This is a genomic window from Blautia sp. DFI.6.71, assembly GCF_020593585.1.
Taxonomy (GTDB): Bacteria; Bacillota; Clostridia; order Lachnospirales; family Lachnospiraceae; genus Blautia_A; species Blautia_A wexlerae.
Genome location: NZ_JAJDMJ010000002.1, coordinates 57,672 through 115,342, shown reverse-complemented (window position 1 = coordinate 115,342; position 57,671 = coordinate 57,672). Strand labels below are relative to the sequence as shown.

Genomic DNA, 57,671 nt, shown 5'->3' with positions numbered 1-57,671 from the left:
TGCATGTGCATATAATCCGGAACCGATCGCAGAATTTTTTGATATGTTTTATATTGGCGAGGGTGAGACTGTGTATGATGCTCTGTTTGATGCATATAAGGCAAACAAGGCAGCAGGCGGCTCCAGAGCAGACTTCCTGTTTGCAGCTTCCCAGATTCCCGGAATTTATGTTCCCTCTTTATACAATGTAACCTACAAAGAAGACGGCACCATTGCTTCCTTTACACCTGCAAAAGAGGGCGTACCTGAGAAAGTCTGTAAACAGCTGATCACCGATGTCACTAAAGACTACCGCGCGATCAAAGCTCCTGTAGTTCCATTTATTAAAGCTACTCAGGATCGTGTTACTCTGGAAATCCAGCGTGGCTGTATCCGCGGATGCCGTTTCTGTCAGGCAGGTATGATCTACCGTCCTACCAGAGAGCGCAATGTGGAGGATTTAAAGGCAAGTGCCAGAGAAATGCTTCAGAATACAGGACATGAGGAGATTTCCTTAAGTTCTCTAAGCTCCAGTGATTATTCTGAGCTGAAGGAACTGGTAAACTTCCTGATCGAAGAATTTCATGGCAATGCTGTCAATATCTCTCTGCCATCCCTGCGTATTGATGCTTTTGCCCTGGATGTTATGAGCAAGGTACAGGATGTAAAGAAGAGCAGCCTTACTTTCGCACCGGAAGCAGGCTCCCAGCGTCTGCGTAATGTTATCAACAAAGGTCTGACTGAAGAGAATATTCTTCATGGTGCAGGTGAAGCATTCAAAGGTGGATGGAATCAGGTAAAGCTTTACTTCATGCTCGGACTTCCAACTGAAACAGAAGATGATATGAAAGGTATTGCTCATCTTGCTCAGAAAATTGCAGAAACTTATTATGAAGAAGTGCCGAAAGAAAAACGTAATGGCAAGGTTCAGGTCAATGTAAGTACCTCTTTCTTTGTACCGAAACCATTTACCCCATTCCAGTGGGCAGGTATGTACAGAGAGGAAGATTTCGTGGAGAAAGCAAAGGTCGTAAAAAGCGAGATCCGCGCACAGTTAAACCAGAGAAGTATCCGCTACAGCTGGCATGAGCCGGATGTAACGATTCTTGAAGGTTTCCTTGCAAGAGGTGACCGCCGTTGTTCAAAAGTTATCCTCAGAGCATATGAAAAAGGTGCGATCTACGATGCATGGTCAGAGAGTTTTGACTATAATATATGGAAAGAATCTTTTGCGGAAACCAACACAGATATTGATTTCTATACTCTCAGAGAACGTTCCACAGATGAGATCCTTCCATGGGATTTCATTGATGCAGGAGTGACCAAGAAGTTCCTGATCCACGAATGGGAGCAGGCAAAGAACGAAACCGTAACACCCAACTGCCGTCAGAAATGTTCAGGCTGTGGTGCTATGCGTTATGGCGGAGGTGTATGTTATGAAGGTAAGAATTAAATTCAGCAAAGAAGGTCCGGTTAAATTTGTGGGACATCTGGATACCATGCGTTATTTCCAGAAAGCCATCCGCAGGGCAAATCTTCCTGTTGCTTTTTCAGGTGGTTTCAGTCCTCACATGATCATGTCTTTTGCAGCACCACTTGGTGTTGGTACTGAGAGTCTGGGTGAATACTTTGATCTGGAGCTGGCAGAGACAGTTCCTACCTCAGAGATCACAAGACGTCTGGATGCAGTGATGGTAGAAGGGGTACATGTACTGAGTACTCGTCAGGTTGAGGACGGAAAAGCGGGTAAGGCAATGTCACTGGTGGCAGCAGCCGATTATTATGTGGAATTTCGTCCTGGAAAAGAGCCTGAGATTTCCTGGAAAGATAAGATCAGTGATTTTCTGGCTCAGCCGGAGATCAAAGTAATGAAAAAGACCAAACGAAGCGAAAAGGAAATAGATATTCGCCCGTTTATTTATAAAATGGAACTTCAGGGAGACAAGATCTTTATGATGCTTGCTTCCGCAAGTGCCAATTACACAAAACCGGAACTGGTAACAGATACATTCTTCTCATGGCTTGGCATAGAACTTCCGGAATTTGCTTATTCCATCAAACGTCTGGAAGTATACGCAGATAAAGGAACAGAGGAAGAACATAAATTTGTAACTCTGGAAGCACTGGGTGAAGAAGTTGAGTAAACTGATTATTACCCAAATGAATATCCGGCAGATTCCCTGCTATGTATGTGCGTATGAAGAAGACGGTAAAGTAATGGAACTGCGCTTCGAACCTGTTGGGGAGAAATCTTCTCTTGGAAATATTTATGTTGGACAGATAGAGAATATAGCTGCCAATATCGGTGCTGCATTCGTACAGATTTCTGCCGGAGAAAAATGCTACCTGCAGCTTTCCGATGCTCCAAATGCGATTTATGCTTCTGTAAAAAAAGGTGACCGCCCATTAAAGGCAGGAGATGAAATCCTTGTGCAGATCAGCCGGGAAGCAATGAAGGGAAAACTACCGGCTGTAACCACGAATCTGAATTTTACAGGCAAATATCTGGTTCTTACAACCGGCGATAAGAAATTTGGTCTGTCTTCCAAACTTTCCAATGATGACAGAAGCCGTATCAGTAAGTGGATGGAAGCAGAAGTTAACCGTCCGGATAAAGAGTTTGGTATCATCGTTCGTACAAATGCAGCAGATGCATCAAAAGAAGAAATACTGAAAGAACTGGAATACCTGAAGGGCCTGTATCATAAGGCTGCTGTAGACGGAAGATCCCGTACCTGTTTCAGCTGCGTATATAGAACAGAGCCTTTTTATATCTCTGCAGTCCGCGACGCCAACAGCCGGAACCTGGAAGGGATCATAACAGATATCCCTGAGATATCCCGACAGATTTCTGACTATCTTAACAGTAACAGCCCGGAGGAAAAAGAGAAGCTGCGGTTTTATGATGATAAACTTCTCCCTCTTTACAAACTTTATCGCCTGGAAACTGTCTTAGAAGAAATCCAGCATGAGAAAGTCTGGCTGAACAGTGGTGGATTTCTGGTGATCCAGCAGACAGAAGCCTTCGTATCCATTGATGTAAACAGCGGAAAGTTTACAGGCAAAAAGAAAATGCAGGAAACTTACCGAAAAATCAATTTGGAGGCAGCAAAGGAAATTGCCAGACAGTTACGTCTCAGAAACCTGTCCGGAATTATTCTGATTGATTTTATTAATATGGAAAATCAGGATCATCAGGACGAACTGTTCCATGTCCTGCAGAAATATCTGCGCAAAGATCCGGTAAAGGCAAAAGCAGTGGACATCACTCCACTGCATATCCTGGAACTTACCAGAAAGAAAGTGCGAAAACCTGTGATTGAGGAAATCAGAGAATTGTAGTTTGCCATAAAATAATTATGTAAATCAAACAAGCATCTGCAATTCTCATCGATATTTTTCCGTAACTGAATAACTGCTCTGCAGTTTGTATTTTATCACAGATCCTGACGGATACCGGATTGAAATTGTACCTGTAAAATAAAAGAAAAAAATTCAAAGAAATTGAAAAAAACTTATTGACAAATCGAATTTTGTCCGCTATTATAAACGAGATGCCGCACAGAGAGGTACAAGCACCGAAAGGTCACCATATCTGGCGAGTAAAGATTATAGGAGGTGCCACAGATGTACGCAATTATTGCAACAGGTGGTAAACAGTACAAAGTTGCTGAAGGCGACGTAATCAGAGTTGAGAAACTCGGTGTTGAAGCTGGTGAAACTGTTACTTTTGATAATGTTATTGCAGTAAGCAATGACGGATTAAAAGCTGGTGAAGATGTGAAAGATGCCAGTGTTACCGCTACTGTAGTTGAGAACGGTAAAGCAAAAAAAGTTATCGTTTACAAATACAAGAGAAAAACTGGATATCACAAGAAAAACGGTCACAGACAGCAGTACACTAAAGTAAAAATCGAAAAGATTAACGGTTAATCTGGTGTCATTATGATTACAATTACAGTTAAGAAGAGAAATGGAAATTATCTGGAATTTGTTTCGAAAGGTCACGCCGGATATGCAGAGGAAGGACAGGATATTGTCTGTGCTGCTGTCTCTGTACTGGTGATTAATACTGTAAATTCTCTTGAGACATTTACAGATGATCAGTTTGAAGTGCAGGAAGATGACGGCTATGTATCTTTTCATTTTACGGCTCCGGTTACTGAGAGGGGAACCCTTCTCATGGATTCGCTGATTCTCGGATTAACAGAAATTGAACATAGTTATAACAATCGATATTTGACAGTAAAAGTCAAGGAGGTGTAACAACATGATGAAAATGAACCTTCAGTTATTCGCACATAAAAAAGGAGTTGGTTCTACAAAGAACGGTCGTGATTCCGAATCCAAGAGATTAGGTGCGAAGAGAGCAGACGGACAGTTTGTTAAAGCTGGAAATATTCTTTACAGACAGCGCGGAACTAAGATCCATGCTGGTGAGAACGTAGGCTGCGGTAAAGATTATACTTTATTCGCACTTAAAGATGGTGTCGTAAGATTTACCAGAAAAGGACGCGATAAGAAACAGGTTTCTATCGTTCCAGTAGAAGCAGAATAATCTGGTTAAGCGAAGGCTTCAAATCTAATATGGGTTTGGAGCCTTTCTTTTATAGTAGAATTGCTATAGATTAAAAGAGTTATATGATATAAAAGAAACCATAGCAATCCATGTAAATAATGCATATTGATCCGACTCATCAGAGTGCGAAATCCTGCTGAACGGTCTCAAATGCATTAATTTAAGAAGATTACTATTACGAAATAATCATTAGTAAAGGACAGAGGTGTGTCATATGTTTGCAGACAGAGCGAAAATCTATATCCGCTCCGGTAAAGGCGGCGACGGCCATGTAAGTTTCCGCAGAGAATTATATGTTCCGAATGGCGGTCCTGACGGCGGCGACGGCGGTCGTGGAGGAGACGTGATATTTGAGGTAGATGAAGGCCAGAACACCCTTGGCGACTACCGACACAAAAGAAAATATAAAGCAGAAGACGGACAGGAAGGCGGCAAAAAACGCTGCCATGGTGCTGATGGAAAAGATGTTGTATTAAAAGTTCCGGAAGGAACTGTTATCATGGATGCAGAATCCGGTAAAGTAATTGCTGATATGTCCGGTGAAAATAAACGCCAGATCGTATTAAGAGGCGGAAGAGGTGGCAAAGGAAACCAGCATTATGCGACTGCAACCATGCAGGTTCCGAAATATGCACAGCCAGGACAGCCTGCGCAGGAACTGGAAGTTCTTCTGGAGCTGAAAGTAATCGCAGATGTAGGTCTGGTTGGATTCCCGAATGTCGGAAAGTCCACATTCCTTTCACGTGTAACCAACGCACAGCCGAAAATTGCCAACTATCACTTCACAACCCTGAGCCCAAATCTTGGTGTTGTAGATACTGAAAACGGTGGTTTTGTGATCGCTGATATTCCCGGTCTGATCGAAGGTGCTTCCGAAGGTGTGGGACTTGGACATGAGTTCCTCCGCCACATTGAACGTACCAGAGTCATTATCCACATTGTAGATGCAGCATCTACAGAGGGACGTGACCCAATCGATGATATTTACAAGATTAATAAAGAACTGGAAGCTTATAATCCGGAAATTGCTGCAAGACCACAGGTAATCGCAGCAAACAAAATCGACTGTATCTATACAGAAGACGGCGAAGAGAGCCCGGTTGACAAACTTAAGGCAGAATTTGAGCCGAAAGGAATCCAGGTATATCCGATTTCCGCTGTCAGCGGTCAGGGTGTCAGAGAACTTTTATTCCATGTGAAAGAACTTCTTGACAGCTGCCCACAGGAACCTGTAGTATTTGAACAGGAATTCTTCCCTGAAGATATGTTGATCGGAGAAAACCTTCCATATACAGTAGAGCAGAGTCCTGAAGATCCGACAATTTTTGTTGTCGAGGGACCGAAGATTGAAAAGATGCTTGGCTACACAAATCTTGATTCCGAAAAAGGTTTCGCATTCTTCCAGAAATTCCTGAAAGAGGGAGGCATCCTGGAAGAACTTGAGAAGGCAGGCATTCAGGAAGGCGATACTGTGCGTATGTACGGATTTGATTTTGATTACTATAAATAGTATAAATAGATTCAATAATGAAACAGATGTGGTAAGACGGATGATTTTGTCCGTTTGCAGAGAATAACAGAGGAAAATAAAAATGACAAGTAAACAGAGAGCTTATTTAAAAGGTCTTGCAATGACCATGGATCCAATCCTTCAGCTTGGAAAGGGTGGTCTTACTCCTGAGAACACAGCCGCAGTAGATGAGGCGCTTGCAGCCAGAGAACTGATCAAGATCAGTGTTCTTCAGAACTGCCTGGAGGATCCGCGCCAGATGGCTGAGGTTCTGGCAGAACGTACACGTTCCCAGATCGTACAGGTTATCGGCAAGAAAATTGTTTTATACCGTGAAGGCAAAAACGAAAAGAAAAAAATTGAATTACCCAGAAAATAATACGGAGTTTTTTATGGCTGACATCAAACACAGAATTGGTATTATGGGCGGTACTTTTGATCCCATCCACATGGGGCATCTGATTCTGGGAGAGAAAGCATACGAACAGTTCCGACTGGAAAAGGTACTGTTCATGCCTTCCGGAAATCCGCCTCACAAGAGAAACCGTCAGGGACGTGCCACAGATGAAGAAAGAGTTGAAATGGTCCGCAGGGCGATTACCGGAAATCCTCACTTTGAACTGTCGCTGACTGAAATGCATGAAAATGGTTATACTTACACTTATCATACACTGGAAATGCTAAAAGAGAAGAATCCGGATACTGATTATTATTTTATAATCGGCGCAGACTCCCTGTATGACTTTGATACATGGCGTGAACCGGAAAGAATCTGTAGAAACTGCATTCTGGTAACTGCTGTAAGAAATCATTCCACAATTGCAGAGCTCGAAGCAGAAATGAACCGTCTTTCGCTTAAATATAATGGCACATTTCTGACACTGAATACCACAAACCTTGATGTATCCAGCGAAATGCTCAGAAACTGGATCAGCGAAGATAAAAGTGTGCGTTACTATATTCCTGATCCGGTGATTGAGTATATCAGAGAAAACCAGATTTACAGTCTGGCCGAAAAGAAAGGATGATCTTCCGATGGCAGAGTATGATTTTATAAAAATGCAGAAAAAATTAGCAAAATATCTGGATGAGGATCGTTATGAACATACGTTGGGAGTTATGTTTACATGTGCAGCACTTGCCATGGTTCATGACTGTGATCTGATCACAGCCCAGACTGCCGGACTGCTCCATGACTGTGCAAAATGTATTCCGAACAAAAAGAAGCTGAAGATGTGCAGCCAGCATCATATTTCGGTATCTGAATTCGAACAGGAGCATCCTTTTTTACTTCATGCCAAGCTTGGAGCTTACGTAGCTAAGGCTAAGTATGATGTTACAGATGAAAATATTCTTTCTGCCATCACCTGGCATACTACCGGAAAGCCGGAGATGACACTGTTGGAAAAAATCGTCTATATTGCCGATTATATTGAACCAAAACGTGATAAAGCTCCTAATCTTACAATTGTACGTAAACTGGCTTTTCAGGATCTTGACGAATGTATGTATAAGATTTTGGGTGATACGCTGGCTTATCTGGAGGAAAATCCGAAAGATATTGATAATGCTACGAAAGATGCTTTCTTGTACTACAGGGATTTACACATGAAAAGACAGTCCTGAGTATAAATTGTCTCGACTGGCAGAGTTTTACATATTATATGTAGCTATCCAATAGTCTGTTGATCATGAAGATATTGAACAGTTACAAAAGCAGATAGAAAGAGAGGTTGTTTCCATGAACAGAGAACTTGAAATGGCAAAACTTGCCTGCCGCGCACTTGATGAGAAAAAAGGAAAAGATATTAAGGTAATAGATATCCATGAAGTATCTGTAATTGCCGATTATTTTGTAATTGCAAGTGCTTCCAACCAGAATCAGGTTCAGGCTATGGTTGACAATGTAGATGAAACACTTGGCAGAGCCGGATTTGAAGCAAAACAGATTGAGGGAACCAGAAACTCTAGCTGGGTTCTTATGGATTACGGCGATATGATCGTCCACGTATTTGACGAAGAGAATCGTCTTTTCTATGACCTCGAAAGAATCTGGAGAGATGGTAAGGTTCTTGACGTTAATGAATTTCTTGAGAAATAAGTAGAAAAAAATTTACAGTTATTCGGTGTAGAACTGCGTAGCGAGGCGGATGATTTTATCCGCCTGACTTTGTGAAATTTGCAAAATAAAATACAGAGGAAATCAGATATCATCATTAAGAGATACCTGATTTCCTCTGTTGTTTTTTTGAATTGATATAGTATAATTTGCAGTGTATGGGGACTTGCTTGATTCGATTATGAGCAAGTTGCGAAGCGGATTGCGAATATCTGCCTGACTATTCACGTATCAGTTATATTACTCATACAAACGGAATACACCAAATACTTTGCCAAGAATCTGAAGACCTTCATGTACAAGGATTGGCTCCATTGTATCATTTTCCGGCTGGAGACGATAGTATCCTTTTTCTTTATGGAAAGTCTTAACTGTAGCACCGTCATCGATCAGCGCAACAACAATATCTCCATCCTCTGCTGTGGACTGCTGTTTTACCAGAACCTGATCTCCGTCAAAAATTCCGGCGTTTATCATACTTTCCCCTTTTACTTTCAACAGAAAGCTCTGTGAATTAGGCATAAACTCTGCAGGGATAGGGAAATAGCCTTCAATATTCTCAACTGCCAGAAGTGGCTGTCCGGCTGCCACAGTTCCTATGATGGGAACATTCACAACCTCTCTGCGGACCAGATTAAAATTGTCATCAATAATCTCAATCGCACGTGGTTTCGTTGCATCTCTGCGGATATATCCATTTTTCTCCAGTGCTTCCAGATGTGAATGAACGGAAGAAGTAGATTTCAGGTTGACTGCCTCGCAGATTTCACGAACTGCCGGCGGAAATCCCCGGTTCAAAATCTCATTCTTTATGTAATCAAGAATCTCCTGCTGCTTTGGCGTGATTCTTCCATATGGCATAATTATACCCTCCTTTTAAAGTTATTTTTTGTTCGTACACTCTTCATAACCATTCAGCAGTCTGCTATTCTATGAGATACTGAACAGTTTCTGATTTTTTTTATCATATCATAATTCCTGACAAAAAGCAAACTTATATTCTGAAAATGTGTTCTTACTTATGTGCTCCCGTTACTGTTTACTCCATTCTCAGTAACGGGATTATTGGTTACAGTCAACACACCACTATCCCGCGAGGTGTTTTGGCATGAATATGCCAAAATCCCGAGACATACAAGCCAAAATTCCATTGCCGCAGGCAATCTGGAATGAATTTTGGCTACGTTACTGTGAACGGAGTGAACAGTAACGATTATTGTGAATTCTTTATAAATAAACTTGTTTTTAAATGTGCAAAGTGTTACAATATTTTGGAAAATGGTGTAACTATTCAGCAGTCACTGTGAAATCGCTGAACAGTTATAGAATGATTATGAACTGCACAAAAAGGAGACATCCCATTGTCTGATAATAAATCAAAAAAAATGCCGGGAATCCTGGCAAGGCTTCGCATGGTCGTGGGGCTGAATATCGGAACGATCATGTTTGGCATCTTATTCATATATATGGCATTCAGTGCCATATTATATTTTACAACTACTCATATTGAGTCCTATCAGGTTACATCAGGACCTTTATCCCGCAACGAAACATATACCGGTCTTGCCATACGTGAAGAAAGTTTATGCAAGGCAGATTCATCAGGCTATATTACTTATTATGCAAGGGAGGGCAGTAAGATCAATGCTTCCGGAGCGGTGTACGGACTTAGTGATACAAAAACAGCTTCTGCTCCGGCATCTCTTACTCCGGAAGAACTTTCAAAGGTACGGACTGATATGATGAGTTTTTCCAAAGGATTCAGTTCAAGTAAATTTAACAGCACCTACAGCTTTAAATATGAACTGAAGGGAAATATCCTTCAATATGCAGAGTCCGGCAATACCTCATCTGCTCCTCTTACTTCAGATGAGGACGGTGAAGGGAATGACAGTGGTGACAATGATAAAACAGCAGATATTTATCCCGGAAATCAAACTATCTGCCAGTCCCAATCTGATGGTATCGTTTTATATTCCATGGATAATTATGAAGGAAAAACAGTAGATACTGTAAAGGCAGAAGATTTCGATCAGAATTCTTACCATGAAACAGATTTGAAAACTTCCGACAAGGTAAAAGCAGGAGATGATATTTATACCATTATCACAGATGAACGCTGGAGCCTTCTGATTCCTTTGAGCGACAGACAGGTTGAAAAACTGAAAGACCGTTCTACAATACGTGTCAAATTTTTAAAAGACGATATGACACAAAACGGAGATTTTTCCATTATTACCATAGACGGTGACAAATATGGACAGATTGATTTCAATAAAGGTCTGATTCGTTATGCATCTGACCGTTTTTTGGACATTGAACTTGTAACCAACACAGTTGTAGGTCTGAAAATCCCTCTTACCTCTATTGTAACCAAGGATTTTTATGTGATTCCATCCAGAATGGCCACTACACAGGATAATCAGACAGGTTTTACCCTTTATGAGGGGAAAAATAAAACAACATTTAAAAATGTGAGCATTTACGCAAGCATTGATGATTCATCTGTCTCCAAACTGGCAGTGGACGAAGCAGAACAACCTCAGATTTATTATGTTGACAAGAGTTCATTTAAGGAAGGGGATGCCCTGATCAATACGGATACCGGTGAAAAATATGTGATCGGAGAGACAGATACCCTGGAGGGAGTATACTGTATTAATAAAGGCTATGCGGTTTTTCGCCGTATTGAAATACTTGATGAGAACGAAGAATATGCTATTGTATCTAAAAACACCACCTACGGTCTTTCCAGATATGATCACATTGTTCGAAACGCTGATAAAGTAAAGGAAGAAGACATTTTATACTAATTAAGGAGGCTTAATATGTTAGCTGATAAACTAAACCTTGTGAAAAAGAATATTGAAGAGGCCTGTGATACTGCAGGGCGTTCTCCCCAAGAGGTAACTCTTATTGCGGTCAGTAAGACTAAACCGGTGGAAATGCTGAAAGAAGCATATGATGCGGGTGCAAGAGTGTTTGGGGAGAATAAGGTTCAGGAGATCGTAGATAAATACGATCAGATGCCATCAGATGTACAGTGGCACATGATCGGACATTTACAGAGAAATAAAGTGAAATATATTATTGATAAAGTATCTATGATACACTCTGTAGATTCTGTCCGCCTGGCAGAGGCCATCGAAAAAGAGGCAGCAAAAAAAGATATCTGCATGCCGGTTCTGATCGAAGTAAATGTAGCAGGAGAGGAAAGTAAGTTTGGCCTTTCAGTCGAAGAGGTATTACCATTTCTGGAAGAAATTTCTTCTTATGAGCATCTTCAGGTAAAAGGACTTATGACAATTGCACCATTTGTAGCAAATCCTGAAGAAAACAGAGAAGTTTTTCAAAAATTAAAGAAATTAAGTGTTGACATTGCGGCCAAAAACATTAATAATGTTAATATGAGCGTCCTGAGTATGGGAATGACAAATGATTATCAGGTCGCAGTTGAGGAAGGGGCCACTATGGTGCGCGTGGGAACGGGTATCTTTGGCGAAAGAGATTACTCAATAAAAGAAGATTAAAATAAGATTGGAGATTAAAATGGGCGTTTTAGATAAATTTTTAGATGCCATCAAATTAAACGATGATTACGATGATGATGGATTCTTAGATGATGATCTGTTAGATGAGGAAGAAGATGATGACTTTCTCGATGACGATTTCGATGAGAAACCAAAGAAGAAATTTTTTGATAAATTCTCTAAGAAAAAAGAATCCGACGATAATGATGACTTCGATGATGTAGAAGAGAAAGCAGTAAAGACAGTTCCTAAACAGGCATCTGCTCCAAAACAGACCGCTTCAGCTCCGTCTAAGGTTACGGTCAAACAGGAACGCGCCGAACGCCAGACACGTCCTGCAGCATCTTCCAAGATTACTCCAATGAGAAGCAGCCGCAAATCAAATCAGGGCCCAAATATGGAAGTCTGTGTAATCAAACCTTCTTCTATGGAAGATACGCGTGAGATTGCTGACACTTTAGTAGATAATTCTACTGTTATTTTGAATCTGGAGGGAATTGATGTGGAACTGGCACAGAGGATCATCGATTTCACGTCCGGTGCATGCTATTCTTTAGGCGGCAGCCTTCAGAAAGTATCCAGCTATATCTTTGTACTTGGACCGTACAATGTAGATATTACCGGTGACCTTCAGAATATTCTGGGAGGCTCTGCTCCGTCTGTAAGAGCAGGATATTGATCCAGGATGGAAAAAGACGAATTTTTTCTTAAGAGAATCCGGGAATTGGCAAATCTCTCCTGGCAGAGAGATATCGTTACATTTTCGGATTTTCTTAATTTAAATGAACAGAATATAGTCAGTAGCCTGAAACATCAGTTTCCCCAGATTGTTATGGAGACGTCCGGAGGCTATGAGAATGCGGAGCGTCAGATGGTTGCATTTCATCCTGATGCTCTTGCTTTTACATGGGAATATCCCATCGACTGTCTGAGGATTGAACCAAAGGCTCTTAAATTCTCTGAAGAGCTTTCTCATCGTGATTATCTCGGTGCACTTCTCAATCTTGGAGTAGACAGAAGTGTGATCGGTGATATTGTTGTTCAGAAAAAAGCTGCCTGGTTTTTCTGCCAGAACAAAATGACGGAATTCTTTCTTGAAAATCTGTGCCGGGTCCGTCATACCAATATTCTGATTACAAAAGTGGAGGATTCTGATGAATTTCCACGCCCTGTCCTTGAATCTGTCAGCGGTACCTGCGCTTCGGTACGTCTGGATTCATTGATCTCGCTTGCTTTTAAGACATCCAGAAGCAGTATGGTATCTTATATTGAAGGCGGGCAGGTTTTTGTCAACGGAAAACTGATCACCAGCAACGGATATGAGCCGAAAGATGGTGACATTATATCTGTACGTGGGAAAGGACGGTTCATTTTTGACGGTGTTTCTCACCAGACAAAAAAAGGACGCTGCAGTGTGCGTATTATGCGCTATGTATAAATTTTGTAATAAAAGGAGAACAGGAAAATGGCAGAACAGAAATTACTTGTAAAACGGGAAGGAGATTTCCATTATCCTATTTATTTTAAAAATGACTTTCAGGATCTTGCCGGTGCGATCAGAGAAGAAGGACTTGAAAACCGGAAAATCTGTATTGTGACAGACAGTCATGTTGCACCTCTTTATCATGAGGCAGTTAAATCAGCTCTTCAGGAAATTTCCTCTGAAATATTCTCTTTTGTATTTGAAGCTGGTGAAAAGAACAAAAACCTGAATACAGTACAGGAATTATATAAAACTTTGATTGAGAATGAAATGGACAGAAAAGGTCTGCTGGTTGCGCTGGGTGGCGGTGTTGTAGGTGATCTGACTGGTTTCGGAGCTTCCACTTACCTGAGAGGGATTGATTTTATCCAGGTTCCTACTACGCTTCTGGCACAGGTTGACAGCAGCGTAGGAGGTAAAACAGGTGTTGACTTCCTTCAGTACAAAAACATGGTAGGAGCTTTCCATCAGCCCCGACTTGTATATATGAATATGAGTACCCTGCAGTCTCTTCCGAATCGGGAATTCACCTGTGGAATGGGTGAAATTCTTAAGACAGGATTGATCTGCGATGAAGAGTTCTTCCGTTTTGTATGTAAGAATCAGCCTGAGATCAGTAAATTGGATCTGAGTATGCTTTCCAGAATGATCCGCAGATGCTGCGAGATCAAGGCAGGTGTGGTAGAGCGTGATCCGAAGGAGCAGGGAGAACGTGCACTTTTAAATCTTGGTCACACAGTCGGACATGCAGTCGAAAAAATGAAAAACTTTCAGCTGCTTCATGGACAGTGTGTTGGAGTCGGTCTGATCGCTGCCGCTTATCTTTCCATGCAGAGAGGATTATTAACAGAAGAAGAATACGAAGAGATTAGAAAAGGGTGCCATTCTTATAATCTTCCTCTTTCTGTTGATTCACTGAATGCGGGGGATGTCCTGTCAGCAACAAAAAAAGACAAAAAAATGGAAGCCGGTCATATTAAATTTATCCTTATGGACGGGATCGGTAAAAGTTTTATAGACAAAACTGTCACAGATGAGGAACTGCTCCAGGCAATCCGGGAGATTCTGATATGACAGCTGTTTCCTCCGTATCTTCATGTATGCACTGGATTAGAGGCTGTATTATTATCCTTTTGCTGACAATCCTGGATCAGGGAAGTAAATCTCTTGTTCTGGCGCAACTGAAAGATCAGCCTGATATCTCTCTCATTCCAGGAGTTCTTCAATTACGGTATCTCGAAAATCGTGGAATGGCCTTTGGATTGTTTGAAGGTAAAATTCCGGTGTTTGTGATTTTGTGCCTTTTGTTTTTTGGTGTATTTATCTATGTATATGCCAGAATCCCGAAAAACAGATATTATCTGCCGCTGTCAGTAACTGCACTGGTAATGGTTTCCGGTGCTCTTGGAAATTTTATTGACAGAGTATGCAGAGGCTATGTTGTGGATTTTATCTATTTTTCACTGATTGATTTTCCGGTATTTAATATAGCTGATATGTATGTGGTATGCAGTGGCATATTACTTGTTATGCTGGTGTGTTTCAGATACAAAAATGATGAAGATTATGACTTCTTAAGAATAAAAAAGGATTAGTATTATGGAAATTCTTAATTATCAGGTTTCTGACGGTCAGTCCGGTATCCGGATTGACCGCTATCTTTCAGAAATGAACGAAGAACTGTCACGTTCTTATATTCAAAAGCTGCTTAAAGAGCAGAAAATAACCGTCAATGGTTCTGCTGTAAAAGCCAACTACAAAGTTCAGGAAGGAGATGAAATCTCCGTAGCAGTTCCTGACATAAAAGAGCCGGATATACTTCCGGAAGATATCCCTCTGGATATTCTTTATGAAGATGATGATGTACTTATTGTAAATAAACCAAAGGGGATGGTGGTTCATCCCAGTGCCGGACATACTTCCGGAACATTGGTAAATGCTATTATGTTTCACTGTAAGGACAATCTGTCGGGGATCAATGGTGTTCTGCGTCCTGGTATTGTCCACAGAATCGATAAGGATACCACAGGTGCACTTCTTGTATGCAAGAATGATAATGCACACCGCAATCTGGCAGAACAGTTAAAAGAGCATTCTATCAGGCGTAGATACCGGGCAATCGTGGCAGGAGTACTGAAAGAAGACGAAGGGACGATCGAAGGTCCCATCGGGCGCCATCCGATTGACCGCAAAAAGATGGCTGTCAACTATAAAAACGGCAAGGATGCTGTCACACATTATAAAGTTCTGGAACGTTTCAAAAATGCCACTTATGTGGAATGCCGTCTGGAAACAGGCAGAACGCATCAGATTCGTGTGCATATGACAAGTATCGGTCATCCACTTCTGGGTGATGAAGTGTACGGTTCCGGTAAGAATCCTTATCATCTGCAGGGACAGACGCTTCATGCAATGATTCTTGGCTTTGTTCATCCATCAACGGGCGAATATATGGAGTTTACAGCTCCTTTACCTGAATATTTCGTTAAATTATTAGAAAAATTACGAAAGTAGTTTGCATTTTTTGGGAAATATTGTATAATATGTCTATCGAATATGTAACAGAAGGGAGTGCAGACTATGAATAGTACGAGTTCAATTATTACAATTGGTCGTGAGTACGGCAGTGGAGGAAGACAGATAGGTCAGGAAGTTGCCAAATATTTTGGTATTAAATGTTATGATAAAGAACTTCTCGAACATGCAGCAAATGAAAGCGGTATCTGCAAAGAACTTTTTGAGAATCATGATGAAAGACCAACTAACAGCTTTTTATATTCTCTGGTTATGGATACCTACTCATTTGGTTATTCTTCTTCAGGATTTACAGATATGCCTATGAACCACAAAGTATTTCTTGCACAGTTTGACGCAATCAAGAAACTGGCCTCCGAAGGTCCATGCGTTATGGTCGGAAGATGTGCAGATTATGCGTTGTCAGAGTATAAAGACTGTTTCAGTGTATTTGTACATGCAGATACAGACTGGAGGATTAACCGTCTTTCACAGAAACATAATAAAACTGCAAAAGAAGCAAAAGACATGATCAATAAGACAGACAAGAGCCGTTCCAGTTACTATAATTACTACACCAATAAGAAATGGGGTGCTGCTTCAAGCTACAATCTCTGCGTAGACAGCAGCAAACTTGGAATTGATGGTGCAGCAAAAGCAATCATTCAGGCAATTGAGATTTTTGATTCCATAAAAAATAAATAGGATTATCTTTTTACAGATACTTTACCACATCCTTGGTAAAGTATCTGTTTTTTGGATGAATTTATAACAGTCTTTTCAATTCATTCCAGATTGCCTGCGGCAATGGAATTTTGGCTTGTATGCCTCGGGATAGTGGTGTATGAACAGTAACAAGACTGCTATAATTTTTTTTAATATATATTAAATTTTCATGACATTTGTCAAAATATATGCTATAATCATACCATGTTAAAAAGGAGGACATTATGAAATTTCGTTGGGACAACCGATATTTACACTGGGGTGTAACCGCTTTTCTGGTAATTGCCGCCAGTATGCTGTTTTATTATGGCATATTTCACATGAAAACCCTGATCGTGGGAATCAAAACTTTTCTGGGAATTATGGCGCCTATTATCTATGGTGTAATCCTTGCTTATATTCTCAGTCCGCTGATCAATCTCTTTGAGCAGAAGCTGATCTATCCGCAGCTGGAAAAGCATAATATTAAGTTACAGAAAAAAGGAAAACGGGCTATTCGATGGGGATGTGTCCTTTTTTCCATGTTCCTGTTCTGGATTATCATTTACGCATTACTGATGATGGTGCTTCCTCAGTTGATCCGAAGTATCATGAGTATTATTTACAGTTTTCCGTACTATATAAAAGTTATTGAAAAGTGGCTCAATTCATTTGTTGAGCATGGATGGAAACTGAATCCTGAAATGCTCGATATGATCAACCAGTACTCTGCAAAAGCACAGGAATATCTTACTACCGATATTCTTCCGCAGATGCAGGATATGCTCAAAAATGTTTCAGCAGGTATTTTTGATATCCTGATCTTTATGAAGAATTTTCTGATCGGTGCCATTGTAGCTTTGTATGTACTTGCAGACAAAGAGAAATTTGTTGCCAAAAGCAAAATGATGGTATATGCTATATTGCCTCATAAATGGGCAAATATGCTTATACGCGTTATGCGTTTTACAGACAAGACTTTTGGTGGTTTCATATACGGAAAACTTCTGGATTCTGCTATTATTGGAATTTTGTGTTATTTTGGAATGTTGCTTTTGGATTTGCCGTATCCAATTCTTATCAGTGTAATTATCGGTGTGACAAATGTCATTCCGTTTTTTGGTCCTTACATCGGAGCCATTCCATGTATTTTGCTTATTTTAGTAGTAGATCCCATAAAAGGTCTGTATTTTGCAATTTTTATCCTGCTTCTTCAGCAGTTTGATGGAAATATCCTTGGTCCGAAAATTCTCGGAGACTCTACCGGACTTTCCAGTTTTATGGTTATTGTTGCCATCATGATCGGGGGCGGTCTCTTTGGGGTTCCGGGAATGATCGCAGGAGTTCCTGTATTTGCCGTACTTTATGCTCTGATCTGGAGACTGATCAATCATTCTCTTAATGACAAAAAAATGCCGGCAGAAGAGGAGACATATATAAATATTGACTGTCTGGATGAACAGACAGGTGAAGTACTTCCTCTTTGCAAGGAAGAAAAACACAAGGTTTCACCGGAAGAACTGGAAGCGAGAAAAAATAATTTCTTTATGAAAATATGGAATCCGCTTTCCGGACTGGTCATAACCATATGGAAATATCTCCTGCGGATTTTAAACATAATATGGGGATACATCAAAAAAGCAGGGATTTTCCTGAAGAACAGATATGTTGAATTAAAGAATAAACGAGAGAAAAATAAGTAAACCTTCACAGTTACAAAAAAACACACACACAGGAGTTACTATGAAGAAAAAAAAGTTATATTTGACAGCTTTTCTTTTGGTTCTGGCACTGGCTCTGCAAGGTGGAATCTTTTCCGGTTTCTCTGTACCGGTTCAGGCTGCAGCAACTTCCAAAAAGCAGACAGGATTTGTGAAAAAAAACGGAAGCTGGTACTATTACGATAAGAACGGAAAAAAAGCTACCGGCTGGTACAAAAGTGCTGCAGGAAATCAGTACTATTTCGGCAAGACCGGTGCAGCCAAAGCCGGAATTCTGACCATCAGTGGAAAGAAGTACTGTTTTAATGAAAAAGGTAAAATGCTTACTACCTGGCAGACAGTAAATGGAAAAACGTATTTCTTTGATGAAAAAAAAGGATATATGCATACCGGATGGGTAACTACAGCTGCAGGGAATAAATACTATTTCTGGAATGACGGGGTGATACGATCCGGTTTCCATAAAGTAAATAATGTATATTACTGCTTTAATGAAAAAGGAAAAATGTATAAAAACTGTTTTCGCAAAAGCGGGAATTCCACCTATTATCTTCAGGCCAATGGCACTATGGCAAAAGGTCGTCTGAAAGTAAAGGGAAGCTGGTATTCCTTTAACAGAAATACCGGTCAGCTGGTCAGAAGCGGATGGTATAAAGAAACAGACGGTTCTTATTATTATGCAGCTTCAAATGGTAAACTTGTCAAAGGCTTCTATAAACCGGATTCCTATTATCGGTATTTCAGGAAATCAGATTGTAAACTGGTTACGGGATGGCAGACGATCAACGGACACAAGTATTATTTTAAGAAAACTAATGGAATCCGTTACGATGATATTATCCTGAAATCGTCATCTGGGAAAAGATATTATTTTGAGTCTGACGGAAAACTTGCCAGCAGTAAGTGGATCACGAAAAAAAGTGCTCATTATTATGCGAAATCAGATGGGGTGCTGGCCTCTGGATGGCTGACAGTAGACGGAAAGAAATATTATATGAACCCTTCTACATGTGAACGTGAAAGTGGGTGGGTTACTGTAGATGGAGAGAAGTATTACCTGAGTTCCTCCACAGGTGCTCTGGTTACAAATCAGTGGATTGATGATAATCATTATGTTGGAGAAGATGGTTCTCTTATTCCTGACTATCAGAACGGAGTTTCTTTTCGGTGGCCTTTAAGCTCCGGTTATTCCTATATCAGCAGTTATTTTGGAAACAGGGAATCTCCGGGAGGAATCGGTTCTACCAATCATAAAGGAATTGACATTCCTGCTCCTACAGGAACACCGATTTATGCGGCAGCATCAGGAACCATTGTTGCCATGCTTTCACCGGCATCGTCAGGCGGTGCCGGATATTATACCAAGATCAATCATGATGGAAAGGGACTTATCACAGAATATATGCACCAGTCTAAATTTAACCCAAATCTGAGTGTAGGAGATAAGGTCAAAAAAGGTGATATCATCGGATATGTAGGAAGCACTGGGAACAGCACCGGTCCTCATCTTCATTTTGGGGTTATGGTTAATGGGGTAAATCAGAATCCTCTGAATTATGTGAAGAGACCGTCATAATTAACCGGTTTCAGCTAGAGCGTGTCTGAAAAATCATTCCCGCAATCTGCACGCCTTAGTACATCGTTTCGCAGACAAGCGAGTGGTATAGTTATTTTCATTTTATAAATATATAAAAAAGGATATATGGTATATGAAGGAAGAATCAGAAAAAACATACACTTATTACAGAAAAGCGCAATATCATGAAACAGACCAGATGGGCATTATCCATCACTCTAATTATGTAAAATGGATGGAAGAGGCCAGGATTGGATATATGAGCCGGATGGGTTTCAGCTATAAGAAAGTAGAAGAGTTGGGAGTGATCTCCCCTGTTGTGGAAATTTCAGTTGCATATAGAAAGCAGGTTTTCTTCGATGATGAAATCCGGATTCGCGTTGGCATTAAGCAGTATAATGGAATTTCTCTGGAATTTAATTATGAATTTTTTAATGCGAGCAGAAATGAAATCTGCACAACCGCTTATTCCAGACATTGTTTTCTAAAAGATGGGAAACTGATCGCTCTCAAAAAAGAGCTTCCGGAATTGAATCGCATTATTACAGATTGTCTGTAAAACTAATGACTTTGGAAAATCACGCATAGTAGTGATCAAATCCCGGTTGGGACAGCCTATAGCGGCTTTTTCGGGAGATGACGTGTACTGGGAAGTTCCGGAAGACCTTCCAAAAATGACGAAACTTATGGTTGACGGAAAAGCCTTGTATATACATCGGGCAAACTACCAGATTATTGACAAAAAATTGCTGTAGAAAAAATTTAAATTGAACGCTAAGTAATTCAATCAATGTTTTTGACATGAAGGCAGAAAAAAGTTATTATTTGATAAATACAAACAATTAGCACGCAAAAATAAATCCGGAAACAATAAATGGATGTACTGGTTGGCAACAATAAGATAACATAAAAACATACGAAAGTAGTATGTTTTTATGTTATCTACATCTATACGACAAACGCGAGTTTTTCATATAGATGTAGGCTGCAGCTGTCTTTGCGCTGTAATCGTTTATTGACAAAGGCATTTTCTCTGCAATTATTAATCATTATCAACTTTGATGATTTATATGTCTTAAATATTCTCAACAATATTCTTAACATTAAGAAGTTATAAAATAATTTTTTTAAGGAGATTTTTTATGGATAAATATATTGATTATTATAATGATAGCAAGAAAGTCACTTACCACGAACAGACCGATATTTCAAATATTTTGAAGCTTCGAGCTGTTTTGAAAACACTGCCTGATTTCTGCAAGGATTATTTTCGTGCTATGGATCCGCTTACTACTACCAAAACACGAATTTCCTATGCGTATGATATCCGAATCTTTTTTCAGTTTCTCCTGGATGAAAATCCTGCCTTTAAGGACTATTCCATGAAAGATTTTACCGTTGATGTTCTGGATCAGCTTAAAGCTATAGATATCGAGGAATATCAGGAATATCTTAAAGTATATAAAAATGGTGATAAAACAGAAACCAATGGTGAACGTGGCCTGAAAAGAAAAATTTCTGCATTGAGAAGTTTTTATGCATATTATTATAAACATGAATTTATCCAGACGAACCCAACTGTTCTTGTAGATGTTCCGAAAACTCATGAAAAAAATATTATACGTCTTGATGCTGATGAAGTTGCCATGTTATTGGAGCATATAGAGCACTGCGGTGATGAGCTTACCGGACAGAAACGTGTTTATTATGAAAAAACCAAGGAGCGTGATCTTGCCATCGTTACTCTCCTGCTTGGTACCGGGATTCGTGTATCTGAATGTGTAGGACTTGATGTTGAAGATGTTGATTTTAAAAATAATGGGATTAAAGTCACCCGAAAAGGTGGAAATGAAATGGTTGTATATTTTGGACATGAGGTAGAAAAAGCTTTGAAAAAGTACTTGGAAGTTCGTAAGAATATCGTTCCTGTAGCAGGGCATGAACACGCTCTCTTCTACTCTACCCAGCGAAAAAGGATTGGCATCCAGGCTGTTGAAAATCTGGTAAAAAAATACGCAGGTGCCATTACGACCACAAAAAAAATCACACCACACAAGCTTCGCAGTACTTACGGTACTACTTTGTATCAGGAAACAGGCGATATTTACCTTGTAGCCGATGTATTAGGTCACAGAGATGTAAACACCACAAAGAAACATTATGCAGCTATGGATGATGCAAGACGTCGTAAGGCGGCCACAGCGGTGCATTTACGTGAAGATTAAAAACATAAAAAGATAAAGTATGAAAAATGACAGATATGTCTTATGTCTGGAGTTTTGTATAGACTTTAAATAACAGACATAAGACATATCTGTCACATACTTGATTCTCGTTTGGGTTATGATATGTTTTCCAGAATTCTATTTACTAACTGTTAAAGCTATTTTTATTTATCAAAATCAGTTTCAAATACGCCTTCCGGAGTACGTATTGTCAGTAACCCAAGATTGAATTCATCATCCATTACAGTAATATGATATTCAAAAATAACATCATCTTCAACCTTGGAAAGTAAAACGTAAGAGCCATTTTCTTTTCCTTCAATTTGGTCGCAGATATCTCCGTAAACCATTTCACCGGAAATTGCTCTTGAATATCCTGCATCTTTAATTTTTTGCTCAATTATTCTGTATAATTCTTCCATATATCTCTCATCTCCTAATATTTATTGTTTTTCCATGATAACAGGTATGCTTACAAAATGCAATAAAAAGGATATCTGCTGAAAATATCTTAACAGGTATCCTTTTTATTTATGTTATGTAGTTTTTAGTATTAATAATAAAAGATGGTTATAAAGCTACACTGATCTTACCATGGAGCGCTTCAGGAATCTCTTCTTTGTCTAAAGATACGCTAATTACAAAAGTAACATTAAATTGTTTACCAATCTCATCTAACTGTCCCAGAGTACCTGTAATGTCTTTATCTTCCAATTTTGCTACCTTAAGGAAACTGTCAAGATAAATCTGCTCAAGATCGTGATCCTGAGAAAGGATACCACAGATAAATCCTACAAATTCATCTGCATTCTTAATAGGGAATCCGGATACATCAATAAGACGTACTTTATTGTTGAGTTCATACATATGTTTTGTGCTCTTGTCTAAGTAGACAATACTTCCATTTGCCTCTTTTACCGCACCATTTACCTTATCTAACAGTACTTTTGTTTTGCCCTTGCCTTTCTTTCCTACAATCAGTTCAACCATGCTGTTTTCCTCCTTAGACACATATAATATTAATTTAGACTAAAAACTTTAATTAATATGTTTTATATTATAGTGCATATTATTCAAAAACACAAGTGGTATTTATATTTTTTTGTGAAATTTTGTTGAAAATATAAAAATTATATGTTTTTACTGGATTTTTGGAGATAATTATCACTATGGAATACTTCTGTTTGATTTCAGAACTCTTTGTATTTTCTTATATCTTCTTATATCTTGGTATGTGTTTGGTGTAAAATTGGTGTAATAAAGCTCTTTTTGACCGTTTCAGAATCAAATTGGTGTAAGCTTATTGTTACAGAACTGTTAATTTTGATGTAAGCTAGCTATTTTTTATCTAAAAATGGTGTAAGATTATTACATTACGAAATACGTCTATTATTTAGCTTCTGAATTTCGTTTGTCAAGCGTTCATCTGTAACATGATTATACAATTCCATCGTCATTTTCATAGAAGCATGACCCATGATATCCTGCAATGTTCTTGGATCAACTCCGGCTTCTGCCATACGAGAGCATGATGTATGTCTCAGGAGATGTGGATGTATATGTGGTAATGGCTCTATTGTTCCACCAAACTTTTTGATATCAGAATTATAATCATCTACAATACGATTCAGAATACGTCCAATAGTTTGTGTGATAAATGGTTTATTTTGCCTGTTAGAAAATACAAAATCCTTATATCCATCTATTTCGATCTCTGTTTTCTTATCCATCTCAATCTGATTTTTCATCTGTTCCATAAGAGCATCCCTTGCGGCATTTGATAATGGAACATTACGAACACCAGATTTAGATTTAGGAGTAAGTATTTGATATTGACAAGCATCTTTTCCTACATTGTTGTATTGTAACTGGTGAGTGATATTTACAAAGCCATGTTCTAAATCTACATCATCCCATGTCAAACCACAAACCTCTCCAACTCTCAGAGCAGTTTCAAGTATAAATACAAACAATGGATAATAATATGCATACTTGCTATTTTTAATGTATGTAAGAAAATTATCCTGCTGCACCATTGTTGATATACTGAACATCAAACTGTGTCAGATGTTCAATGATTAAACAGTTTTTATACCACACCTTAATATTAAGAACATTCGGCACCATTGTTGACACTCTAAGATCAACTTCATCTATGAGTTGGCTCTTACACTCTTCTACTTGTTCACTTAAAGGCTTAATTCCAGAATGTGCCAATGACTTATAATATTCGTTAGCTTCATCATAGGTTGAAAATATATCGCACAAATTATATGGTGGATAACTTATAGCAAAATCGCAGCATTGATCTTCAACCCAAACGATATATTTGCCTTTATATTTTGTCATTACAACATAAGCAGGTATATGATTCTCATTGTACGATGACTCTTCCTCAAAGAATCCATAAACATCACTTTTAATTTCTTCGGTATCTTCCAAATCATCAATATAATCAATGAACTCTGTAATTTTATCTTCCGTATCTAATCCAATTGTCCGAAATTTTTCATTCATATGAATTGATTCTCCTTTTATCTATCCGCATTGAAATCAACAAAAAATATCTGTCTCTCACATTCATCCTTATATTTCGGATATGTATTAGCAATTTTTTCAAGTACCGCAATTTTAACTTCTGGATAAGCTTCTACTGATCCTACTTTTCCATCAATACTGCCAAGAAAATTATCATAACTTACCAAATTATGTCTGATATAGTTTACAATCCAACGATTGATAGTTTCTTCATTGGCTGTATAAGCATTTTTCATATATGGCTCATCAATCCAATCACCATTTAAAGAACATGGATGACATTGATACCACTCTTGTTTTGCTTTTAGTGCCTTAGTCTTTAATTCTTCATCCGATAAAACTTTTATAGTAATTGAATCTATAAACAACTGAACACTATGATTCATATTGCTATACTTAGTTTCGACTGCTTTACTTGCTGATTTCTTACGCTTATTAGCTTTCTCCATAGCATCTTGAAATTCTGATGTTGTCATTACCTGATTAACGGTATCTTCATCCCACAATCTCATAGGAGCAGCCTTTCTATAATGAGGATTCGCTTTCAATACTGGATCTGGAAGAAATTTACTGATTAAACTTTTCGTCCATCCATACTCTTCAATAATTCTTGACTGAGTAATCATTTTATTATCATTCATAATACATAGCTCTCCTTTCTCTCAGTGGACAGATGCAACTCCATCCACTGATATTGATATATATTTCTCTGTGTGTCTTAAAGTTCCACTACATATTTACGTGATGGAATCTCAATCTCTTTATCAAGTTTAATTGACTGATTCACAATCATTCTGAGGACTTTGCAAACATACTCTTCGTCACCTCTGATTTCAGAAGGCTTTATCAGTATCAGATATGGATCAAGTTCATTGGCATGTTTTACAAGAAAATCAGCATATTCTTGTGAAGTAATCGATAAAATGCTACATAAATTAGTAGAAGATTCTGGACTAATGATGGCTATATTATCAGCGTCATTATACGATTTACCCAATTATAATAGGCGCAAATTTTTTAAAGAATTCTCATTATTGCTAGAAAAATATAGCAATTCTTCTGATTATTAAATCTTAATTTTGAAAAGCCCCCAGGATTAACTCCCGAGGACTTTCATACTGCTCATATTAAATTGTGATCACATTATTCAAGCAATCAGATTATTAATGGATTCTAACTCATATACAGTAAATGGATCAATGTCAATACAACTGGATTCATCTCTGTTGCCAGAAAGATCCCATGCAAGAGTACCATTCATAACGGTACAAGCTTCCTTAAATGCATCAATATCTCTTAATGGCTTAAATATTTCTGCTTTCAAATCTTCTGTAGCATCATAGTCTACAATCTTACCGTCATCAAAGAATACCTGTACATGAAAATTATCCAATGGTATCACCTGTACTACTGTTGGAAAATATTCGTTCATATTGTTATAGTCCTATTATTTTAATCAAAACAAATCACTATGACTTCCAGTTCTTGTCAAATATAGGAATAGTTCATCTTCATAGACTTCATAAATCAACAACCAATCAGGAGCAATATGACATTCTCTGCAATTACTATAATTTCCTGAAAGATTATGATCTCGATTCTTCGGCGGTAATATTTCACCATTTGCCAATTTTTTGATGATATCAGTCATTAATCTCATATCGTATCCACGTTTCTGAATACGTTTTAAGTCTTTTTGAAACTTACTGGTCGGCTTAACCGTATATTTCATGCTAATAATTCCTCCATCATCTTGTCCACATCTGTATATGCTTTTCCAAGAGAAGGATTCTGTTTCATCTGCTGCACTTCATTAATTGCTGATATTGTTTCACTGTTTGGTATTTCTTTGGTAATCTCAAACGGTATTCCCTGTTCTCTGATTGCCTGTTTTACAAAAATTGTGAATGCAGTTGTCAGATTCATACCTAAATCATTGAAAAGATCTTCTGCTTGTTTCTTTAAATTATCATCCATTCTAATTGATACATTTGCCATAAATCCACCTGCTTTCTAATCTATTTATATTATCATTATATAGCTTATGCAATGCATTGTCAATACTATGCATTATTTCAAGAATTATATCTTTTCCATCCTTATATAAATATCTGCATCGGCAGCAGACATCTTATACTCGTTTCTACACAATATATTAATGAACTAACCATCAAATTTCAACGATAATGCTTTAAGGGTAAAGTTGTTAGGGTAGATGGTTTTCGTTGGAAATTTAAGGTTATATATAAGGATTTTCAGCATAGAATTGATTCTGTGAGGGATGGTTATGGTTATACGGATGACTGTATTAGTTCCCTTCCGTTATTATAAGCAGGATAACGGAAGTCTTATGAAAAAGCCCTCCGTCCTGTCTATAGAAGTAAACTAAATATTACTTCCGTTCCTGTTTCTAAACAACTGACTTCGGTTTTTAAACAACGAATTTATCGCATTTTTCCGTTGTCTGATGCGTTTCTAAACCGACAGAAATTTGAACCTACCCTTAAAATCCCATCACATCAGGTTCTTCCCATTGTTCCGCTGTGACTCCCAACGATTCCAGAAGCTTATCAATCGGTGCTTCATCTTCATTTCTGTATTATTTAATTCCATTACTTCTCTAATCCTTTCTCAGCCATATTATTTTCATCAATTGTCCTGTCAGCCATTGGACACCACTCTGGACTTGTCTCAGGTAAATTATCCTCGCCCAGTTTACCCATCAAATTTACTCTATTTCTATTATCACAATAATACATTTTCTTATTGACAGCATAGCATTTTACATATTCACAATCTTTACATCTCATTACTCTTCTTCTCCTTCTTCGTATTCGTCATCTTTATTATTTGCTTCTTCTTTGAGATAATCTCCATACGCTTCGCAAGCACGATTTAACACAGTACCAGATTTAAACTTTGCCTTATATCTTTCTGGAATCTCATACACATTTTTGCCTGTTCTTTCCATTCCAGAACATGTTTTTTTTCTTTATAAAATTTAGGTTCTACAGTGAAAAATCCTAATAATACCAGTTTATCTCCCTTAGCCAAAATATCCTCTATAGTGTGAAGCATATAACGGATTGTCCAGTATGTATTCCAGTAGTCTCCACCTATCCTATTTTTTGGTATTCTCTCATATTCTTTGAATCTATTAGCTTCTCTCATTTTATCATGTACCATTTTGGTAAATTCTGCTTCATATATTGTTTTGTTCATCGTCTTTTCCTCCTTGCTTTTGTTCTATGAAATCACCATTTCTTTGATAATATTTTTAAGCACTAAAATAAGCCCACGTACCTATTGTTATAAAAGTACATGGACTTATTCAGATGTTTAAATGTTCTTGTATTGTTATAGATGTAATGCTATATTCTGTGGTGTAAATTTGGTGTATTTATACCTGTTTAACACCTGTTTTCCCTTGATTTTACGGGATAAAATCGTAAATGTGATATTATATGCATATTATTCAAAAACACAAGTGGTATTTATATTTTTTTGTGAAATTTTGTTGAAAATATGTTACTGTTCACACACCACTGTCCCGCGAGGTGTTTTGGCATATTCATGCCAAAATCCCGAGATATTTATTTTTTTCAATGGGTAAAAAAGCTATACAATTCCAGGTATTCCTTTTCTGTTTCCTCGAAAGCCCGTACCGTATAATCTATTGTAATATGAATTTCCGGTGCTTCCCTTTCCTGGGGTTCATTTAGCAGGTATGTAAGGTCAAACCAGAGCATAGCATCATCGATTTCTTTTAATAATTGTTCTTCTTTTGCGTTTAATGGGCTCCCAAGATATTTCTGATAGATCAGATCCAGCAGATTTTTCTCCTGCTCTTTATATCCTGAGAGGGTTTTCTTGAATGGTCTTGGCACATCAGATAAATAACATTCGCTGGCATCGTGCAGAAGGCAGGCAAATGCCACACGCCTGGAATATCCTCGCGCAAGGGCTTCTCTGGCACAGTTGATGCAATGCTGACCTACTGAAAAAAAAGTTTTTACCTGTCCGTTTCCGCGGCAGATCAAAGATAAGGCATGTGCAATATCTTCGATACAGATCATATCCGGATCCGGATGTAATGGATCTATATGTCTGCCTGTGTATGTTGTAATACAATTGTTATTCATGATCTTTCACCTCGTTCTTTTATGTAACCGGAATTCTTGTAACAGCAAAGTGGATGGTCTTGTACGACCCCTGTCGGAAGACTTTATTATGTTATAGGTGTTATAAAAACATTGCGGAGAATTTTCTATAACATAAAACGGATACAATTAATGATAACTGTATCCGTTTTATATTGACTAACTGTTGATATTCTGAAGCAGTGAATTCATCTCCTGATACAGAAGTTCTTTCGTAGCAGCTCCCATTACAATTGAAACAAAAGTTTTTCCGTATGCATTCTGTGTAAGGATTGCAAGACAATTGCCGGCTACTTCTGTTGTTCCGGTTTTACCACCGAGAATTGTAACATCTTTTGGGGCTGTTGCCTCTCCGGTAAGATAATGGTCTGTTGCGGTAAGCGTGGTGCTTTTTTCAGTTCCGTCTGAGCCTGTATAGGTTACTGTATAAGACGGCAACTCTGTAATTTCTGTAAATTCAGGGTAGGTGAATGCTTCATTCAGCATCAGATAAATATCATATGGTGTTGTATAGTGATTTTCATCCTGCAGTCCATGTGGATTGGAAAAATGTGTTCCTGTACATCCAAGCTTTGCGGCATAATCATTCATCATCTGTACGAAGTTCTCTGTACTGCCTCCAACATATTCCGCAATGGCAGAAGCTGCATCATTGCCGGAATATACAAGCAGACAGTGGAGAAGCTGATCAAGGGTAACCTGATCGCCGGCCACAAATCCGCAGACCTGTGATCCATCCTCCAGTGTAACATTATCCTGAGTGATCGTGACAGTGTCATTCAGTTTTCCACTTTGTAATGCAAGCATTGCTGTCATGATCTTGGTAATACTTGCAGGATACACCTTATCATAAATGCCGTTTGCATACAGTACTTTATGATTGCTCAGACTGAACAGTAGCCCTTTCTGTCCATCTTCCAGCTGGGCATTCTTAATACGATCAACATTTCCTTTGGGGGAAACGCATAATTTCTGGGCGAAAGATTCTGTTCTCATATTTTCCTTAGCTGCAAGGGCATTTGTGAAAACTTCAGAAGAATCAAAAGCCTGTTCAGGAGTACCAAAATAATTTCCGCTTAATATATTCCATCCGTAAAAAATACCGCCGGCAGATGCAAGAATCACAAATACACCAACCAGAATCCTGAATATATGTTTTAATCTCTGACGCTTTTTATGATATTTTGTACGTAGCAAAGCCTGATGCTCCTCTGTTTGTCTGGATGGCATCTGCGATTTCGGCAGTTTGACTGTCTGAAGCGGTCTGGAAGGTTTGTGTCTGTGCGGAGCTGTAGATTTGTATGGAACAGCAGATTTCTTTTCCGGTATTTTACCGGAAGATTTCTTTTTTGTTCTCATAAGTAATCCTCTCTTCTGTCAATTTCTTTTTGAATAATTTCTTTATTGTATGTGCTGCTCTGAAGTCCTACATTGAGTACAAGCCCCATACCAATATACAGACTTACCAGCGAAGTCAGTCCATAGCTTACAAAAGGAAGGGGAGTTCCCGTATTAGGCGCAAGACCTGTTGCAACACAGATATTAATGAAGCTCTGTAGTGCGATCAGGCCGCCGATTCCACAGCAAAGAACCTTTCCTGACAAATCTTTTGCCCGAAGACTCATCCGGATACATTCAAAGGCAATTGCCAAAAGTAGCAATACAATTATCACGCATCCAATAAATCCGTACTCTTCACCTGCAACAGCAAAAATAAAGTCTGTCTGATTCTCTGCCACGAAGTTTCCCTGATTTACAGAAGTTGTACTGTCATCACCGCTTAATTTCTTACCAACCAGTTCCCCTGAAGCAATTGCAGTTTTAGAGTTATTCTGCTGTTCAATATCATCCGAGTATTCTTCGTTTTCCGGATACAAAAAAGACATGATACGGCTTCTCTGGTAATCCTTAAGCAGTTTCTGATCCGGCTGGACAACAATTGATAAAAAAATAATGGTCAATGGAACAGCAATAAGCAGTGCTCCTCCGATGATCTTATAGCTTAAACCTGCAACATAGATCATAATACAGAAAATTATTACAACAGTAATTGTATTTTTCAGGTCCGGCTGTTCCAGGATCAGGAACAGAGGTACTGCCAGTAATACGCCGGATAATGCCAGCGTTTTAAGTGTATTCAGTGTCTCCTCATGATCCATAAAAAATTTTGCAAAGAATACGATCAGGATAATCTTTGATAATTCTGTCGGCTGAAATCGGAAAGATCCGATACCGATCCATCTGGCAGCACCGTTAGCACTGTCACCCGCAATACGCACAACGATCAGCATGATAATATTAAATCCATACATGATCCACTGAAAGTTCATGATCCATGAGTAATCCAGCAAAGAAAGGATCAGCATGACAATAAGTCCAAGTATTACTCCGGCAAACTGCTTTGCTCGCAGGTCCGATGCTGCTGTGCCTACCAGTGTAACTCCTATCAGGCTGATCGCCAGCAGGAAAATGATCAGTCTGAAATTGTAAAATCTTAATTTATATTGCTTTAACATAATTTATCTGTCCTTTTTAGTAACTGTGAAGATACCAAACGGTTATCCTTTTTGTTTAAAACAGGAATATACGCATGGAGTACTGCAGGTTCCTGCGTAATCTGGATTTTTACCTGTTCTTCATCAATAGTAAGGTATTTTTTTACGGTATGTATCATATCATTCCGCAACATTTTCATCATCTGTGGAGAGCAGTCGATACGTTCCGAGATCAGCAGAAGCTTCATGCGGTCTCTTGCATATCCGGCTGAACGCTTCTTTTCTTTAAAAAAAGCTTTCACACAGATTCCCCCTTATAAATACAGGCTACTTTTTGAAAAAACTACCTATTTTTCTTAATAACCCCTGCTTCCTGTTAATGTCTGCAAACGGAATCTCTTCACCTAAAAGGCGTTTACAGATATTCATGTATTCTTCTTCTGCCTGAGAAGATTTCCCGGAAAGAGGCTCCCCCTGATTTGTGGCAATCACAATCTGTTCATCATCCAGAATTGTTCCGATCAGATCAACAGCAAGGATATCCGTTACATCATCTACGGACATCATATCACCTCTTGCAATCATATCCGGCCGCAGGCGATTGATGATCAGGCTGATATCTCTGATCTCGTTGGCTTCCAGGAGTCCGATGATCCGATCTGCATCACGTATCGCAGAAACCTCCGGCGTGGTAACTACCAGGGCTTTATCAGCACCTGCGATCGCATTTTTAAATCCCTGTTCAATTCCTGCCGGACAGTCCAGAAGAATATAATCAAACTGTTCTCTCAGATCGTCGGTCAGTTTTATCATCTGTTCCGGAGACACAGCGGATTTGTCTTTTGTCTGCGCAGATGGCAGAAGACATAATTCCGGATGTCTTTTATCCTTGATCAGAGCCTGTCGCAGACGGCAGCTTCCGTTAATGACATCCACCAGATTATAGACAATCCTGTTCTCCAGGCCCAGAACAACATCCAGATTCCGCAGACCGATATCTGTATCAACCACAACAACTTTTTTGCCCAGCATAGCCAGACCTGTTCCGATATTGGCGACAGTTGTGGTTTTTCCTACTCCGCCTTTGCCGGAAGTAATCACAATGACTTCACTCATAGTTACAATTTCCTCCCTGAAAAAATTTCCATTCTTCTGGTATTCTCCTGTATGGTAGTTTCAGTCATTCGAAATGTCACTGGTATCACTTGCCGCAACACCGGTAAGAATAGACTTTTCATCAGTTAATTCAAAGATATATTTAAAAATATCATCAGCTGCAAGACACGCATTACCGGAAGCATATCCATTCTCAATACGCACTGCAATCGCATATTCAGGATCTGAAGCCGGGGCATATCCCACAAACATACCATGGTTTGGATGATAAACATTTAGCTCGGCTGTACCGGTTTTACCTGCCACATCCACGCCAAGTCCGTCAAACTGTCTGTGAGTCTGTACTACCCGGTACATTCCGTCGTGAATATCATCCCACACATTCTGTGATACATCAACTGTATTAATGATATCCGGCTCATATTTTTTTAAAGTATTACCCTTGGAATCTGTCTGTCTGTCAAGTAAAGTCAGATCATAAACATTTCCACTGGTAGCGATCGCTGTTGCATAACGTGCCAGCTGACTGGTGGTATAAGCATTGGTACCCTGTCCGATATAAGACGGGACTGCGTAGGAATCTGACACATGAGGTGCGGATTCTGTGATCTCGATACCTGTTTTCTTATCCAGACCAATCTCTGAAGCATATTTTTGCAGTACACTCAGGCTTCGGTTTTCTGAAAAGTTTCCGTCTGCATCCAGACCAAGTTTAAAACCAACCATGTTGAAATAAGAGTTACAGGACTGCTCAATCGCCTCCCTGATCTCGATCTCTCCATGTCCCTGTTTGTTCCAGCAGTTGATCGGAGGTGTTACAAGATCAAAGGAGCCGGTACAGTTAATGTATGTTCCGTCATCGATCACTCCTTCAGACATTCCGGCAATTGTAGACAGAATCTTAAATGTAGAACCCGGTGCTGCTGTCTGCTGGGTTGCTTTATTGAAAAACGGACTGGATTTATCTGTAGATAATTTCGCATAATAATCCGTATCCATGTTATTTACCAGACGGTTATTGTCATATCCCGGGTAGGATACGCATGCAAGAACATCCCCTGTTTTGACATCTGTGATTACTGCAGAAGCAGAACATGGCTCCAGCGCAAGCTGCGCAGGTTCTATTTCGAGAGTATAAATTTTATTGATCATAAAGTCATAAGCTGTCATGGAGCCGGAGGCCAGTGCCTCGTAACTGCCATCATCTTTTGATAAAACTCCCTGTTCATACAGCACCAGACAGATCTCGCTTCCGGAAATGGTGTCCTCCTGAAGCATATACTTATACAGAAGTTTTGAGAAATTGGTGTCTGTTTTAAGATAATCGATCAGATAATCTGTAAGAGCCTGATATACTTCATCGGAATCCAGATAATCTCCTTCTGTAGAAAATTTGGAAATATCGATCCAGTTCTGACTTGCCGCATATGTCAGATAATCTTTCAGACTGATATCTTTATCGGTTGTCCATTTCTGATAAGTACTGTCAGAGGTATCAATGGCATTCTTTGAGATAACCCCCAGCGTATCTCTGAGAAGATCATCACAGATATAAGTAAGGTATTCCTGGATCTGATCATCTTCATCTTTTACGGCCGGTGGATTCTCAGCTGTCAGCCTGTTAGTTATTGTATCAAAAACCTGTTGCTGTTTCTGTTGAAATTTGGCATATAATTTTTTTTCTGTATCGGAAGCGTTGGCATCACTGAATTTATTGATATCGATGACACTGTTGGCAATCAGGGCATTATATACATCATAGATCGGTATTTTAATCTGTGCAGCATCATTTACACTGAAATCATAGGTTTTGGATGCTTCAATCTTGGATAAAAGGATTCCGGCGACTCTCTGTTTCAGGATCTGGTAGATAGCGGACTGCCAGCTGCTGTCTATGGTAAGATAGGTGTCATTACCTGCGACAGGTTCTACTCTCGTGCTGTCGTCAATCTTAAGTACTTTGCCAAGGTTATCGACAGTGACAGTTTCTTCACCGTCTGTTCCTTGAAGAGATGTTTCCATATATTTCTCAATTCCCGATTTACCGATGATTGCATCATTTGAATAATCAGGATTCTTCTGTCTCAGTTCTTCAAGCTCTTCTGAAGAAGCCTGTCCCGTATAACCAAGAATTGGTCCCATGCTTGCATCATCAATGTATTTGCGGACAGAATCCTCTACAATGTCAATTCCCTGAAGCTCCGGCTGATTTTCCCTGATTGCAGCTACAGATTTTTCGCTTATATTTGAAGCAATCGTAACGGCCATGTACTTCTTGAAACTGTTAGTGCTCAGTGCATAGCGGATTTTGGAAAGCTCAAGTATATCCTGCTTTGACAGGCTCTCCGGAAGTCCATGGGATGTCAGTTCTTCTTTGGTATAAGCATTATCGCCGTAAAGAACAATGGAAAATCCCTCTTTTCCGCTCATAAACTCGATCATCTGATCTGCAGTGGCGTTTTTCTGTTTTTTTGTCAGGTTATCAATCAACGGTTCTCCGTAAATATCCGCACGAAAACGGTTCAGAGTAAATCCCTCATCAACATCAAAAGCATAATTCCCGCTCTCATCCAAAACAATATGGAAGCCGGTACTGATGGAATCCCCGTTGGACTCAAGGATTTTCAGGACTTTATAGGCAATCCCGTTCAGTGTAAGATTCTTTTCTCTGGTAGAATCATAAGTTCCATTATCCTCAAAGGTAACAGAATAAGCCAGCACATTTGTTGCCAGCTCCTCACCATTTCTGTCATAGATATTGCCACGCGTACTTTTGATCACACGTTTTTTGGTTGTTCTTGATTCAAATTTGCTGATATAAGCCTCTCCCTGGATGATCTGCAGTTCAAAAAGCTGACGGACCAGAGAGGCTGACATAAATACAAAAACCAGTACCAGTACTGTGGTACGTTTTATTCGTATCTTTTTAAAAAATCTTTTTATTTTAGTACCCAAATAGACTCACTTTCCTTCATTGATGGATTATTCATGAAATGATAATTAATATAATGAAATACCCGGTAAACAATCAGTGTAAGGATCACTGTATAAAAAATCTCCGGTAAAATAATCCGGTATAAATAGGTTCCGAGCCCCAGACGTCCCCTGAGCAGAAACTGCAATGCATAGACAGAAAGTCCGTACAGTAAATCCCCGATACCTGCAAGCATAACCGGAACCTTTATGTCATCATCATAGCAGATCCTGTGGGCATATCCGCTTAAAAAGCCAATATACATATAGATCAGAGCGTAGAAACCAAACACAGAGCCATAGAACATGTCTACCAGAAATCCACAGAAAAATCCTGTCCACAGTCCACTTTTTCTTCCGCGCATCAGCCCCATGGATATACACAGGATCAGGATCAGATTCGGCGTGATAGAACCGATGGATATCACATGAAGAAGAGTACACTGAAGAAGAAAACTGATCAGGATCATAAAAAATAACGCTATCTTACTCTTCATTTGCAGTCGCCTCCTGAGCTGCCTGAGCATTGTCATTAACAGAATCCTGTTTATTTACTGTAATGACAAGTACATTTTTCAGATGCTGGAAATCTACAGGTGTGACAATGGTACCTGTTTTGGTCAGATTGTTGCTGTTTTGTTCCACCTCACTGACGTATCCGATAAACAGTCCCTCTACATATTTCTCACTGATATTGGAGGTAACGATGCGTTCCCCCACTGTTACTTTATTATTCTGGTCATACAACTGGCTGAAGCTTAATTTACCCTCATCGATGAGTTCCAGATCTCCTTCCACCACACAGTTATCCTGTGTGCTGACAGTCATGGCACTGACATTGCTGCTGTCATCGATAATGGAACGTACAGTCGCCCAGTGAGTTCCGACCTCTGTCACGATCCCGACCAGACCTTTATCTGCAAGTACATTATTATCCACACGAATGCCGTCTGCAGATCCCCGGTTGATCATAAAGGTATCATACCAGTTGCCCGGATCTTTGGATATGATTTCTGCAGCAATCTTTGGATATTCGGTATACTGCTGGTCAAGATTATACATTTGCTGTAATCTTACATATTCTGTCTGATCCTGGATCAGTTTATTGTTCTGTTCTGTGAGACTGTCTATCTGTGCCTTTAAATTTTCGTTCTCACTGAGGATTTCTTCTTTATCACGCATACGGTCCTGCATTCCTTTCAGAACTGAACTGATCCGATTGATGCTGTTTTCAAATGGAACGATCAGTATCCCGGCGGCATCCTGCAGCGGTGCAGTGGTTACGCCGGATGAAAAAGTGGCAGCAATACAGCTGACGCAGAAGATCGACATAATGACCAGAAGATGTTTACTTTTTAATTTAATCCTAAAATGTACTTTCTTTTTCAGGTTTTTCATTGATGCACCCCTAAAAATTATAGTTTTCTCTGCGTAACCGGTACTGCCCATTCACGCAGTTCTTTATTTCTGATTATTTTCTCCAGACCTGTAACTGCCGAGGTTTCATAAAAATCTGACAGATTAAAGGTGAATCCCGTATAACTGGCAAGGTATTTATCAATATAAGGAAGTCTGGTACTGCCTCCGGTTATGTAAATCCCCTGTTTCGCAATATGGTAGGAAATCTGGGGAGGAATTCGCTCCAGAAATGTTTTCATCTCTGCCGCAATCTCATTCAGACAGTTCATGATACCGTCATTTACCACATAAGAAGAAATGATTTCTTCTCTTGGCAGTCCGGAAATACAGTCAATTCCTACAATCTTACGTACTTCCTTTTTCGGATCACTGAGGCGTCCCATGACCATCTTAAGCCTCTTGGCAGTCCTTGTGCCAATCTGCAGATTATATCTTTTACGTATTTCACTGCAGACAGATTCATTCATCTGTCTGCCTCCCAGCGGTATTTTCCTGCTGATAATGATCTTTCCTCCGGTGATGATCGATACTTCTGTACTTTGTGCACCGATATTTACGATCATATTTCCTTCCGGATCTTCCAGATTGACACCCATGGCAATGGCATCTGCAATGGGTGCCTCTACCATAAATACGCGATTTTTCTTTAACCAGTGGCCATTCGCCACATGAAAATATGCCCGTTTCTCAACCGCAGTCATATCCAGAGGAACAGTAAAATACATTGTTGCGCCAAATCCCAGGATATGATCGATCTTTCGGATCATACTGTAAAGAACAATCTCCTGAAGTTCCAGATTAGCGATCATGCCAAATGTCATTGGCGAAGTAACCGTAATATCTGTGGGGGATTTCTCAAACATATCGTATGCTTCATTTCCCATTGCAATGATCGTGTGTTCCTTGGACGCGATCATATTTTTCTCGATATAAGTTTTGTTTCTGAAAAAAGAATAGACTTTTACGGAACTGCTTCCCAAATCTATTCCATATGTTTTCTCAAATAGCATATTCTGCCCCTTTGTTGTTGCCTTATTCTGTACATGTATTCCATAATCCTTCTTCTCTGAAGCTGCAGTATCTCTGATCCCCGATCACAATATGATCCAGCAGATGTATTCCCAGCAGTTCCCCCGCCTGATAAATCCTGGCTGTGATCTGTAAGTCATCCGGACTTGGTGTAGGATCACCACTTGGATGATTGTGTATCAATATCAGACTGACTGCATGGCGGCGCAGGGCTTCCATGAAGATTTCCCTTGGTGTTACCAGCGAACCGGTTGCAGTTCCCCGGGTCAGTATCTTATCTCCCAGAAAATGTCCTTTCACATCTGACATCATACAGATCACCAGTTCCTGCTCTTCATGGCGGAGTTCTTCCATATAATAAGCTGCTATGGAGGAGGGATTGTTCATAACTATCTGCGGTCTGGCAGCAGCCTTGGCAATTCTTTTGGAAAGTTCTCCAATGCATTTTAACTGTACTGCTTTTACCTGTCCGATTCCATGAATCTTCATAAGATCCTGTACAGATACATGCATAAGCCCCATAAGGCCGGGATAGGAGGACGACTCCATAAATTTCAGGATCTCCTGTGCAAGTGCCAGTGAATTCTTTCCTGAAGTGCCGCTGCGCAGGATTACTGCCAGCAGTTCAGTGTCATTTAATGAACCCTCACCCTGCATAAAGCATTTCTCATACGGCCGCTGTTCCCTGGGAAGCTGCTTCATAATATTATTTGCATTATTCATAAGTCTGCCTGTGCTCTCTAAAGCCTCTGGGCAAATTGCAAATTATATTCTAGCATAAAAGAGGAGAGATGTACACTCTCCTCTCTGATTTTTATGTGAACTTTATGTTTACCGGTAATATCCCGCTTAAGAGATCAATTATTTTTTATAGCCGCATATTTCCGGCATACAGTCTCAGCAACTTTGATTCCATCCATGGCAGCACTTGTGATTCCGCCTGCGTAACCTGCACCTTCGCCACATGGATAAATTCCTGCCATATTTGCTGTGAGCTCCTGATCACGTACGATTCTTACAGGAGAAGAAGTACGGCTTTCAATGCCACTGAGCAGTGCATCCTCTCTGTCAAATCCGGAAATTCGTTTTCCGAAGGCTCTGACACCTTCTTCAATAGAATCGCCTACTGCTTTTGGCAGAACAGAGCGTACATTTGTCAGTATATATTCTCCCTTCATACAGGGAGTAACCTCTCCTAATGCTTCACTTGCCTGATTTTTGCAAAAATCACCAAACAGCTGAACAGGAATTTTTCCTTCTCCGAGCTCCCATGCTTTTTTCTCCAGATCACGCTGAAATTCTACGCCGCCAAGAACTCCTTTATCCGGGAAATCTTCTGGTGTGACTGTGACGATCATGGCACTGTTTGCATTTCTGGAATCACGTGCCTGATAGCTCATTCCGTTCACTGCGAGACGACCGGGTTCAGAGGATGCATTTACAACATATCCGCCCGGACACATACAAAAAGAATAAACACCTCTGCCATTTGCACACTTATGGGTTACTTTATAGCTGGCTGCACCAAGTAATTCATTCTCAGGCTCTCCATAAAGATCCATATTGATCATTTCCTGAGGATGTTCAATACGCAGCCCCACTGCAAATGACTTTGGCTCCATATAAACACCACGTTTCTGTAACATTTCAAAAGTATCTCTTGCACTGTGTCCTGGTGCCAGTACACAGACTTGTGCAGGGATTCTCTTATCATTGTTGATCTCAATTTCTTTTAATGTATTGTTCTCAAAAATCAGATCTGTCACCTTGGAACGGAAGCAAAATTTTCCTCCCATTTCTTCGATTTCATGACGCATTTTTTCAACAATACCAACCAGCACATCCGTTCCCAGATGTGGCTTCTGCTGATAAATAATTTCTTCCGGTGCGCCGGCAGCTACGAAACGCTTCAGTACCTCATGATTACGTCCGTAAGGATCTTTTACCAGCGTGTTCAGCTTTCCGTCGGAAAAGGTGCCGGCGCCGCCTTCTCCGAACTGTACATTGGACTCAGGGTCAAGAACACCATTTTTCCAGAAATTTTCTACTGTTTTCTGACGTTTCTCAGCCTCTTCTCCACGTTCAAGTATTATCGGACAATATCCGGCCTTCGCAAGATACCATCCGCAGAAAAGACCTGCAGGACCACTTCCCACAATAACGGGAGAATGTAAAAGAGGTGTCTCACCCGGAGAGGGAAATTCATATGGCCTTTCTTTGGTTAACATAACATTGTTATTGTTAACTTTTTTAATGAGCTTCTGTTCATCTCTGATCGTTACATCTACAGTATATACAAAGATTTTGTCATTTTTGTGTCTGCAGTCCAGAGATTGCTTTTTTATTTCATAAGTAAAACTGTTTCCGGGATTTTTTAATGCTTTTGCAATCTTTTTTTCGAGCTGTGCCTTTGTATGTGTGATCGGAAGTTTCAGCTGTGAAATTCGAATCATTTTTTCTCCTCCTTTGCTGCATTTCTGCCGGCCACTGCGCCGCTGCTCCATGCCCATTGCAGATTATATCCGCCGCATGTACCGTCAATATCCAGAAGCTCCCCTGCAAAATACAGACCCCTACAGAGCTTTGACTCCATGGTTTGAGAATTTACCTGCGTGGTATCTACTCCCCCGGAGCAGACCTGTGCCTGTGAAAATGACATACCATCCTGTACTTCAAGAGGAAATTCCCTTATGGCAGAAACCAGTTGTTTTTGTGATATAAGGATTTTGATAAGCTTTTCCGGGAAAAGTCCCACCAGGAGTTCTTTTTCTTTTTTATAGGGACATGCCTTCTTTCGTGCATACAGAAGTTTCTTTAATTCTTCTTCTGACAGCTCCGGCATGAAATTAATGCGGAGCTCTGCTTTATGTCCTTCTCTGACTGCACGTACTGCATAAGTGCTGAGCTGAAACACTGGGATTCCGGAGATTCCGTATTCTGTAAGCTGTAGCTCGCCATGTTCAGATTTACAGAATTTCCCATCTGTAAAAAGAGAAATCTCTCCTTCTGTACGTACGCCTGCCCATGCCTTAAAAGAAGAACCTTTACACTTCAGGGCAGTAAGTGCCGGATAAACCGGGACAATGCGGTGCTGAAAGCTCTCTGCCAGCATATATCCGCTGCCGTCTGAACCTGAAACAGAAGATGCCCGGGATCCATTGGCAAGTATCAGTGCATCTGCATCATAGTGCCATCCTTTTGTCAGGATTTGGAAATTCTTTCCATTTGTCCCGGTTTTTATTTCTGTAACCTGTTCGTTTGTCTTTATTTTCACACCCAGACTGGCAGCCTCCATACACAATACATCTACAACACTCTGCGCCTGATTGCTTCTCGGATAAAGATAGCCGTTCCTGTTTAAAGGATAGATTCCTATCTCTTTGAAAAACTCAATGGTATTCTCGACAGAAAACTCTCTGAGTGCATCTTCGACAAATTCCGGATGTTCGCCTCTGTATGCATCATCCGGTCTTGCAAGATTGGAAAAATTACATCTGCCGTTTCCTGTAGCACAGATTTTCTTTCCGGGTTTCTCGTTCTGTTCCAGAACAGTGACTGCTGCCCCGTTTCGGGCCGCCATGATCGCTGCCATCAGTCCACAGGCTCCTGCTCCTGTGATCACTACCTGTCTTTTTTTCATAAAGTTACAAGTCCTTTATCAACCATTTTCTGCAGGGACATCAGAACACCCAGTTTTGCATGTTCCCAGGTAAGTCCTCCCTGAAAATACACTGCATATGGAGACTTCATCGGACCATCTGCAGAAAGCTCGATGGAAGAGCCCTGTACAAAAGCACCTGCTGCCATGATAACCTGACTGTCATATCCGGGCATATCCCATGGCTCCGGATCCACATAACTGTCAACCGGTGCTGCTGCCTGAATACCCTTACAGAACGCGATCAGACCTTCCGGTGTGCCAAGGCTTACTGCCTGAATGATGTCCTGACGTGGCTCTGTGGAATCCGGGATTACCGGGAATCCAAGTTTCTCATAAATATTTGCCGCAAACACAGCTCCCTTTAACGCACCCTTGGTAACCATCGGTGCAAGGAAAAATCCCTGGAAGAAAGAACGGTTGACTCCCAGAGTTGCGCCTACCTCACTGCCAAGTCCGGGACAGGTCATTCTGTAAGAAGCATTCTCCACGCACTCCTTAGTACCTGCAATATAACCGCCGATAGGCGCAAGTCCGCCGCCCGGATTTTTGATCAGAGAACCAACGATCATATCAGCTCCCACATCACTTGGCTCAATGGTATCTACAAACTCACCGTAGCAGTTATCCACCATACAGATCACATCCGGTTTAATACTCTTTACAAAAGAAATCAGTTCTCCAATCTGTTTTACAGAGAAAGACGGACGTGTCTGGTATCCTTTGGAACGCTGGATCTCCACAAGACGTGTTTTTTCATTGATTGCTTTACGGATGCTGTCATAATCAAAGGTTCCGTCTTCTAACAGTTCCACCTGACGGTAACTTACTCCATATTCTGCGAGAGAACCTTTTGACGGGCGGATGCCGATTACCTCTTCCAGAGTATCGTAAGGCTTTCCGGCAGGCGCCAGAAGTTCATCACCCGGACGGAGATTACCGAATAAGGCAATGGCCAGCGCGTGAGTTCCGCATGTGATCTGCGGGCGTACCAGACAGGCTTCCGTATGGAAAGTATCTGCATAAACCTTTTCAAGTGTTTCCCGGCCAATATCGTCATATCCATAACCGGAAGAATTTCCGAAGCATTCTGCGCTTACTTTATTTTTCTGCATGGCAAGAAGCACCTTCATCTGGTTATATTCTGCCGTTTTATCAAATTTTTCAAATCTTTCTTTTAAAGATTCCTCAATCTTATGACCAAAGTCATAAACCTCTGAAGAAATCCCAAGCTGTGCGTACATTTCTTTCATAATTTGTTTCGTCCTCATTTCTGTTTGCATTATTATCTTTATTTTATCTCTGAATTTCACTTATTCTGTATCAGTGATTTTTAAGAAAAATTCGGTTATAAAATTCTTCTGTCCCTGCATACCTTCAGCATCTCATCAAGGATTCTGTCTTCATTATAGTCAAATTCATCCTTATTCATCCAGATGGTATCCTTCTCCCTGCGAAACCAGGTCAGCTGACGTTTTGCAAAATGTCTGGTATCTCTTTTCAGGATCCTGACCGCTTCCTCTAACGGATACTCGCCATCCAGATATGCAAGGATTTCTTTATATCCAAGTCCCTGCATGGAAACCATCCCCCTGTGGTATCCCATATCTTTTAACTTCTGCACTTCCTCAAGGAGTCCCTCTTTTAACATCTCATCAATACGGTCATCAATCCGTTTATAAAGAAGTTCCCTTGGTACATTCAGCACAAAATATGCCAGATTATAAGGGGTTTCGTGTTCCCTCTGCTCCTGATTATGTGCGGAGATCGGCGACTGGTTCTGATGATAAAACTCCAGTGCCCTGATCACACGTTTTACATTATTGGCGTGGATTTCCCCGGCACTGACAGGATCAACATCCAAAAGCATCTGATGCAGATATTCATTTCCCTTCTCTGCAGCAAGCTGTTCCAGCTCCTGACGGTATCCGTCTTCCTGCTCTGCCTGAGTAAAATCAATATCCTTTGTAATAGCCTGTATATAAAATCCGGTTCCTCCTACCAGAACAGGAATTTTCCCCTTGGCATAAATTTCTTCCATGGCAGCTTTTGCCATCTGTTGGAATTTCACGATATGAAATTCTTCCTGAGGCAGCAGTTCATCTACCAGATAATGCTTTACTCCCTGCATCTCCTCCGGCCGGATCTTAGCTGATCCAATATCCATATATTTGTAGACCTGCATGGAATCAGCAGAAATGATCTCTCCGTTTACTGCTTTCGCAAGAGCAATGGATAGATGGGTTTTTCCTGCTGCCGTCGGTCCTGTAAGAACGATCAGTGGCTTTTTCATAATAGCTCCTTATATATAAACTATACAATACGTTTAAATTTCTTTTCCAGTTCTGTTTTAGTCATGGAAATAATCGTCGGTCTTCCATGAGGACAGTGATAGGGATTCTCCAGTGTAAGCAGTTCATCGATCAATGCATTTGCCTCCCGGTCGGACATCTGATGATTTCCCTTTACCGCAGCCTTACATGCCATGGTGGCCAGTCTGGAAGCAAAGATTCCAAGTGGATCCTTATCCTTCTCAGAAGCAAGATTGTCAAGCATTTCCAGAAAAAGTTCTTCCTCCGTAAGACCGTACAGATTGGCCGGGACTGCATTGATACAGTATTCCTTACCGCCAAATGGTTCAATCTCAAATCCAAAATCCTCGAAATACTTACGGTTAGCCTTAAGAAGAGCTTCTTCTTGAAGATTCAGGGATACGATCAGTGGCGGGCTGAGGTACTGGGATTCTACTGTCTGCTCACGAAACCTTTTTACGAAACGTTCATAATAAACCTTTTCATGTGCCGCATGCTGGTCGATAATAAAAAATTTATCCTCAAACTGAACAAGCCAGTAAGTATCAAAAATCTGTCCGATCAGCTGATGACAGCTTCGGGATTCAGGAGCAAGAAGTTTCTCCTCAAATAATTCCAGCTGCTGTGGTCTGATTTCTTCTGATATTACATTTTTGTTTTGTTCTATCTGTTTTCTGTTTCCTTCTGAATCCACAGCAGTCTTCAGATATTCTGCAGTTTTCTGTTCTGCAATTTCCTGCTTTGTCTCTGAAAATACCGGTTGTTCTTCATTCTTTTTCTCGCTTAGTGTTCCCTCAAAAAGCTGTTCCTCTGCCTTGGTAAGAGGATCCCTGGTCTGATAGATCTGCTGTTCACGCACTGCCTGTTCTGCCATTGTAACAGTTCCTCGTGGTAGTGCGGTATGCTCAGAAACCCTGGAAGCTGTATTTACAGTCTTTGGACGATACTCCGGAATTTCAGCCCGACGTCTGGTTTCAAATGGCTCCGGTACATCCCCCGGTTTTACCACAGGCTGCTGCTTTTTAATCGGCTCTTCTTTTCCAAAAGGCACTGTCTGGATCATTTCTCTTGTGGTAAGAGCCTTGTGGACTGTCTCGTAAACTGCATCATAAACTTCTGTTCCTCTTGCAAACCGCACCTCCATCTTGCTTGGATGCACATTTACATCCAGATCATTTCCCTCCATCTGAATATGAAGAGAAACAAAGGGAAACTTATGCTGCATGAGAAAACCCTTATAGGCATCCTCTATCCCCTTTGCAATGATCCGGTTCTTTACAAAACGTCCGTTAATATAATAATTCTCAAAGGTACGGTTACCTCTGGAAATCTCCGGTTTTCCCACAAAACCCTCAATCTTCATAAAATCATTCTCGTAGGATACCTCAAGAAGTGCTTTGGTGATATCTCTTCCATATATATTATAAATCACATCTTTCACATTGTAATTTCCGGAAGTATGAAGCTTCACCTGTTTATTCTGGATATATTTAAAAGAAATCTCAGGATGGGACAATGCCAGCTGCTCCATCAAAGTGCTGACATAATTTCCCTCCGTAGTATCTGATTTCAGGAACTTGCTTCTAGCAGGTGTATTGTAAAAAAGATTTCTCACCAGGAAAGTAGTTCCTTCCGGTGCTCCCATATCCTCTAAAGACTCCTGTACACCACCGTTGATCACATAACGGACGCCGCTTAATGCAGATGGGGTTTTTGTGATCAGTTCCACCTGTGCAACAGCAGCAATACTGGACAAAGCCTCACCGCGAAATCCAAGAGACGCAATGTGTTCCAGATCCTCAACCTTCTCAATCTTACTGGTGGCATGACGCAAAAATGCCAGGGGTACCTGATCTCTTTCCATACCCCCGCCATTATCTGTGATACGTATCATCTTTTTGCCGCCGTCTGTGATCTCCACTGTTACAGCAGTTGCTCCTGCATCAATTGCATTTTCCACAAGCTCCTTCACAATGGAGGACGGACGTTCCACTACCTCACCGGCAGCAATCTTATCTATGGTCTGCTGGTCTAATACTGCAATTTTTCTCAACTTTTATCACCATCTGTTCTTAATCTTGTTCTGCAGGTTATAAAGTGTATTCATTGCCTCGATAGGAGTCATATTCCCCATATCAAGACCTTTGATCTCATCAATGATATCGTTATCCTTAACTGTATCGAACAGAGACATCTGTGCCATATCCATCTGATCGTATACAGGCTTTTTCTTTTTCGCAGATGTCAGGTCTTTTACTGCTGCCGTAATATCCGCATCACTCAGTTCCTCCACCAGTTCCTTTGCTCTCTGGATCACAGAATCAGGAACACCGGCAAGCTTGGCAACCTGGATACCATAACTCTTATCTGCGCCACCCTGGACAATCTTACGCAGGAATACAATATCATCCCCCTTTTCCTTGACAGCAATACAGTAGTTATTGACTCCCGGAATTTTACCTTCCAGTTCAGTAAGCTCATGGTAATGGGTGGCAAATAATGTTTTGGCACCACAAAGCTTTGTATTGCTGATATGCTCGATCACAGCCCATGCAATAGCAAGACCGTCAAATGTACTGGTGCCACGTCCGATCTCGTCAAGGATCAGAAGGCTTCTTGCAGTTGCATTTCTCAGAATATTTGCAACCTCTGTCATCTCCACCATAAAGGTACTCTGACCACTTGCCAGATCATCCGACGCACCTACACGGGTGAAGATCCTGTCAACAATTCCGATGTTTGCTTTTTCAGCAGGGACAAAACTTCCGATCTGTGCCATCAGTACGATCAGGGCAGTCTGTCTCATGTATGTAGACTTACCTGCCATGTTTGGACCTGTGATAATAGATACCCGTTTCTTATGATTATCCAGATATGTATCATTTGCAATAAACATATCGTTCTCTATCATCTGCTCTACAACCGGGTGACGACCGTTTTTAATATCTATCACACCTGTTGTATTTGTCTTCGGACGTACAAAATGATTTCTCTCAGCAACCAGGGCAAGGGAAGCAAACACATCCAGTGCGGCCACTGCCTTGGCAGTCTTCTGGATCCGCATAACTTCTTTTCCTACTGTGTCCCTTACATTGCAGAACAGTTCATATTCAAGAGCATAAAGTTTATCCTCAGCCCCAAGGATCAGATCCTCCAGTTCCTTTAATTCCTGGGTGATATAACGCTCTGCATTTGTAAGAGTCTGCTTACGGATATAATTATCCGGCACCAGATCCTTAAAAGTATTGGTGATCTCCAGTGAATAACCAAATACACGATTATATTTAATCTTCATTGTTTTGATGCCTGTGCGTTCACGCTCTCTTGCTTCCAGCTCAGAAAGCCATTTCTTACCATCTGTTCTTGAATGGCGGAATTTATCTACATCCTCATTATAGCCCTCTTTGATGATTCCTCCATCCTTCTGTGCAAGAGGCGGATCTTCCACAATAGCACGCTTGATCAGATCTGTCACATCTTCCAGCGGATCCATATCCTCACAGATTTTCTGAAGCAGAGGTGTTTTAAACTCCTTTAATACCTGTTTTATATAAGGAAGCATTTCCAGTGAAGAAGCAAATGCGATCAGATCCCTTGGATTCGCAGATTTATAGCTGATACGGCTGATCAGTCGTTCCAGATCATAGACCGGTCCCAGATATTCTCTGATCTCATCCCTAAGCATTCCGTTTTTATTTAACTCATCCAGTGCTTCCAGACGTTGTTCAATCTCATCTCTGTCGATCAATGGCTGTTCTACATAACTGCGGAGAGTTCTGGCTCCCATTGCTGTTTTTGTTTTGTCCAATACCCAGAGAAGAGAACCTCGTTTCTGTTTCTCCCTCAGGGTTTCCACAAGTTCCAGATTCCTGCGGCTGGAACTGTCAATAAGCATATATTTCTCTGCTGCATAAGGACGGATCGTTGCCATATGGGACAATGCTGTTTTCTGGGTTTCCTTCAGATAAAGGAAAAGAGCTCCTGCTGCAATGATCCCGCAATCATAATCTCCGATACCCAGTCCTTCCAGAGAACCCACATGGAAATGTTCCTTTAATGTACGGCGGCATAATTCGTCATCGAAATACCAGGAATCCAGGGAAAAAACACAGATTCCCAGACGGTTCTGCAAATCATCCGTATCTATATTGGACATATAAAAAGAATCATTACAGATGATCTCCGCAGGTACAAATTTATTGATCTCATCCAGGAGTTTCTGAGGTTTATCCACCTCAGTAAGGAAACAGTCACCTGTAGTGATATCTGCGATAGCACATCCGAAATGTTCTTCCATGGACACAATAGACATCAGGTAATTATTCTTCGTCTCATCCAGAGAGGCCGCATCCAGTGTGGTTCCGGGAGTTACGATCCTTACAACCTCACGTTTTACCAGTCCTTTGGCCTTTTTGGGATCCTCTACCTGCTCACAGATCGCTACCTTATGTCCCCGCTCGATCAGACGGTTGATGTAAGTTTCCGCAGCATGATAAGGGACACCACACATGGGTGCCCTCTCCTCTAATCCACAGTCCTTTCCTGTAAGGGTGATCTCCAGCTCTTTGGTGACAAGCAACGCATCATCAAAAAACATCTCGTAGAAATCTCCAAGACGGTAAAATAGAATGCAGTCTTTATATTGTTCCTTTGTCTTGCAGTATTCCTGCATCATCGGTGATAATTTCCCTGTGTTAACTGGAAACCCTGTATTTACGCGGCTTGTAGATGCTTTATGTTCCTCTTTGACCCACTTTTGACCCATTTTTTTTTCTTCTTCAGTGTTTCTTGTTTTTTCCAAATATTTAAACCTCTTCCTAAAATCTCATTTCATCAGCAAAATCAGCTTTCTTTTCCTTTTAGATTTTTTTCCATAACATTACCATCCTTTTTCTAATAACAATAGATGATCATGCATGGCACTGGACTTAATTTTAACACAACCCCAAAAACCTTTCAAGACTGCCGATCTATCCATTTCTGAAATTTTTCTTATCAATCAGGGTTCTTCGCCCAATTCGTACCATGAAGGTATTATTGTTCATAAGTGTTCGCATTGTTTTCTCAGGCTTCCTGTAAGCTGCATCCGCTCCGATGACTTTTGCTTACTACACTATTTTTACTTATCTTTAGTTTTTCGCATCATTTTTTAAGCGATGGATAAAGGATTCCATGATAATCAAATTCAGGATTATCCAGCATCTTTTTTCTTTTCTTTTCTTTCTAATATCTTTTTCAATTTCCTTTTATTCCTCAACAAATTCTGCTTAATTGCCCCTTCTGACATCTTCTGACAACTTTTTCATGTTCAACGTTTTTAATATATGGCATAATGTTATCCTTTTCTAATACAATATATTTAAGGCTGATGTCTCTACAACTCTGATACAGAATAACTGCTCTATTATAACTGGATATTTACTCTTAAGCACGATATTATATAAATCAGGGCAAGCCCAACAGACCTGCCCATTTATAAATGCGTTCCTTATTTTATTGCACATAGATTTTCATCAATCCATTTTTGGACTTCATTCACATTATGATTTACAGCTTTTGCAATTTTTTCAACAGACAGACCCATTTCTGCAAGAGAAAGAGCTGTTTCTTTTTTGGCCTTTAATTCCCCACTTTCCATTCCCTCGCTGTAGATTTTCTCCATTTCATGGCACATAAGCTCAACCCCTTTCTGCGTGTCTTTTAATTCATGTACCCGTTTTGCAAGAACCGGACTGTGCATTTCATCAGCATTCTTACAATGCAGATCATGCATAAGTCTCCCAAGTTCTGTGTCTTCCTGTTTTCTGGAATTCACATATATAATATGTGCTTCGTCCTGAAAGCTATCATCGGCTTCTTTGATATGCCTGTCAATATGGTAAATAGGAAAGCCATACCCAAGGATGTCATCCCTGGTAATAAAGATCACATAGCTTTCCGGTAATTCATCAAAATCCTGACCCGGATTCAAAGTGTTCATGTCCATCAAACCACTATGGTAACGTGCCCTCTTAGGTGATGCACCTTCATTATCCTGCTGGATCTCCACATCAAACTGTTTGCCTTCGGAATCTCTGGCAACACAGTCCATGATTGCGGATCGTCCCTGCAGATTCTTATAATCCTTCTGGATGATCTGATCAATTACTCGCAGATCCTGTTTTTCCATAATGACCTACAGAACATATTCCAGGCATTCTCTCTGTTTGAAAACATTTCTCATAAATATGTCACTCATGAGTGTAAAATTCTTAATAATACCTTTATATCTTTCGTAACGTACTTCCAATCCGTTCTCTGGCACAATTTTTTCATCTGCCACGTTCGCTGTCACCTCCCACTTTATTCTTTTTATGTTATGAAGAAATTTTCGAAAAAGCTTTTGTTTATTTTATCTTAGCATCAATGAATGACCTTTACAAGACACTTTTTCCCCGAATTGCATCGGGTGTTTTTTAACCTACCCGTTCCACATAGCATACACTGTTTCCTTTGCACTCAAATTCCGGACAAAGAAACAGCCATAATCTTTCCAGATCATTGATGTTCATGGCATCCAATTCTGTTTCATCTTTTTCCAAAACAGATTCTTTTGAGTTCCATTGAACATACAGGTCTCCTGTAAAGGCATCATCCTCGCCAAGGCAAGTCCGAGGGCACGGTATGTCCGCTTTGTCAAGGTAAGATGTTCTCCAATGCGCTCCAGGACTTCTCCCGGAATTTCCTAATATAGAAAATATAAGCTCCCATAATGGATGATTAAAATACCCCATTATTATTCCAATGAATACCAACACTTCTGCATAACACTTCCGCTTTCAATAATTCAAAACTGTTTCTGCCATACATTATTCGTTTTATAATTTTGATTTTATTTACACTACCTTCTGCAAGCCGTTATTATACGAATATATGATTCCGTTTTTTACAGCAGTTAAGTCCTTTTTTACACCGTTTATAAATGTTTGAAATTCAGGAATATCATATTTTTGTGCTGTATTGATCCATTCGTCTAATTTTGCAGCATTTTTTGAGAATATAACGTTACAAAAATCTTTGGTTAATGTATACAGCTCACTTAATAAAGGATATTTTTTAATACTTCCTGATACTATTTTACAGTGATTGTTCCTATATCCTCAAGTTTTTTACAAATCAGCTGGCACAAAGCTTTCCTTTGCACATATTCAGAATGCGGCTTCTCCGTTTCCTTCTGTTCATGCATTCGTGTTCTTTCTTTTTGTATAAACATTCGTAACGATAATAAGAACCGTCTTGCCTTTTACCAGTCTGGATATTGCGTTTTGAATTTCAGTCGTCCTTTTCCCTTCTACGGACTTTACGACATAGGCCGTAAACAAATTCAGTAATAATCTATTTTTTTCTTTCTGTTCTTTCAATTTTGGGAAACTCTGATCGCTAATTACGTGTTCCATTTTACAGGCATCTGTTTCTGCCTGTCGTGGATCCACGCCAGCTTCTATTAGTTCTTCCGTAAAAAAGCGGTGTCGCTCATAAATTTTTTCAGCTACCACTTTCCCTTGACTCGTCAAGTACAAAAAGTGATTCTCATCTATAGTTAAAAACCCTTCTTTTAAAATATTAACCGCATGACATACGCTGGGCTTTGATACTTCCATATGTCGAGCGATGTCTACCGAGCGGACGCTTCCAAATTTTTTATAGAGAACCAAAATTGCTTCTAAATAATCTTCTCCAGATGCATAAAGGTTCATAAGTCCTCCTTTACTGAGCCAGCTTCCAGCCGATGGCCTCCTGTCTGGCCGATACAAAATCGGCATACAGGCCCTTCTGCCGGATCAGCTCTGCATGAGTGCCGCGCTGGACGATATGAGCGTTGTCCAGTACAAGGATCTGATCGGCGTTGCGGACGGTTTTCAGACGGTGGGCAATCATGATGATGGTCTTGTCATGGGTCAATGCCTCGATAGCCCGCTGCAATTCATCCTCATTCTCCGGGTCAACGCTGCTTGTTGCCTCGTCCAAAATGATGATAGGTGCGTCCTTCAGCATGGCGCGGGCGATGGCAATCCGCTGTTTCTCGCCGCCGGACAAAGTACCGCCTCCCTCGCCAATCACGGTGTCATAGCCATCCGGCAGGGCAGAAATAAAGTTATGGCAGCAAGCCTTTTTCGCCGCTTCAACCACTTGTTCATGGGTAGCATCCGGGCAGCCAAACTTGATATTGTTCTCAATCGTATCTGCAAATAGGTACACGCTCTGGAACACCATCGAGATATTCTTCATCAGGCTGTCCAGCTTGAAATCTCGTACATCCGTACCGCCTATGGTAATCTTCCCGGCATTCACATCCCAAAAACGGGCAATCAGGTTGCACATCGTTGTCTTTCCTGCCCCGGAAGGGCCGACAATGGCCGTAGTCGTTTTTTCGGGAATGGTAAAGCTGACCTGATCTAATATCTTACGGTCTGCGTAGGAAAAATCCACCTTGTTAAACACGATCTCGCTGGACTTCGGCGTAATATCAGCGCCTTTCTCGTCCATTACCGGCGTGTCATCAATGGAGTTTGCCGTATCCATCGAGGCCGCCAGCATTTGCAGCAAAGAGGCCATATTCCCGGCGTTCAGAAGCTGGCTGATTTCTTCCACATTTGTCCCCAGTACGGCCAAATCGTCCGTAAAGGTAAAGGCCGCAATAATCGGCCCGATCAGCCCCAGCGAGAAAATCACAATGGACAGGAAGGTGGAAAGCTCCAGAATGCAAAACCGCAGGGCAGCACGCAGATCAGCACTGAGGGCAGGATGGCGTTGTAGGCGCTCATGGTTTTCTGGTTTTCACGCATCCAGTCCACATAATAGTTGGCGTTATAATTCACCACGTCAGAATATTTTTTGTAGGAACCGGCGGATTGGCTGAACGCTTTCACCACCTCAATCCCGCCGATGTATTCTACAATGGCGTTTGCCATCTGCTTTCCCGCTTTAACCGCGCCCTCCCATTTGACGGGATAATTCTTCATACCGGCGGACATGACAGCAAGGCCCACCACCAACGTAACAAGGGACAGGAGTGCCATGCGCCAGTCCATAACGAACAGATATACGACAATCACCAAAGGCACCAGCACATTTGCGGTCATTTCCGGGATCAGGTGCGCGAAGGTCGATTCCATGCCTTCGACCCGGTCAACAATCGTCGTTTTATACTGGCCGGACGGAGTATCTAAAATCGTCCCCATCGGGACGCGAGCCAGCTTTGCGGTGATATTCTCCCGCAGATTACGCAGCGTGTAATAGGTCGCTGTGTGGGAAATCGTTGTAGAAAGACAGGAAAACAGCACCTTCCCAAAGTAGCCGCACAGTGCAATAATACCAGCGGTCACATAGCGGGAAAAATTCTGTTCCCCAGACAACATCATTGTGACAATATGCGCCACGCAGAAATAGGGCACCATCTGGCAGGCCACGCCTAATACCGCAAGGATAACACTGCCGATGAATTTTCCATGATAGGGCTTGCCCCATCCCCATAAGACGCCTATGGGCGACTCTTTCTTTTCCTCCTTCATTCTGTGGACACCTCCTTCTTCATATCACTCAGAAAAAACTTTAGCAGGCGTTTTCGGCCATCGCTGTCCTCTATGGAATAACTTTCCTGAATTTGCCCGTTTTCTAAGTGAAGGACATAATTGCAGCAGCGTAAAATAAATTCCGGGTCATGCGTTACCACAAGCGCAGTTCTTCCGGCATTTGCCACTTGATTGACAACATTAGCGACCTGCCTCATGTGAAATAGGTCAAGGCCGCTGGTCGGTTCATCAAATAAAATCAGAAGCCGTCCCGAAGCAATCGCAGAGGCAACCGCCACACGCTGCTTTTGACCGCCGGACAGTCCCATCGGGTGGCAGTCCTCATAAGGCAGCAGGTCCATCTCCTGCAAGATTTCTCTTGCCCTCCGCTTATCCTCAGTTCTCATACTGAGCAGAATTTCATCCAGAACACTTTCGGTAAAGAGTTGGTGGTTCACATCCTGCATGACCATATAGCAGAGTTTCAATCGTTCTTTTCTGGAATAAGTCTTGCTCTGATCCTGCACTGTTCCCTTGAAGTGCTTTTCCAATCCGCATAGACACCGGGCAAATGTGGATTTTCCAGCACCATTATGTCCGATGATGGCCGTGGCGCTACCGGATGGGAAAGAGGTTTCCATTATATGCAAGGTTTCCGGCTCATGCTTATAGGCGAAAGATACATTCTTTATCGTCCAAACCGCCTCATTCGTTCTCTGCGGCGGGCCTTCAACTTCTGAAAGCCCCGCAAGGTCAAGAGGACGCAATCCCATATCGTCGCGCTGTTTTGCCGACAGGCCGCAAAATTCCTCTGCTGTATAATCACCGTCAATTTCTCCATCTTTCAGGTACAGGACACGGTCAAAGAGGCCGGACAGATAATATAGCCGGTGTTCAGAGATGATGATGGTCTTTCCCTGCGATTTCAAAGTAAAGAGAAGCTGCCGGAAATCAGCGATAGCGTATGCGTCAAGGTTGGATGATGGTTCATCAAGCACATAAACATCCGGGTCAATCGCCGCTGCCGATCCGCAGGCGATTTTTTGCTTTTCACCGCCGGACAAAGAAAAAATACTTCTATCAAGCAGCGGCTCCAACTTTAGCTGTGCAGCTACACGCTTTACACGGTCACGCACAAGATCTTCCGCTATGCCGTGATTCTCTGGGCCGAAAGCCAGTTCGCTGGTCGTGTCCACATTGAAAAACTGAGAACGCGGATTTTGAAATACAGAACCGACTTTCAGAGAAATATCAAACAGTGACAGGTCACGGGTATCCTTTCCATCCAGATAGACGGAGCCGGTATAAATCCCCTCATGATAATGGGGGATCAAGCCGTTAAACAACCGGGTCATGGTTGTTTTCCCACAGCCGGAAGTCCCACAGAGCAGGACAAAAGAACCGTCCTCAATAGTGCAGGAAATATGTTTCAAAGCGCCACCGGTCTGCCTCTCACTGTCGGGAAGGGTACTGGCAGGATAAGAAAAGGACACATCTTGACATTCAATCATTTCCTTCACCCCCTTGCGGCAAGCACATAGATTTGCGCTGCAAATGCTCCCAGACAGATCAGCAGGAAAATAACATCCTGCACATGAAAACCCAGCTTACAGATATTCGTCCGTTTTACCGGGCCTCCCAATCCCCGCGTAAGGGCTGCCTGGGACAGTTCCTCTCCGATTTTGACGGAGCAGATCATCATGGGGACAATCCGATACTCTAAAATCGCACCGACTTTTCCACCACCAAAGCGAACGCCACGCATCCGCATGGCGTCCCCAATAGCGCTCCATTCTTCCGCAACCGTGGGAAAGAAGCGAAACATCACAGACATAGGAATGGTGATCTGCTGCGGCAGGTGGAGCCGTTCCATCGCCGCAACAAATTCGCTGACCGTGGTTGTCGTTACCACGAAATATCCCATGACCACGCTAGGGGTGAACCGCAGAAGAATACCAACGACAGCTACCGCGATGTAGTTTGCTACGCCAGCCAGTCGTGACAGACCGAACATTTCCAGGCACAGACTGCCTCCAAAAATCAGGATATAGAGAACAGCGCCTTTCCATTTTCTGGCCGCTGACAAAAGTAACAGCGGGATCGCCGCCAACACGATGATGTAATACTGCATGATACCTTCATACGAACCGCCTAAAATAAAGACAGCTATGGTAATCAGTACCGCCAGTTTTGTCCGGGAGTCTAATAAAATTCCGCTATTGTTTTTTTGACTTGCAAGAAGTTCGCGGCTCATTACACAATTCCCGCCCGCTCAAAGTGCTTTTTGAAAATCTTCCGTCCGATCAGGCCGCCGACAAGACCACTGACGAAAGCAGCAATAAGCAGTACCGGCAAAATCCAATCGGGCATATAAGCCATGAGCGTGTCGGCATATTCCTGACCGTAGCCGGGGAGCAGGTTCTGGTAGTAAGCGTCACGCGTCACAACGATGGGAATAAAGGCGCCGATTACCCACATGGAAAAAACGCCGTGGATCAACACTTCGCGCTTGGCATTTTTGTAGTCACAGGCTTTCATCATAAAATCGGAAATCAGCCCGAAGATCAGCCCAGTAGGGATGCACCACCAGCCCATGCCGGTCAGCAGCATAATGATACCCAGCAGCACTCCGCAGATGGTAAGCATACCGAATTTCTTAATTTTGGAGAAGAACAACATCATCGGAATACCGCCGACAAGCGGCACGATCACGCTGATAAGCGGAATAAAGATTGGGATAAAACCGATAGACGCCGCTGCGAAAATGACGATAAAGTAAATCGCAGTAAAAATACCGATGTTGATTAAGTCCTTTCCTTGCAATTTGTTGTTCATTGCGAAACCTCCTAACATGATTACTTTTGTCTTTGTTAGTTCTTGCTAACCAACCCTAATGATAGCATAAATTCAGCTGTGCTTCTATGCACATATCGGTATTTTAAGCCCGTATAGCAAGGAGTTTTTTCGCTCTGCCAGAATATCCATTGACCGGGAGTTTTCTCGCAGGTATAATAATATCAGCGATTTTGCGTGATGAAAGGGGCGAAGCAGTTGCGTAACATGATATACAACATTTTAGAAAACAGCGATGCTGTTTCTGGTGTGACCTTGAAAAACAGTCCAAATAGCAGCACATTGCTTTTGGATCGGGCAGATGGCAAGGGACGCATGACATTCCATACGCTCTTTCCGGGGCTGACTTTGGCTTTTATTTTTGTAAACGCTCCCGTATGGCCGGAGTCGGATGAAAATTCAAATCTAAAGCCTTTGCTGATTAACTATTGCGTTTCGGGCAGAAGTGAATTGCTTCTGGATGACGGCTCCTACATTTACCTGAAGGAAAATGATTTTTGTGTCAGTGAACAGACCGCACAGAAAGAATATATCTTTCCCACACGGCAATATCAGGGCATAAAAATATACTTTGACCTGCCACTTCTTTTACAGTCCTGCGGTGAACTTTTGAAATCTTTTTCACTTGACCTCCCTACGCTGGAAAAAAGTTATTGTGGCAACCATAAGACATATATCAACGGAGCGGACAGTGAGCTGGAAAATATATTTCAAAAACTCTGGCGGCTATCTGAAAAGCCCTCTGCCTTCCATTTGCAAATCTATATGCTTGAACTTCTCCACCGGCTTTTTAACATGGAAATCCGGCCTCCGAAAACCTGCGGCTTCTACACGGAAACGCAGGTTGAAATTGCAAAAAGGGCAGCGCAAATTCTCTCTGATGATCTTCGCCAGCACATTCCTGTACGGCAGATTGCAGAACGCTTTTCGGTCAGTGAAACCAGTCTGAAAAACTATTTTAGAGGCGTATATGGACAAAATATATCCACCTGGCTACGGGAAATCCGTATGAACGAAGCCGCAAGACTTCTTTCGGACACAAAGCGTCCGATTGCCGAAATATCCGAACAGGTCGGCTATTCTAATCAAGGGAAATTTGCAGCTGTGTTCAAAAAGCAGTTTGGACTATCGCCGCTGGAATACCGGCGGTCAAAGAATTTGGAAAACCGATAAGAGCAAAGCCGGGATTTGCCGCTTGATAGCAAAATCCCGGCCTTTCTTGTGCCTAAAAACTATTTGTAAATCAGTTCATCTTGAATAATTTCCTCTGCCTGCGCTTTCAGCGTGTTCATCAGCCCCACCCAGCGCATAGAGTCACAGGCTTTCAGTTCCTCCGTGACACCCGCAACTTCCATCATGTGAGGCAACATGGTTTTCACACGCCCCTGTGCTGTCCGCTCAATCTCTAACAGGTGTGGATACAGCTTCTCGCTCATCAGCAGATGGTTGTAGAGAATGGGGCGATGTTCCTTTAGGTAGGATTTTCGCATTCTTCCGTACTTGCCGATAGAAGTTTCCGGCTGTTCAGAAAGTTTTAGGTTGGGTATATCATAATCTCCACAACGAATGTAAGTCAACTTACTCATTTTCATATCCTCAGCCCGGATCAGGGCTTTCTTAGCGTCC

Annotated in this window: 59 protein-coding genes and 5 pseudogenes (2 of these 64 cut by a window edge); 25 read left to right on the top strand and 39 right to left on the bottom strand. The window is 41.0% G+C overall.

What is annotated here, in order from left to right:
• From LJE12_RS02255 to rsfS, 11 genes are all read left to right on the top strand, one after another.
• A protein-coding gene (locus LJE12_RS02255; protein WP_227226460.1) for a TIGR03960 family B12-binding radical SAM protein crosses the window boundary here: on the top strand, window positions 1-1,432 show its 3' portion. 440 nt of this gene lie to the left of the window's left edge; 1,432 of the gene's 1,872 nt are visible here — the last part of the coding sequence; the start codon falls outside the window, past its left edge; its stop codon occupies window positions 1,430-1,432.
• Window positions 1,416-2,123 (top strand): TIGR03936 family radical SAM-associated protein, encoded by a 708-nt coding sequence (locus LJE12_RS02250; RefSeq protein WP_118330922.1) that lies wholly within the window; start codon window positions 1,416-1,418, stop codon window positions 2,121-2,123. The genes LJE12_RS02255 and LJE12_RS02250 overlap by 17 nt, the downstream gene beginning before the upstream one ends.
• Window positions 2,107-3,321, top strand: coding sequence for a ribonuclease E/G (locus tag LJE12_RS02245; protein WP_331466044.1), 1,215 nt, complete (start codon window positions 2,107-2,109; stop codon window positions 3,319-3,321). Before LJE12_RS02250 ends, LJE12_RS02245 begins: the two co-directional genes overlap by 17 nt.
• Before the next feature lie 285 nt (window positions 3,322-3,606).
• On the top strand, window positions 3,607-3,912 hold the full coding sequence (rplU, locus tag LJE12_RS02240) for a 50S ribosomal protein L21 (RefSeq protein WP_020993901.1): 306 nt from the start codon (window positions 3,607-3,609) through the stop codon (window positions 3,910-3,912).
• A 12-nt stretch (window positions 3,913-3,924) separates the two neighbouring features.
• Complete coding sequence (locus LJE12_RS02235; RefSeq protein ID WP_008703122.1) at window positions 3,925-4,245, top strand: ribosomal-processing cysteine protease Prp; 321 nt, start codon at window positions 3,925-3,927, stop codon at window positions 4,243-4,245.
• Window positions 4,246-4,249: 4 nt separating this feature from the next.
• Window positions 4,250-4,537, top strand: a complete 288-nt coding sequence (gene rpmA, locus LJE12_RS02230) for a 50S ribosomal protein L27 (RefSeq protein ID WP_008703124.1) — start codon at window positions 4,250-4,252, stop codon at window positions 4,535-4,537.
• Window positions 4,538-4,772: 235 nt separating this feature from the next.
• Window positions 4,773-6,068 (top strand): GTPase ObgE, encoded by a 1,296-nt coding sequence (gene obgE, locus LJE12_RS02225; RefSeq protein ID WP_227226461.1) that lies wholly within the window; start codon window positions 4,773-4,775, stop codon window positions 6,066-6,068.
• 82 nt (window positions 6,069-6,150) lie between these two features.
• Complete coding sequence (gene yhbY, locus LJE12_RS02220) at window positions 6,151-6,447, top strand: ribosome assembly RNA-binding protein YhbY (RefSeq protein WP_008703127.1); 297 nt, start codon at window positions 6,151-6,153, stop codon at window positions 6,445-6,447.
• A 13-nt stretch (window positions 6,448-6,460) separates the two neighbouring features.
• Window positions 6,461-7,096: a nicotinate-nucleotide adenylyltransferase gene (nadD, locus tag LJE12_RS02215; protein ID WP_025578441.1), complete on the top strand. Its 636-nt coding sequence runs from the start codon at window positions 6,461-6,463 to the stop codon at window positions 7,094-7,096.
• A 7-nt stretch (window positions 7,097-7,103) separates the two neighbouring features.
• Window positions 7,104-7,694, top strand: coding sequence for a bis(5'-nucleosyl)-tetraphosphatase (symmetrical) YqeK (gene yqeK, locus LJE12_RS02210; protein WP_227226462.1), 591 nt, complete (start codon window positions 7,104-7,106; stop codon window positions 7,692-7,694).
• 115 nt (window positions 7,695-7,809) lie between these two features.
• Window positions 7,810-8,169, top strand: coding sequence for a ribosome silencing factor (rsfS, locus tag LJE12_RS02205; protein ID WP_008703130.1), 360 nt, complete (start codon window positions 7,810-7,812; stop codon window positions 8,167-8,169).
• A gap of 258 nt (window positions 8,170-8,427) precedes the next feature.
• Here the strand turns inward: rsfS and lexA are convergent, their stop codons facing one another.
• Window positions 8,428-9,048 carry a transcriptional repressor LexA gene (gene lexA, locus LJE12_RS02200; protein ID WP_008703132.1) on the bottom strand — a complete coding sequence of 207 codons (621 nt, stop codon included), beginning with the start codon at window positions 9,046-9,048 and terminating at the stop codon, window positions 8,428-8,430.
• 500 nt (window positions 9,049-9,548) lie between these two features.
• Between lexA and LJE12_RS02195 the strand changes: the two genes are divergently transcribed.
• The 10 genes from LJE12_RS02195 (at window position 9,549) to LJE12_RS02150 (ending at window position 19,716) form a co-directional block, all read left to right on the top strand.
• Entirely contained in the window at window positions 9,549-11,000 is a 1,452-nt protein-coding gene (locus tag LJE12_RS02195; RefSeq protein WP_227226463.1) for an HlyD family efflux transporter periplasmic adaptor subunit, read from the top strand.
• A 15-nt stretch (window positions 11,001-11,015) separates the two neighbouring features.
• Window positions 11,016-11,717 (top strand): YggS family pyridoxal phosphate-dependent enzyme, encoded by a 702-nt coding sequence (locus tag LJE12_RS02190; protein ID WP_025578438.1) that lies wholly within the window; start codon window positions 11,016-11,018, stop codon window positions 11,715-11,717.
• Between the two features lie 19 nt (window positions 11,718-11,736).
• On the top strand, window positions 11,737-12,396 hold the full coding sequence (locus LJE12_RS02185; protein ID WP_026648677.1) for a cell division protein SepF: 660 nt from the start codon (window positions 11,737-11,739) through the stop codon (window positions 12,394-12,396).
• Window positions 12,397-12,402: 6 nt separating this feature from the next.
• Window positions 12,403-13,155 carry a YlmH family RNA-binding protein gene (locus tag LJE12_RS02180; protein WP_008703137.1) on the top strand — a complete coding sequence of 251 codons (753 nt, stop codon included), beginning with the start codon at window positions 12,403-12,405 and terminating at the stop codon, window positions 13,153-13,155.
• 27 nt (window positions 13,156-13,182) lie between these two features.
• Window positions 13,183-14,274 (top strand): 3-dehydroquinate synthase, encoded by a 1,092-nt coding sequence (aroB, locus tag LJE12_RS02175; RefSeq protein ID WP_227226464.1) that lies wholly within the window; start codon window positions 13,183-13,185, stop codon window positions 14,272-14,274.
• Window positions 14,271-14,795 (top strand): signal peptidase II, encoded by a 525-nt coding sequence (gene lspA, locus LJE12_RS02170; protein ID WP_025578432.1) that lies wholly within the window; start codon window positions 14,271-14,273, stop codon window positions 14,793-14,795. The genes aroB and lspA overlap by 4 nt, the downstream gene beginning before the upstream one ends.
• A gap of 4 nt (window positions 14,796-14,799) precedes the next feature.
• A complete protein-coding gene (locus LJE12_RS02165; protein WP_008703141.1) occupies window positions 14,800-15,714 on the top strand; it encodes an RluA family pseudouridine synthase in 915 nt (304 codons plus the stop codon).
• Window positions 15,715-15,780: 66 nt separating this feature from the next.
• Window positions 15,781-16,419, top strand: coding sequence for a cytidylate kinase-like family protein (locus LJE12_RS02160; RefSeq protein WP_020993906.1), 639 nt, complete (start codon window positions 15,781-15,783; stop codon window positions 16,417-16,419).
• 245 nt (window positions 16,420-16,664) lie between these two features.
• On the top strand, window positions 16,665-18,122 hold the full coding sequence (locus LJE12_RS02155; protein WP_022381245.1) for an AI-2E family transporter: 1,458 nt from the start codon (window positions 16,665-16,667) through the stop codon (window positions 18,120-18,122).
• A 40-nt stretch (window positions 18,123-18,162) separates the two neighbouring features.
• Window positions 18,163-19,716 (top strand): peptidoglycan DD-metalloendopeptidase family protein, encoded by a 1,554-nt coding sequence (locus tag LJE12_RS02150; RefSeq protein ID WP_022381246.1) that lies wholly within the window; start codon window positions 18,163-18,165, stop codon window positions 19,714-19,716.
• A 10-nt stretch (window positions 19,717-19,726) separates the two neighbouring features.
• Here the strand turns inward: LJE12_RS02150 and LJE12_RS21020 are convergent.
• A pseudogene (locus tag LJE12_RS21020) lies at window positions 19,727-19,771 on the bottom strand (DUF6783 domain-containing protein); the annotation flags it as partial.
• Between the two features lie 78 nt (window positions 19,772-19,849).
• Here LJE12_RS21020 and LJE12_RS02145 point away from each other — a divergent pair.
• The 3 genes from LJE12_RS02145 (at window position 19,850) to LJE12_RS02135 (ending at window position 21,941) form a co-directional block, all read left to right on the top strand.
• Window positions 19,850-20,275 carry an acyl-CoA thioesterase gene (locus LJE12_RS02145; RefSeq protein ID WP_008703146.1) on the top strand — a complete coding sequence of 142 codons (426 nt, stop codon included), beginning with the start codon at window positions 19,850-19,852 and terminating at the stop codon, window positions 20,273-20,275.
• Window positions 20,250-20,471, top strand: a complete 222-nt coding sequence (locus LJE12_RS20460) for a DUF5052 family protein (RefSeq protein ID WP_081016971.1) — start codon at window positions 20,250-20,252, stop codon at window positions 20,469-20,471. Before LJE12_RS02145 ends, LJE12_RS20460 begins: the two co-directional genes overlap by 26 nt.
• A gap of 387 nt (window positions 20,472-20,858) precedes the next feature.
• Window positions 20,859-21,941, top strand: a complete 1,083-nt coding sequence (locus LJE12_RS02135; protein WP_055151183.1) for a tyrosine-type recombinase/integrase — start codon at window positions 20,859-20,861, stop codon at window positions 21,939-21,941.
• Window positions 21,942-22,105: 164 nt separating this feature from the next.
• Here the strand turns inward: LJE12_RS02135 and LJE12_RS02130 are convergent, their stop codons facing one another.
• The 35 genes and pseudogenes from LJE12_RS02130 to LJE12_RS01965 form a co-directional block, all read right to left on the bottom strand.
• On the bottom strand, window positions 22,106-22,363 hold the full coding sequence (locus LJE12_RS02130; RefSeq protein ID WP_118568848.1) for a hypothetical protein: 258 nt from the start codon (window positions 22,361-22,363) through the stop codon (window positions 22,106-22,108).
• A 148-nt stretch (window positions 22,364-22,511) separates the two neighbouring features.
• Window positions 22,512-22,931: a hypothetical protein gene (locus LJE12_RS02125; protein ID WP_008703153.1), complete on the bottom strand. Its 420-nt coding sequence runs from the start codon at window positions 22,929-22,931 to the stop codon at window positions 22,512-22,514.
• Window positions 22,932-23,314: 383 nt separating this feature from the next.
• Window positions 23,315-23,977, bottom strand: coding sequence for a site-specific integrase (locus LJE12_RS02120; RefSeq protein ID WP_025578421.1), 663 nt, complete (start codon window positions 23,975-23,977; stop codon window positions 23,315-23,317).
• Window positions 23,961-24,458, bottom strand: a complete 498-nt coding sequence (locus tag LJE12_RS02115; protein WP_022379980.1) for a hypothetical protein — start codon at window positions 24,456-24,458, stop codon at window positions 23,961-23,963. Before LJE12_RS02115 ends, LJE12_RS02120 begins: the two co-directional genes overlap by 17 nt.
• Window positions 24,459-24,475: 17 nt before the next feature.
• Window positions 24,476-25,120: a hypothetical protein gene (locus tag LJE12_RS02110; protein WP_119246159.1), complete on the bottom strand. Its 645-nt coding sequence runs from the start codon at window positions 25,118-25,120 to the stop codon at window positions 24,476-24,478.
• Window positions 25,121-25,626: 506 nt separating this feature from the next.
• Window positions 25,627-25,911, bottom strand: a complete 285-nt coding sequence (locus tag LJE12_RS02105) for a DUF2442 domain-containing protein (RefSeq protein WP_055053093.1) — start codon at window positions 25,909-25,911, stop codon at window positions 25,627-25,629.
• 24 nt (window positions 25,912-25,935) lie between these two features.
• Window positions 25,936-26,220 carry a type II toxin-antitoxin system YafQ family toxin gene (locus tag LJE12_RS02100; RefSeq protein WP_428845675.1) on the bottom strand — a complete coding sequence of 95 codons (285 nt, stop codon included), beginning with the start codon at window positions 26,218-26,220 and terminating at the stop codon, window positions 25,936-25,938.
• The gene (locus LJE12_RS02095) at window positions 26,208-26,477 is read right to left on the bottom strand and encodes a type II toxin-antitoxin system RelB/DinJ family antitoxin (protein WP_227226465.1); all 270 of its coding nucleotides are present in this window, start codon (window positions 26,475-26,477) and stop codon (window positions 26,208-26,210) included. The genes LJE12_RS02100 and LJE12_RS02095 overlap by 13 nt, the downstream gene beginning before the upstream one ends.
• 614 nt (window positions 26,478-27,091) lie before the next feature.
• A complete protein-coding gene (locus tag LJE12_RS02090) occupies window positions 27,092-27,289 on the bottom strand; it encodes a hypothetical protein (protein ID WP_008703164.1) in 198 nt (65 codons plus the stop codon).
• Between the two features lie 85 nt (window positions 27,290-27,374).
• The gene (locus LJE12_RS02085) at window positions 27,375-27,701 is read right to left on the bottom strand and encodes a hypothetical protein (RefSeq protein ID WP_118566055.1); all 327 of its coding nucleotides are present in this window, start codon (window positions 27,699-27,701) and stop codon (window positions 27,375-27,377) included.
• A gap of 380 nt (window positions 27,702-28,081) precedes the next feature.
• Complete coding sequence (locus LJE12_RS02080) at window positions 28,082-28,621, bottom strand: hypothetical protein (RefSeq protein WP_118339483.1); 540 nt, start codon at window positions 28,619-28,621, stop codon at window positions 28,082-28,084.
• A gap of 177 nt (window positions 28,622-28,798) precedes the next feature.
• Window positions 28,799-29,998: a D-alanyl-D-alanine carboxypeptidase family protein gene (locus LJE12_RS02075; RefSeq protein ID WP_227226466.1), complete on the bottom strand. Its 1,200-nt coding sequence runs from the start codon at window positions 29,996-29,998 to the stop codon at window positions 28,799-28,801.
• Window positions 29,995-31,155, bottom strand: a complete 1,161-nt coding sequence (locus tag LJE12_RS02070) for an FtsW/RodA/SpoVE family cell cycle protein (protein WP_173703691.1) — start codon at window positions 31,153-31,155, stop codon at window positions 29,995-29,997. The genes LJE12_RS02075 and LJE12_RS02070 overlap by 4 nt, the downstream gene beginning before the upstream one ends.
• Entirely contained in the window at window positions 31,149-31,436 is a 288-nt protein-coding gene (minE, locus tag LJE12_RS02065; RefSeq protein ID WP_020993911.1) for a cell division topological specificity factor MinE, read from the bottom strand. The genes LJE12_RS02070 and minE overlap by 7 nt, the downstream gene beginning before the upstream one ends.
• A gap of 25 nt (window positions 31,437-31,461) precedes the next feature.
• Window positions 31,462-32,250 (bottom strand): septum site-determining protein MinD, encoded by a 789-nt coding sequence (gene minD / locus LJE12_RS02060; protein WP_008703173.1) that lies wholly within the window; start codon window positions 32,248-32,250, stop codon window positions 31,462-31,464.
• A 60-nt stretch (window positions 32,251-32,310) separates the two neighbouring features.
• Complete coding sequence (locus tag LJE12_RS02055; RefSeq protein ID WP_227226467.1) at window positions 32,311-35,205, bottom strand: penicillin-binding transpeptidase domain-containing protein; 2,895 nt, start codon at window positions 35,203-35,205, stop codon at window positions 32,311-32,313.
• Window positions 35,190-35,720 (bottom strand): rod shape-determining protein MreD, encoded by a 531-nt coding sequence (gene mreD, locus LJE12_RS02050; RefSeq protein WP_055199504.1) that lies wholly within the window; start codon window positions 35,718-35,720, stop codon window positions 35,190-35,192. Before mreD ends, LJE12_RS02055 begins: the two co-directional genes overlap by 16 nt.
• On the bottom strand, window positions 35,710-36,621 hold the full coding sequence (gene mreC / locus LJE12_RS02045) for a rod shape-determining protein MreC (protein WP_020993912.1): 912 nt from the start codon (window positions 36,619-36,621) through the stop codon (window positions 35,710-35,712). Before mreC ends, mreD begins: the two co-directional genes overlap by 11 nt.
• A gap of 17 nt (window positions 36,622-36,638) precedes the next feature.
• A complete protein-coding gene (locus tag LJE12_RS02040) occupies window positions 36,639-37,652 on the bottom strand; it encodes a rod shape-determining protein (protein ID WP_227226468.1) in 1,014 nt (337 codons plus the stop codon).
• A 22-nt stretch (window positions 37,653-37,674) separates the two neighbouring features.
• Window positions 37,675-38,394 carry a RadC family protein gene (gene radC / locus LJE12_RS02035; RefSeq protein ID WP_008703183.1) on the bottom strand — a complete coding sequence of 240 codons (720 nt, stop codon included), beginning with the start codon at window positions 38,392-38,394 and terminating at the stop codon, window positions 37,675-37,677.
• A gap of 134 nt (window positions 38,395-38,528) precedes the next feature.
• Window positions 38,529-40,124, bottom strand: coding sequence for an NAD(P)/FAD-dependent oxidoreductase (locus LJE12_RS02030; protein ID WP_118759433.1), 1,596 nt, complete (start codon window positions 40,122-40,124; stop codon window positions 38,529-38,531).
• Window positions 40,121-41,311, bottom strand: coding sequence for an NAD(P)/FAD-dependent oxidoreductase (locus tag LJE12_RS02025; protein ID WP_118759434.1), 1,191 nt, complete (start codon window positions 41,309-41,311; stop codon window positions 40,121-40,123). Before LJE12_RS02025 ends, LJE12_RS02030 begins: the two co-directional genes overlap by 4 nt.
• The gene (locus tag LJE12_RS02020; protein ID WP_227226469.1) at window positions 41,308-42,582 is read right to left on the bottom strand and encodes a methionine gamma-lyase family protein; all 1,275 of its coding nucleotides are present in this window, start codon (window positions 42,580-42,582) and stop codon (window positions 41,308-41,310) included. The genes LJE12_RS02025 and LJE12_RS02020 overlap by 4 nt, the downstream gene beginning before the upstream one ends.
• A gap of 95 nt (window positions 42,583-42,677) precedes the next feature.
• On the bottom strand, window positions 42,678-43,622 hold the full coding sequence (gene miaA / locus LJE12_RS02015; protein ID WP_227226470.1) for a tRNA (adenosine(37)-N6)-dimethylallyltransferase MiaA: 945 nt from the start codon (window positions 43,620-43,622) through the stop codon (window positions 42,678-42,680).
• Window positions 43,623-43,642: 20 nt separating this feature from the next.
• Window positions 43,643-45,694, bottom strand: a complete 2,052-nt coding sequence (gene mutL, locus LJE12_RS02010) for a DNA mismatch repair endonuclease MutL (RefSeq protein ID WP_227226471.1) — start codon at window positions 45,692-45,694, stop codon at window positions 43,643-43,645.
• A 6-nt stretch (window positions 45,695-45,700) separates the two neighbouring features.
• Window positions 45,701-48,316: a DNA mismatch repair protein MutS gene (gene mutS / locus LJE12_RS02005; protein ID WP_227226501.1), complete on the bottom strand. Its 2,616-nt coding sequence runs from the start codon at window positions 48,314-48,316 to the stop codon at window positions 45,701-45,703.
• A gap of 813 nt (window positions 48,317-49,129) precedes the next feature.
• Window positions 49,130-49,879, bottom strand: a pseudogene (locus tag LJE12_RS02000) (PD-(D/E)XK nuclease family transposase).
• A gap of 217 nt (window positions 49,880-50,096) precedes the next feature.
• Window positions 50,097-50,222 (bottom strand): hypothetical protein, encoded by a 126-nt coding sequence (locus tag LJE12_RS19970; RefSeq protein ID WP_255601775.1) that lies wholly within the window; start codon window positions 50,220-50,222, stop codon window positions 50,097-50,099.
• 294 nt (window positions 50,223-50,516) lie between these two features.
• The gene (locus LJE12_RS21015; protein WP_227226502.1) at window positions 50,517-50,741 is read right to left on the bottom strand and encodes a transposase; all 225 of its coding nucleotides are present in this window, start codon (window positions 50,739-50,741) and stop codon (window positions 50,517-50,519) included.
• A 273-nt stretch (window positions 50,742-51,014) separates the two neighbouring features.
• Window positions 51,015-51,377 (bottom strand): annotated as a pseudogene (locus LJE12_RS01990) (metal-dependent transcriptional regulator); the annotation flags it as partial.
• A gap of 10 nt (window positions 51,378-51,387) precedes the next feature.
• Window positions 51,388-52,248: pseudogene (locus tag LJE12_RS21010) on the bottom strand (ABC transporter ATP-binding protein); the annotation flags it as partial.
• 101 nt (window positions 52,249-52,349) lie between these two features.
• Window positions 52,350-53,192, bottom strand: coding sequence for an ABC transporter transmembrane domain-containing protein (locus tag LJE12_RS21005; protein WP_227226472.1), 843 nt, complete (start codon window positions 53,190-53,192; stop codon window positions 52,350-52,352).
• Window positions 53,189-54,703 (bottom strand): ABC transporter ATP-binding protein, encoded by a 1,515-nt coding sequence (locus LJE12_RS01975; RefSeq protein WP_227226473.1) that lies wholly within the window; start codon window positions 54,701-54,703, stop codon window positions 53,189-53,191. Before LJE12_RS01975 ends, LJE12_RS21005 begins: the two co-directional genes overlap by 4 nt.
• A gap of 5 nt (window positions 54,704-54,708) precedes the next feature.
• Window positions 54,709-55,446: an energy-coupling factor transporter transmembrane component T gene (locus LJE12_RS01970; protein WP_227226474.1), complete on the bottom strand. Its 738-nt coding sequence runs from the start codon at window positions 55,444-55,446 to the stop codon at window positions 54,709-54,711.
• Window positions 55,446-56,027 (bottom strand): MptD family putative ECF transporter S component, encoded by a 582-nt coding sequence (locus LJE12_RS01965; protein WP_044930260.1) that lies wholly within the window; start codon window positions 56,025-56,027, stop codon window positions 55,446-55,448. The genes LJE12_RS01970 and LJE12_RS01965 overlap by 1 nt, the downstream gene beginning before the upstream one ends.
• Before the next feature lie 225 nt (window positions 56,028-56,252).
• Between LJE12_RS01965 and LJE12_RS01960 the strand changes: the two genes are divergently transcribed.
• Window positions 56,253-57,218: an AraC family transcriptional regulator gene (locus LJE12_RS01960; protein WP_227226475.1), complete on the top strand. Its 966-nt coding sequence runs from the start codon at window positions 56,253-56,255 to the stop codon at window positions 57,216-57,218.
• A gap of 59 nt (window positions 57,219-57,277) precedes the next feature.
• On the opposite strand, the gene LJE12_RS01955 is transcribed toward LJE12_RS01960, so the two are convergent.
• Together LJE12_RS01955 and LJE12_RS01950 are read right to left on the bottom strand one after the other, a co-directional pair.
• Complete coding sequence (locus LJE12_RS01955; RefSeq protein ID WP_118633944.1) at window positions 57,278-57,631, bottom strand: TnpV protein; 354 nt, start codon at window positions 57,629-57,631, stop codon at window positions 57,278-57,280.
• Window positions 57,632-57,671 (bottom strand): annotated as a pseudogene (locus tag LJE12_RS01950) (DUF4368 domain-containing protein); its annotated part runs 1,684 nt beyond the window's last position; the annotation flags it as partial.

Coding starts and splice junctions, on each gene's coding strand:
- LJE12_RS02250 (WP_118330922.1), top strand. CDS start 1,416: ATGAAGGTAAGAATTAAATTCAGCAAAGAAGGTCCGGTTAAATTTGTG.
- rplU (WP_020993901.1), top strand. CDS start 3,607: ATGTACGCAATTATTGCAACAGGTGGTAAACAGTACAAAGTTGCTGAA.
- LJE12_RS02235 (WP_008703122.1), top strand. CDS start 3,925: ATGATTACAATTACAGTTAAGAAGAGAAATGGAAATTATCTGGAATTT.
- rpmA (WP_008703124.1), top strand. CDS start 4,250: ATGATGAAAATGAACCTTCAGTTATTCGCACATAAAAAAGGAGTTGGT.
- obgE (WP_227226461.1), top strand. CDS start 4,773: ATGTTTGCAGACAGAGCGAAAATCTATATCCGCTCCGGTAAAGGCGGC.
- yhbY (WP_008703127.1), top strand. CDS start 6,151: ATGACAAGTAAACAGAGAGCTTATTTAAAAGGTCTTGCAATGACCATG.
- nadD (WP_025578441.1), top strand. CDS start 6,461: ATGGCTGACATCAAACACAGAATTGGTATTATGGGCGGTACTTTTGAT.
- yqeK (WP_227226462.1), top strand. CDS start 7,104: ATGGCAGAGTATGATTTTATAAAAATGCAGAAAAAATTAGCAAAATAT.
- rsfS (WP_008703130.1), top strand. CDS start 7,810: ATGAACAGAGAACTTGAAATGGCAAAACTTGCCTGCCGCGCACTTGAT.
- lexA (WP_008703132.1), bottom strand. CDS start 9,048: ATGCCATATGGAAGAATCACGCCAAAGCAGCAGGAGATTCTTGATTAC.
- LJE12_RS02190 (WP_025578438.1), top strand. CDS start 11,016: ATGTTAGCTGATAAACTAAACCTTGTGAAAAAGAATATTGAAGAGGCC.
- LJE12_RS02185 (WP_026648677.1), top strand. CDS start 11,737: ATGGGCGTTTTAGATAAATTTTTAGATGCCATCAAATTAAACGATGAT.
- LJE12_RS02180 (WP_008703137.1), top strand. CDS start 12,403: ATGGAAAAAGACGAATTTTTTCTTAAGAGAATCCGGGAATTGGCAAAT.
- aroB (WP_227226464.1), top strand. CDS start 13,183: ATGGCAGAACAGAAATTACTTGTAAAACGGGAAGGAGATTTCCATTAT.
- lspA (WP_025578432.1), top strand. CDS start 14,271: ATGACAGCTGTTTCCTCCGTATCTTCATGTATGCACTGGATTAGAGGC.
- LJE12_RS02165 (WP_008703141.1), top strand. CDS start 14,800: ATGGAAATTCTTAATTATCAGGTTTCTGACGGTCAGTCCGGTATCCGG.
- LJE12_RS02160 (WP_020993906.1), top strand. CDS start 15,781: ATGAATAGTACGAGTTCAATTATTACAATTGGTCGTGAGTACGGCAGT.
- LJE12_RS02155 (WP_022381245.1), top strand. CDS start 16,665: ATGAAATTTCGTTGGGACAACCGATATTTACACTGGGGTGTAACCGCT.
- LJE12_RS02150 (WP_022381246.1), top strand. CDS start 18,163: ATGAAGAAAAAAAAGTTATATTTGACAGCTTTTCTTTTGGTTCTGGCA.
- LJE12_RS02145 (WP_008703146.1), top strand. CDS start 19,850: ATGAAGGAAGAATCAGAAAAAACATACACTTATTACAGAAAAGCGCAA.
- LJE12_RS02135 (WP_055151183.1), top strand. CDS start 20,859: ATGGATAAATATATTGATTATTATAATGATAGCAAGAAAGTCACTTAC.
- LJE12_RS02130 (WP_118568848.1), bottom strand. CDS start 22,363: ATGGAAGAATTATACAGAATAATTGAGCAAAAAATTAAAGATGCAGGA.
- LJE12_RS02125 (WP_008703153.1), bottom strand. CDS start 22,931: ATGGTTGAACTGATTGTAGGAAAGAAAGGCAAGGGCAAAACAAAAGTA.
- LJE12_RS02120 (WP_025578421.1), bottom strand. CDS start 23,977: ATGGTGCAGCAGGATAATTTTCTTACATACATTAAAAATAGCAAGTAT.
- LJE12_RS02115 (WP_022379980.1), bottom strand. CDS start 24,458: ATGAATGAAAAATTTCGGACAATTGGATTAGATACGGAAGATAAAATT.
- LJE12_RS02110 (WP_119246159.1), bottom strand. CDS start 25,120: ATGAATGATAATAAAATGATTACTCAGTCAAGAATTATTGAAGAGTAT.
- LJE12_RS02105 (WP_055053093.1), bottom strand. CDS start 25,911: ATGAACGAATATTTTCCAACAGTAGTACAGGTGATACCATTGGATAAT.
- LJE12_RS02095 (WP_227226465.1), bottom strand. CDS start 26,477: ATGGCAAATGTATCAATTAGAATGGATGATAATTTAAAGAAACAAGCA.
- LJE12_RS02090 (WP_008703164.1), bottom strand. CDS start 27,289: ATGAGATGTAAAGATTGTGAATATGTAAAATGCTATGCTGTCAATAAG.
- LJE12_RS02085 (WP_118566055.1), bottom strand. CDS start 27,701: ATGAACAAAACAATATATGAAGCAGAATTTACCAAAATGGTACATGAT.
- LJE12_RS02080 (WP_118339483.1), bottom strand. CDS start 28,621: ATGAATAACAATTGTATTACAACATACACAGGCAGACATATAGATCCA.
- LJE12_RS02075 (WP_227226466.1), bottom strand. CDS start 29,998: ATGAGAACAAAAAAGAAATCTTCCGGTAAAATACCGGAAAAGAAATCT.
- LJE12_RS02070 (WP_173703691.1), bottom strand. CDS start 31,155: ATGTTAAAGCAATATAAATTAAGATTTTACAATTTCAGACTGATCATT.
- minD (WP_008703173.1), bottom strand. CDS start 32,250: ATGAGTGAAGTCATTGTGATTACTTCCGGCAAAGGCGGAGTAGGAAAA.
- mreD (WP_055199504.1), bottom strand. CDS start 35,720: ATGAAGAGTAAGATAGCGTTATTTTTTATGATCCTGATCAGTTTTCTT.
- mreC (WP_020993912.1), bottom strand. CDS start 36,621: ATGAAAAACCTGAAAAAGAAAGTACATTTTAGGATTAAATTAAAAAGT.
- LJE12_RS02040 (WP_227226468.1), bottom strand. CDS start 37,652: ATGCTATTTGAGAAAACATATGGAATAGATTTGGGAAGCAGTTCCGTA.
- radC (WP_008703183.1), bottom strand. CDS start 38,394: ATGAATAATGCAAATAATATTATGAAGCAGCTTCCCAGGGAACAGCGG.
- LJE12_RS02030 (WP_118759433.1), bottom strand. CDS start 40,124: ATGATTCGAATTTCACAGCTGAAACTTCCGATCACACATACAAAGGCA.
- LJE12_RS02025 (WP_118759434.1), bottom strand. CDS start 41,311: ATGAAAAAAAGACAGGTAGTGATCACAGGAGCAGGAGCCTGTGGACTG.
- LJE12_RS02020 (WP_227226469.1), bottom strand. CDS start 42,582: ATGAAAGAAATGTACGCACAGCTTGGGATTTCTTCAGAGGTTTATGAC.
- miaA (WP_227226470.1), bottom strand. CDS start 43,622: ATGAAAAAGCCACTGATCGTTCTTACAGGACCGACGGCAGCAGGAAAA.
- mutS (WP_227226501.1), bottom strand. CDS start 48,316: ATGATGCAGGAATACTGCAAGACAAAGGAACAATATAAAGACTGCATT.
- LJE12_RS21005 (WP_227226472.1), bottom strand. CDS start 53,192: ATGAAGGAGGAAAAGAAAGAGTCGCCCATAGGCGTCTTATGGGGATGG.
- LJE12_RS01975 (WP_227226473.1), bottom strand. CDS start 54,703: ATGATTGAATGTCAAGATGTGTCCTTTTCTTATCCTGCCAGTACCCTT.
- LJE12_RS01970 (WP_227226474.1), bottom strand. CDS start 55,446: ATGAGCCGCGAACTTCTTGCAAGTCAAAAAAACAATAGCGGAATTTTA.
- LJE12_RS01965 (WP_044930260.1), bottom strand. CDS start 56,027: ATGAACAACAAATTGCAAGGAAAGGACTTAATCAACATCGGTATTTTT.
- LJE12_RS01960 (WP_227226475.1), top strand. CDS start 56,253: ATGATATACAACATTTTAGAAAACAGCGATGCTGTTTCTGGTGTGACC.
- LJE12_RS01955 (WP_118633944.1), bottom strand. CDS start 57,631: ATGAGTAAGTTGACTTACATTCGTTGTGGAGATTATGATATACCCAAC.